We start from the raw sequence: 57,671 nt of genomic DNA on the forward strand, positions 1-57,671 counted from the left end.
AGCGCTTCGTGCGGCTCAATTCCGGCTGGGATCACCACCGGCAACACGACGTAGCCGCGCTTCTTTCCCGGCGCGTTGCGCATGACACGTCCGACGGACTGCACCACGTCCACTTGCGAATTGCGCGGCGTGAGAAACAACACGGCATCGAGTGCCGGCACATCCACGCCCTCGGAGAGGCAGCGCACATTGCTCAGAATGCGACAGGTATCGGAAGGCGTCTCGGCCTTGAGCCAGGCGAGCTTGGCCTCTTTCTCGCTGGCGTTCATGCCGCCATCCACATGTTCGGCTTCGCAGGTAAGCGAAGAGATTTCGTCGTCCTTGGCAGTCCGCTGATACTCCTGCACCACCGCCTTGAACATGCCGGCGATGTTCTTGGAGCTGACTTTGTGCGTGTTACTGGCCTTCTGAACTTCGATTACCTGGCAGAAAGCCACGGCACGCTGCATCGGTGAGGCATCACCTTCCAGGCTTTCAGCCAGTCCCTTTTTAGCAAGCGCTTTCCAGCAACCGACGATCTTGGCAGCGTCATCAACCTTGAGCTGGTTGTTACCGTCGTTGAGCAGGTTTTGCAGGCGACGGTTGATGTGAGTCTCTTCCACCGCCAGCACGATAACCTTGTAGTCCACCAACAGCTCGCGCTTGACGGCGGCGGAGAACGTGATGACATGCAGTTCGCGCCCATAAAGCGCTTCGTCGTCCATCGAGCATAGCGCCACGTTGTCCTTCTCGGCGCTGGCCTTGGCGTGATCGCCGTAGATGCGCGGGGTCGCCGTCATATAAAGGCGCTTTTCCGCACGAATGAACTCGCCGTCGTGCACTTTGACGAAGTTGCTTTCGTCCTGACTTTCGAAGGTCGCACCGGTAGTGCGATGCGCCTCATCGCAGACGATCAGGTCGAAGTCCGGCAAGCCATGCCGCTGCGCCTCGCTGATGACATCGATGCTGTGATACGTGCTGAATACGACACTCATGTGCCTGGCATCGTGGCGCTTGAGCATCTCCTCCGCCAAGCGCCGGGCATTGGTGGTGGCCGGATACCGCAACTCGTGCGACAGCATCTGGAAGTCGTCATCGTCCGCCCTGCGCTTCTTACCAACGTCGCTATCCGAGCACACCGCGAAGCTGTGTAATGGAACGAAACTTTCCTGCGTCCATTCCGTCAGCGATTGAGACAGTAGGGAAAGACTGGGCACGAGAAACAACACCCGTTTTCCAGGCCCGGCGACTTGCTCGGCGATCTTGAGACTCGTGAAGGTCTTGCCGGTGCCGCAAGCCATGATGAGCTTGCCGCGATCGGCATTGCTCAGCCCGGCCAGTACGTCCGCCAGCGCAGCTTCCTGGTGCGGCCTTGGGATTTTCTTCGGCTTGAGTACCGGAGCCGCGACCGCCTGGTAGCGACCCCAGTCGATCTGACTGTTCTCCAGATCATGCAGGGTCACCAGACTTACCGGCGGATGCTGATCCTGAACCGCCTTGCGCAGATGGCCGCTGCTCCTTGTCGCCGTCAGAAATATGAGCCGGTGAGCGAAGTGCTTCTTGCTGGATGCGGTGAAGAATGTCGCGAAGTCGTCCAGCTTGAGTACGGCGCTTTCGTCGTAGAACTTGGCCTGGACGGCATGGAGTTCTCCAGAGCCGGTTTCGGCGACGAGATCGATACCGGCATCGGCGCCCAGATCGCCGTAGCTTCGCTTGGCGGCCTGTCCGCGCCATTCTTCCCAAAGCCAGACGCGCCCACCGTACAGGTCAGCGTAATACGGCTCCGCCAACAGGTAGCTCTTGACTAGGCGCTCGAAGTAATTGCCCTTCTCGCGCTCAGACGCGGCGTTCTGCCGGAAGTTGTCCAGCAGCTTGGTTAGCAGTGTCACGATTTCCCCGTCAGCGTCGTTGCAACACCTCGAGAATACCGTCGCGAAGAACGAACTCGATAGCCCTGCGCAGGTCAGTGCGCAGGGCTTTTTGCGGAATGTGGCCGGTTCGCCTCAGACGGCCGCGAACAGCGCGAGCTTGTTGCCGTCGAGATCGCGCAGGTAGGCCAGATAGAAGCCCGGCACGCGCAGGCCCGGAGCACCTTCGCTGCTGGCGCCGAGTTCGAGCGCCTTGTTGTAGATCGCATCGACCTGCTCTTGTCCGGCCATGCCGAGCGTGACCATGCAGCCGTTGCCCACGCAGGCTTCCTTGCCGTCGTAAGGCGTGCAAACGCCGAACATCGGCGCCTTCGGGCTCGAGCCCCACAGCACCAGCCGTCCGATGTCGAGGACGCGCTGGGCGCCGATTTCGGCGAACAAGGCGTCATAGAAAGCGCTGGCGCGCTGCAGGTCGTTGGTGCCCAGCGTGGTGTAAGCAATCATCTGCGTCTCCTATTGAGATGTTGTTTTCTATGGTCGAGGATGACCGCCAGGCGGCCTCCCTTCGGCATCATGCCGCAAAGCGTGTGCGGGCAGATGTCTGGCGCTTCGCGCCAATTGGAGACGCTACTTCAGCTGCCGACGCAGCTGCGTCACCAGGATGTCGACGTAATCCTCGAGCGCGGACTGCTGATTCGCATCGAGCGCCGCGGTCTGCAGCGGCTGCAGCAAGTTGGGCACCGCCGACAGCGCCGCGATGCGCGGTTGATCGCTGTCGCCGCTGATGCGACTCCTGACTTCGAGCGTGCCGGCCGCGAAGCCGTAGACCTCGCCGATGGCGGTGTCCCAGCCGACCATGCCGCCACAGGCCTGCGCTCCGACTTGCGGTGTCGCGCCGCCGGCCCGCACCTCCATCGCGATCGCGTAGCCCTTCGCGCCGATCGCTTTGAGGAACAAGTGCATGACCAGGTGGTCGAGTCCGGAATGCGTCCAGGGCTGGCCCCAGGGCATGGTCGCTTCGGTATCGGGCTCGATCAGCACCCGGACCAGCGGATCGCAGCGGCCCTTGAGCCCGGCCTTGGCGACATCGGCGCGGAGCAGGTCCAGGGTGCCGTCCGTCATCCGGCGGACGCGTTGTTTCAAGGCTTCGGTGGTCATCTCGCTGGCCGTTCTGCGGGCATAAAAAAGGGCCTTCTTTGCAGAAGGCCCTGATTTATCTGGCTCCCCGAGACGGGCTCGAACCGCCGACCCAGTGATTAACAGTCACTTGCTCTACCGACTGAGCTATCGGGGAATGGGCCGCGAATTCTAGGGACTTGTTCGAGGGGGTGCAAGCTTTTCTTTCGGCGCCGCGGGCTGAGGAAAAAATGACCGGCTTCAAACAGTTCCGTCACGATCCAGTCGCTCGCCGGGCGATTTTCCGGGGGCCATGCGCACGCGGCTTTTGCTATTTCTTCGCCGCCTCGATCGGCTGGCCGAGCTTCGCGAGCCGCGCGAGCGCCTCGGCCGCCTGCTTGAGATCGGGCTTCACGGCCCAGGCGTTGACGTGCAGCGAGACGATGATGTCGTCGTCCTGATAATCGACGAGCTCGGAGTACGTGCCCTTCACGCTGCCGGAATGCTCGATGTAGCGTCCGCCCCAGGGGTCGGTGCCGAGCCGCCAGATCAGCGCCTGTACGGGCGGCCTCGACGGCGCCTTGAGCGGATCGACGGGCTTCTCTTCCTCGATGTTGCCGGGCGGATACTCGATGTCGGGTGCGAGCTGGGCACGCAGCATCTCGCGCATCGACGCGGGCTTGAGCAGCAGACCGCGATTGAGCGCATGGCCGAAGCGCAGCATGTCTTCGTTGGTCGAGATCACGCCGCCACCCGCGTATTTGTAGCTGACGTTTTCCTGCGGCGCGTTGACGAGCCGGCCGCCGCCGCTGTCGAGCACGTAGCCGCGGCTGCGACGCTGCACGATGCGCGAGGGCACGTCGAACTGCGTATCGAGCATGCCCGCGGGCTCCCAGACGTGGCGACGCAGGTAGGCTTCGAAGCGCTCGCCGCTCACACGCTCGACGAGCGCCTGCAGCAGGTTAGTCGCGTAAGACGAGTAGAGCCAATGCTGGCCCGGCGTGAACAGCAGCTCATCGTTCATCCAGCGCTTCGAGGCCTGTTCGATATCGTCGAACTGCTGATAGCGCAGCACCTCGCCTTCACCGAACTCGCCGCTCCTGTAATGGCGAATGCCCGAGGTGTGGGTGAGGATCTGGCGCAGCGTGATCGGCGCCTGCTTGCGCGGAAACCACGGTACGTAGGCTTGGATCTCGGCATCGAGATTCACCTTGCCCTGCTCGACGAGCTGCATCACCGCGACAACCGCCTGCGTCTTCGAGATCGAGCCGATGTTGTGCACCGACAGGCCGTTCAGCGGCGTACCGGCTTCGAGATCGCCGATGCCGGCGCCGCCCGAATACACAAGTTCGCCCTTGACCATCACGGCGGCCGACACGCCCGGTGCGCCCGACTGTTGCCGCAAGCGCTGCAGAAAACTGTCGACCTGAGTCGCATCGAGCGCGGACGCAACCGCCGGAAACACAAGACCCAGCGCGAGCAGGCCACCCTTGGCCTGTCGCAGCAGAGAAGAAGCGCGACGCATCACGAGAACCCCGGTTCGATGAAGAGTACGAATTGTGCCTCGCTGCCTGCAGCAAATGCGCCAAGCCGCATCGACATCGATCGAGTGAGTGAGTGAAACTTCGTAACGCTCCTGTGGCGGCGCGCAGCGACTCAGGCCGCGAGCGCGAACGCCGCCGCTGCCTGTACCTGCTCGGGCGTCGGCTGCCGCTGCGTGTAGAGCACGAACTGTTCGAGCGCCTGCAGCACGATCACCTCGGCGCCGGTGATCACGGGCTTGCCGATCGCGCGCGCCGCGCGGATCAGCGGCGTTTCGGGCGGCCGCGCCACCACGTCGAACACGGTGTGCGCGGCCTCGATCGCCTCGAGCGGAAACGCGAGCGCCTCGCTGTCCGCGCCTTCGACCATGCCGATCGGCGTGACGTTGACGAGCAGGCCGGCCTTGAACGCCGTCTCGAATTCCGGCCGCCAGTCGAAACCGTAAGTCGCCGCAAGCTTGCACCCGGCCGCTGCGTTGCGCGCGACGATCAGGCCATCGCCGAAACCCGAGTCGCGCAGCGCCGCGACGACCGCCTTGGCCATGCCACCGCTGCCGCGCACGACGAAGCGCGTGCGCGTCGGCACCGCATGCGTCTCGAGCAGCTGCACGACCGCCGCGTAGTCGGTGTTGTAGCCGCGCAAGTGGCCGTCGTCGTTGACGATGGTGTTGACCGAATCGATCGCGCTCGCCGACGGCATGAGCTCGTCGATCAGCGCGATACAGGCTTCCTTGAACGGCATTGAGATCGCGCAGCCGCGGATGCCGAGCGCACGGATGCCGCCGATCGCGGCGGGCAAATCCGTGGTCGTGAACGACTTGTAGACGTAGTCGAGTCCGAGTGCTTCGTAGAGATGGTTCTGGAAGCGCGAGCCGAAGTTGCCGGGTCGCGCGGACAGCGACATGCAGAGCTGGGTGTCCTTGCCGATCGCGGGTTTCATGGCGTTCTCGTCGCAGTGGAGCCGCGCAGCACGCAGCGGCCGCTGAGCACCACCTTGCGTACCGGCAGGCCGGGCGTCTTGAGCCGTTCGAACAGCAGGTTCATCGCGGCCCGGCCGATTTCCTCGACGGGCTGTTCGATCACCGTGATGCCCGGCTCGACGAGCTCGGTCCAGCTTTCGTTGTCGAAGCCGGCCAGCGCGAGATCTCCCGGAATCGACAGCCCGCGAGCCCGCGCAGCGCGCAACACGCCGATCAGCAGCAGGCTGTTGCTGACGACGAGCGCCTCGGGCCGATCGGCTTCGGCGAGCCAGCTTTGCGCGGCCAGCTGCGCGGCCTCGGCGGACGGGGCGACGAGCCGGAAATCGGGCTTCAGCCCGAAGCGCGCCATCGCCTCGAGATAGCCATCACGGCGCTGAGCGCCGGTGCTGCTCGCATTGCCGAACAGCCCGCCGATGCGCCGGTAGCCGCGCTCGAACAAGTGCGCGACGAGTTCGCTCATCGCTTCGCGGTTGTCGAGCACGACGGCGTCGTGCAGGCCGCCGGCTCCGGCGCGATCGATGAAGACCACCGGAAAATCGAGCGCCTTCTTCGACAACTGATCGAGCGTCGTGCGCGTGGGCGCGAAGATCAGCCCGTTGATGCGCTCGGACTGCATGTGCCGCAGGTACAGCGCCTCGCGCTCGGGATCTTCGTCGGTGTTGCAGAGGATCACGCGCATGCCGGCGCGATAAGCGCTGTCTTCCACGGCACGGCTCACGGCCGTGAAGAACGGGTTGCGGATGTCGGCGACCACCAGCCCGATGGTTCCCGAATCCTGCGAGCGCAGGCGCCGGGCCGCGAGATTGGGCCGGTAGCCGGTCGCGCGTACCGCGGCCTCGACCTGGGCGCGCAGTTCCTCGCTGACCGGCCCCTTGCCGAGCGCGCGCGACACCGTCGCCGGCGAAACCCCCGCGGCCCTGGCCACGTCCTTGATTCCCACGCCCATGCAGACCTCACTGAAAAACCTGAGAAAACGTTCTCAGTCATAGCAGCATTCTTTACCGTCAGGCGAGGTTAACGCAATGCGCCCAGCATGCTCTTCCTGTCCTGGATGGCACCGGTCGGCTAGGGATTCGAGTCGATAGGGGATTGACAGCATGAAGTGAAAACGTTTTCATATGCCCCATAACGACGACACCCGGAGGAGAATCCATGTCCGTCACCCCTGCCCTGCTGTCCACCGAACTCGTGCGCCTCGGCGCCGCCCCGGCCGACAAGGAAGCCACCATCCGCCAGGCCGCCCAGCTGCTGATCGCGGCGGGCTGCATCGATCCGGCCTACGAGGCCAGCATGCTGCGCCGCGAGGCGGTGGCGAACACCTTCCTGGGCCACGGCGTGGTGATCCCGCATGGGCTCGGCGAGGACCGCAACCTGGTCCTGCGCAACGGCATCGCGGTGCTGCAGATGCCCCGCGGCGTCGAATGGAACCCGGGCCAGACCGCGCACATCGCGGTCGCCATCGCCGCGCAGTCCGACGCCCACATCGCCATCCTGCGCCGGCTCACGCGGCTGATTCAGGACGAATCGCGGCTGGTCCGGCTGTTCGTCACCGACGACGCGCAGGACATCGTCGCCGCGCTGTCCGATGACGCGCCGGTGGCGGCCTCCAGCGGCCCGGCCACTGACCTCGCCGAACGCTTCCGCTGGACCGTGAGCTATCCGTCCGGCCTGCACGCGCGGCCGGCGGCGCGCTGGGTGGAAGCGGCGCGCGGATTTTCGGCGCGCATCCAGGTGCGCAATGGCGACCAGGTGGCCGATGCCAAGAATCTGGTGTCGCTGCTGCAACTCGGCCTGCGCGCCGGCGACGTGGCAATGCTTTCGGCCGAAGGACGTGACGCCGCCGCCGCGCTCGGCAAGCTGCGCTCGGTAGTCGAAAGCCTCACCGCGCAGGAAAAGCGCGACGCCGAACTCGCGGCCCAGCGCGCCGCCGCGCCGACCAGCGGCTGGACGCCGCCGCAGGCCAAGACTGCGATCGCCGGCATCGGCGCGAGTCCGGGGCTGGCGATCGGCGTCGTCCACCGGCTCGCGAGCCATGAGGCCGAAGTGCCCGATCATCCGGTGCCGCTGACCGAGGGCGGCGCCCAGCTGCACGAGGCGATCACCGCGACCCGACTGCAGCTCAAGGCCGTCGCCGACGACACCGCGCGCCGGCTCGGGGCGACCGACGCGGCGATCTTCAAGGCCCAGGGCGAACTGCTCGCCGACACCGACCTGATCACGCTGACCTGCCAGCTCATGGTCGAAGGCCACGGTGTCGCCTGGAGCTGGAACCAGGCCGTCGAACGCATGGCCGGCAAGCTGTCGGCGCTCGGCAACGCGGTGCTCGCGGGGCGCGCGGCCGATCTGCGCGACGTCGGCCGCCGCGTGCTCGCGAACATCGACCCGAGCCTGCGCCAGGTCGCCACCGGCGAGCTGCCTGAAAACAGCATCCTGGTCGCCGCCGACCTGTCGCCGTCGGATACCGCGACGCTCGATCCCGAGCGCGTCGCCGGCATCGCCACCGCCCAGGGCGGCCCGACCTCGCATACCGCAATCCTCGCGCGCACGCTCGGCCTGCCGGCGCTCGTCGCAGGCGGCAGCGCGCTGCTCGATCTCGCGCAAGGCTCGGCCGCGATCATCGACGGCCAGAACGGCCGGCTCTATCTGAACCCGTCGGCGGCCGATCTCGAATCGGCGCGCGCCTGGATCGCCGAGCAGCAGGCGATCCGCGCGCGCGAAGCCGAGCAGCGCGCCCTGCCCGCGCAGACCACCGACGGCCATCGCGTCGAAGTCTCCGCCAACATCAACCTGCCCGATCAGGCCGCGCTCGCGCTTTCGCAGGGCGCCGAAGGCGTCGGCCTCATGCGCACGGAATTTTTGTTCCTCGAACGCGGCAGCACGCCGAGCGAGGACGAGCAATACGAAACCTACAAGGCGATGGCCGAAGCGCTCGCGGGCCGTCCGCTGATCGTGCGTGCGCTCGACATCGGCGGCGACAAGCAAGTGGCGCATCTGCAGCTGCCGCGCGAGGACAATCCGTTTCTCGGCGTACGCGGTGCGCGACTGCTGCTGCGCCGCGCCGATCTGCTCGAGCCGCAGCTGCGCGCGCTGTATCGCGCGGCCAAGGACGGCGCCCGCCTGTCGATCATGTTTCCGATGATCACCTCGGTCACCGAAGTGATCGCGCTGCGCGAGGCCTGCGAGCGTATCCGCGCCGAACTCGCCGCGCCCGCGCTGCCGCTCGGCATCATGATCGAAGTGCCCGCCGCCGCGATCCAGGCCGACGTGTTCGCGCGCCACGTCGATTTCTTCTCGATCGGCACCAACGATCTGACCCAGTACACGCTCGCGATCGATCGCCAGAATCCCGAGCTCGCGGCCGAGGCCGACAGCCTGCATCCGGCGGTGCTGCGGCTGATTCGCCAGACCGTCGCCGGCGCCGAACGCCACGGCCGCTGGGTCGGCGTCTGCGGCGGCCTGGCTGGCGATGCCTTCGGCGCCGCGCTGCTCGTGGGTCTGGGCGTCTCCGAACTGTCGATGACGCCGCGCGACATTCCGGCCGTGAAGGCGCGCCTGCGCGCGAGCACGCTGTCCGAACTGCGCGAGCTCGCCGAGCGTGCCTTGACCGTCGAAACCGCAGCCGACGTGCGCAGGCTCGACATCGCAACGGAGCCGAGCTCATGAGCGCGACCATCGTCACCGTCACGCTGAACCCGGCGCTCGATCAGACCGTGCTGCTCGATACCCTGCAGCCCGGCGCAGTCAACCGCGCGAGTTCGGTGCGTCTCAATGCGGGCGGCAAAGGCGTCAACGTCGCCTCGTGCCTGGCCGACTGGGGCTTGCCGACGATCGCGACCGGCCTGCTCGGGCGCGACAACACCAGCGAGTTCGACAGCCTGTTCGCACGCAAGCGCATCGACGATCGCTTCGTGCGCATCGCCGGCCAGACGCGCACCAACATCAAGATCGTCGCAGCCGACAGCGGCGAGACCACCGACATCAACCTGCCCGGCACACCGGCCGATGCGGATTCGTTCGCGCAGGTGCAGGCCGTGCTCGGCGAACTGCGCGATCGCAGCGGCATCGCGGTGCTCGCAGGCAGCCTGCCGGTGGGCATCGACACCGATGCCTACGCCGCCCTGCTGCGGCAAACCGCGGCCAGCGGCATGCGCAGCGTGCTCGACACCAGCGGCGCTCCGCTCACGGCCGCCTTGCGAGGCAATGCCGCGCCCTACGCGATCAAGCCCAATCGCCACGAGCTCGAAAGCTGGTGCGGGCGCAAGCTCGACAGCGCCGAAAAGCTGCTCGCGGCCGCGCGTGAACTGCAAGGCCTCGGCATCGTGCTCGTGGTGATCTCGATGGGCGCCGAAGGCGCGCTGTTCACCGACGGGGACGCGCAGGCTTTCATCGCCCGGCCGCCGGTCATCGAAACACAAAGCACGGTCGGCGCCGGTGACGCGATGGTCGCCGGCATCGTGGCCGCGATGGCCGAGCGACGCGATCTCGAATCGCTCGCGCGGCTGTCGACCGCATTCGCCACCGCCAAGCTCGGCCTTGCGGGCCCGAACCTGCCGGCGCGCGAGCAGGTGCTTGCGCTCGCCGAAGCCACGCGCATCGAACGCCTGCGCTGAACAGCAGCATTGCGAGGAGAACCATCATGAGTTCATCGATCACCCATCTGATCGCGGTGATTTCCGCGGGCGAGCGCAGCACCGAAGCCGTGCTCGCGGCCGAGGCGCTGCGCCGGGCCGCAGCCGATGCGTCACTGCAGCTGCGCGTGGAAGTGCGCACCGCGCTCGGCACGCTGAGCCCGATCGACGACGCCTCCGATGCGCAGCGTCTGCTGCTGATCGGCGATGGCGATTTCGAAGCCGCCCGCTTCGCCGGCCTGCCGCGCAGCCAGGCCTCGCTCGAACAGGCGCTGGCCGATGCGCCGGCGGTACTGCGCACGGCGACGCAAAGCGCTGCGACGAGCGCCGTACCAAGCACCGCCACGAGCGAAGGGCCCAAGCGCATCGTCGCGATCACCTCGTGCCCGACCGGCATCGCGCACACCTTCATGGCGGCCGAAGGCATCCAGCAGGCGGCCAAGGCACTCGGGCATCGAATCCGCGTCGAGACGCAGGGCTCGGTCGGTGCGCGCGACACGCTCACGGCCGACGAGATCCGCGAGGCCGATCTCGTGCTGATCGCGGCCGATACGCAGGTCGATCTGTCGCGCTTCGCCGGCAAGCCGCTGTTCAAGAGCAACACCAAGCCCGCGATCAACGACGGCAAGGCGCTCATCGCCAAAGCCTTCGCCGAGGCGCAGCCGCATCGCGCCGCAGCGACCGAGTCGAACAGCGCAGCGACGTCGACGAAACAGGCCGCGAGCAAGAGCGGGCCGTACAAGCATCTGATGACGGGCGTCTCGTTCATGCTGCCGTTCGTGACCGCCGGCGGTCTGCTGATCGCGCTGGCCTTCGCGCTCGGCGGCATCTATGTGTTCGACGACGCCCACAAGGGCACGCTCGGCTGGTCGCTGTTCCAGATCGGCGCCAAGGCCGGCTTCGTGCTCATGGTGCCCGCGCTCGCGGCCTACATCGCGTTCTCGATCGCCGATCGCCCGGGCCTTGCGCCCGGCATGATCGGCGGGCTCGTCGCCGCCAATCTCGGCGCCGGATTCCTCGGTGGCATCGCGGCCGGTTTCATCGCCGGCTACGGCGTGCATGCGCTCAATCGCGCGATCAAGTTGCCGCGCAATCTCGAAGGGCTCAAGCCCGTGCTGATCCTGCCGGTGCTCGGCACGCTGCTCACGGGCCTGCTGATGATCTACGTCGTCGGCGGGCCGGTCGCCGAAGCGCTCGCCGCGATGACGGCCTGGCTGCGCGGCATGCAGGGCAGCAGCGCGATCCTGCTCGGCCTGCTGCTCGGCGGCATGATGGCCTTCGACATGGGCGGGCCGATCAACAAGGCCGCGTATGCGTTCTCGACGGGCCTGCTCGCGAGCGAGGTCTACAGCCCGATGGCGGCGACGATGATGGCCGGCATGACCGCTCCGCTCGGCGTCGCGCTCGCGACGAAAATCTTCGCCGATCGCTTCACCAAGGAAGAACGCGAAGCCGGCAACGCCGCGGCCGTTCTCGGCCTGGCCTTCGTCACCGAAGGCGCGATTCCGTATGCGGCGCGCGATCCGCTGCGCGTGATTCCGGCGCTCGTGCTCGGCTCCTCGGTCAGTGGTGCGATCTCGATGCTCGTCGGCGCCGAACTCAAGGTTCCGCACGGCGGCGTGTTCGTGCTGCCGATTCCGAACGCCGTTACGCACCTGGGCGGCTATCTCGTCGCGCTCGTCGTCGGCACGCTGCTGACCGCCGTTGCGCTGCGTGTGCTCAAGAAACCCGCGCCGATCGGCGCGAGCGCCACCACCTGAATCCATTGCTTTTTTGCAGCTGACGCGGACCACGATCCGCACGAGGAGAGCCCCATGTCATCGTCTCGCATCCGTCGCCACGTGCTGGCGGCATTGGCGCTCTGCGCCCCGAGTCTGGCCTTCGCCGGCACGCTCGCAGACAGTCTCACGCCGAAGGCCGGCTACACCGGCGAATTCGCCGTGCTGCTCGACGGCGGCCAAAGCCGTGGCGATGCCTACGCCGGACAATTCCACGTCGGCGCCGATCTCGACCTCGCCAGCTTCGCGGACTGGAAAGGAGCGGCAGTGCATCTGAACATCTCCTCGCGCCACGGCGACAACCTCGCGGTCGACGAAATCGGCAACAGCACCTCGGTGCAGGAAATCTTCGGCGGCCAGGGTGAGCGGCTCGCCAATCTGACGCTCGAACAGAAGTTGCTCGATGATCGCCTCGTGCTCGAAGGCGGACGCACGGTCGCGAACATCCACTTTCTCGGCTCGGACCTGTGCAGCTACTTCCAGCTCAACGCGGCCTGCGGCAATCCGACCTTCGTGTTCCGCACAAGCAGCTTCACCTGGTGGCCGGTGTCGAGCTGGGGCGCGCATGCCAAGGCCTGGATCACGCCGACGATCTACGCGCACATCGGCGCCTACGAGGTGAACCCGCATCAGGCCGACGACGGTCAGCATGGTTTGACCTGGAACACGAAGGACAGCACCGGCGTGATCCTGCCGTTCGCGCTCGGCTACAAGACCACGCTCGAAACCGCTCGCCTGCCTTCCATGATCGAACTCGGCGGCTGGCACGATCGCTCCGACTACACCGATCCGCTCGCCGACGCCAACGGCGATCCGGCGCAGGTCAGCGGCCTGCCGTATGCGATGCACGACCGCCGCAGCGGCGTCTACGCGCGCTTCGAACAGCAGCTCACGCGGCCTTCGGCGAACGACGATCGCGGCCTGATCGTATTCGGCAACGCGCTCAGGCAGGTGCAGGGCGAAGCGATCGAGGATTACTTCATCGATCTCGGCTTCGTGCAGAAAGGCACCTTCCGCAATCGCCCACTCGACAACGTCGCCTTCGTGATCACGCAGCAGCATTACAGCGACGAAGCCATCGAGAACCTGCGCCTCACGCGCGCCACGGCCGGCGGCAGCGGAAGCCCGCATCGTTCGCAGACGATGATGGAACTGAGCTACGGCATCCAGCTCACGCCCGCGCTGCGCATCGCCCCGAACCTGATCTACGCGATCCACCCGGACCAGTTCGCCGATCCCGATCGCACCGAGGATCTGCCGAATGCGTTCATCGCGGGGCTGCGTGTGGATCTGTCGCTGACGCCCGCGCTCAAGGCGACCGCGCGGCAGTTCACGCGGAGTGCGACGAAGGGTTGATTGGAGATCGCCCACTTTCCAGAAGAACCCTCTCTCCCCGCCTTCGGCGGGACTCTCTCCCGCAAGCGGGAGAGAGACGTCAACGGCATCGCGACGACATTGGAGTCAACACACCATGCCGGTCCCCTCTCCCACTCGTGGCGAGGTCGTTGGCTCAGGGCGAGGACTGACTCGATGTCAGTCCGAGTTAAGCAATGACGGTCCGAAGAACCGGGACAGGGGCTCTCGCCTAAGGCGCGATCGGTACCGCCACCTGCGCCCCACGCTGCCAGACCGAATCGATCCGCTGCAGCGCCTCGACGTTCCTGCTGGGATCACCGTCGACGACGAGCAGGTCGGCGCGCTTGCCCGCTACGAGCACACCGCGATCATCGAGTCCAAGCAGCGCAGCGGCCCCGCTCGTGGCGATCGTGATCGCCTGCATCGGTGACAGGCCGGCCGCGACCATGAGCTGCAGCTCGCGATGCTCGGCGAAGCCCGGAATGCGCTGCGGATTCGCGCCCGAATCGGTGCCGAAGCCGATCTTCACGCCGCCGTCGAACAGCGCTTTCAGGTTGCGCTGATTGGTCGCGAGCGAGGCCTGGTTGCGTACCAGTGCCTGCTTGTCGGCGAGCGTCTTCTCGCGCCAGGCCGCGTCGTCGAACTGCGCCGCCAGCGCTGGCTGCAGGCTCTCCCTGAAGAACGCCGAGCGCATCCACTCGGGCTGCTGCGCATAGACGTAGAACGCCTCGTCGAGATCGAGCGTGGCGATATACCAGGTGCCTTTCGTTTTCATCGCCTGGATCAGCGCCGCATCGACGTCACGATCGCGGATTCCGTGCGCGAGGATGTCGACGCCCGCATCGACGAGCTTGCGCGCGTCGTCGAGGTAGTAGACGTGCGCGGCCACGCGCAGGCCGAGCTGGTGCGCCTCGTCGATGATCGCGGTGTAGATCTCGGGCTTCATCTTCGCGGCCAGCGTGTGATTGAAATCGTCGACCCAGATCTTCAGCACGTCGGGCTTGCGTTTGGCGCTGTCGCGCACGAAGGCGCGCGCTTCCGCAACCGTACGCGGACGATAGAGCTGCTCGGCGCCGACCTTGACCGGCGGAGCACCCTGCTCGACGCCGAAGCCGCGATCGGCGCCGAACAGGTCGGCTCCGCGCATGCGGCCCTCGTGCGCAGCTTCGCGCAGCGACAGAAACGCCGGCGCATTCATGCCGAGCGAAGTCACCGTGGTCACGCCGAAGCGCTGCCATTGCTTGAGCTGGCGCTCGACGTTCGCTCGCGTGTAGTTCTGCGGACCCACGACGAGGCCGTCGGTGAGACCGACGTGCGAGTGATTCGAGATCAATCCAGGCAGCACGCTCTTGCCGCTCAGGTCGATCTCGCGCGCGCCTTTGGGAACGCTCACGCCCGCATCGGGGCCGAGGGCGGCGATGCGGCCGTCCTCGATGAGCAGGGTCGCGCTTTCGATCGCAGCGCCACCCTGCCCGTCGATGATGCGGACGTGGCGCAAGGCCACCGCATCGGCCATCGCGCAGGCGCTGAAACCGAGCAGGCCCGCAGCGAATATCCAGGGCATCGAACGAACCATCGGCGCTTCTCCTTCCGTGGGAGCGCCGAGTGTAGCGATTGCCTGCCGACCGAGCGCCTCAGCCCTCGTGCTTCCCGCTCTCGCTCTGGTTCTCGCTCTGCGCGGCCGAAGCGCGAGCGCCCGGATGCACGATGACCGAGCAGGTGGTCCCGGCGACGAGCGTGGTCTGGCGCGACTCCGCATCGAGCGCGATGCGCACGGGCACGCGCTGGGCCAGACGCACCCAGTCGAAGGTCGGATTCACGTTCGACAGCAGCGCCGGGCCGTTCGGATTGTCGCGATCGGTGATGCCGCGTGAAATGCTGTCGACATGGCCTCGCAGGCGGCGGCCATCGAGCAGGCGAACTTCGGCCGCATCACCCGCGCTCATGCGCGCGAGCCGCGTTTCTTCGAAATAACCGTAGACGTAGTACGAATCCGAGCGCACGAGCGCGAGCGCCGGACGGCCTGCGCTGGCGTAATCGCCCGTGAAGGTCGTGAGGTTGGTGACGTAGCCGTCAGCCGGGGCGCGCACCTCGGTGCGCTGCAGATCGAGCTCGGCCGCAGCGAGCGCGGCCTCGGCCTGCGCGACCTGCGCCTGCGCGGCGGTCAGTGCGAAGTTGGCGGCCTGCACCTGTTCTTCGGCGACGACGATGCTCTGCACGGAAGCACGCCGACGCGCCGCGTCCTGGCGCTGCGCGAGTTCGGCACGGCGCGAGGCCAACGTCGCCCTGGCCTGCGCGACGGCCTGTTCGTAGCGTTCCGGATCGACGCGCATGAGCACCTCGTTCTTGTGCACGAGCTGGTTGTCGTGCACGGCGACTTCGGCGACGAGGCCCGAGACGTCAGGCGCGAGATTGATGACGTCCGCGCGCACGCGTCCGTCGCGCGTCCACGGCTCTTTCATTTCGTGCTGCCAGAGCCGCAGTCCGGCGATCGTCGCCGCCGCGACCAATGCAGCGGTCAGGACCAGGCGCAGCATCCATTTCAAAGCGTTCATCTCAAACTCCGATCACGGCACGTGCGAGCGCGAGGCCCGCGAACAGCAGAATGAAAAAGCTCAGCCGGGCCAGCGAGGGATGCCAGAACCAGCGGTAGACGCCCGCTTTCGTGAGCAGGGTCTCGAGCGGCCAGAAGATCAGCGCGCTGATCAGGAAAACCGGCAGCAGCGAAGGAAACAGCACGCCGTCGAAGGCGAGTTCAGGCGCCATGAGCGGCTCCGATCGTGGGAGTTTCGGCGCGCGCGCTGCGCTGCGCCTCGGCTTTGGTGCGCGCGCGCAGGTCCGCGTACCAGCGATCGTCGCTGAGCAGCAGGCGCAGCTGTCGCAAGGCCGCGTGCAGCTCGTTGCCCGAACGCTGCTTCGCCTCGCGGGCCAGCTGCGTACGCATGAGCACCTGCTCCTGCGCTTCGAGCTCGGAAATGCTGCGCGCGCGCGACCGGCCGCGAGGATCGGCGAAAAATTCGGCGAGCCCGTCGAGCAGCGCGGGCGACACGCCCGCAGCGGAGCGGCGCGACGCCGCCTCGCGCACCGCGAGCACCGCATGCCCGGCCTCGAGCACCGCGAGCGCGCAGGCGGTCAGGCGCGGTCGCAGTTCGGGGCGCTGCGGGCCGTTGCGTCCGACGAGGATCGTCAGCAGCTCGCGCACGCCGTGATCGAGACGATGACGACGTTGATCGATATCGCCCTCGCAGGTGCGCGACGCATAGCGCCAGAGGCTGCGGCGCAGGCGCCCCGAGAAATCCGTCGCGAGCGGCACGATCGCGGTGAACGAAGCGATCGCGAGCGCGCAGGCCGTCAGCGCGCCGAGCACTTCGTTGACGGTGCCCGGCAAGTCGTAGCTCGGCGCGGACTGCATGCCCAGCAGCACCGGAAAGAACATGCCGACCCCGCGGCCGATCGTCGCGGTTTTCGGAATCATCGTGATCCAGGCGCAGAACGCGAGGAACGGCGCGAGCACCAGGGCCATCGAAACGAAATCATCCGCCTGCGGCAGCACGCCGAACTTGACGACGATGACGAGCACGCCGGCGAGCACGACCGAGATCATCAGGTCGCGCACGGCGGCCTTGGGTTGCGGCATCGCGGCGAACAGCGTGCAGGTCACCGCGGTCAGCACGAGCGCCGAAGGACCGCGCGGCCAGTCGGTGGCGATCCAGAACACCGACATCAGGCCGATGCCGACCGCGCCGCGCAGGCCCATGAAGATCGCTTCGATGCCGTCGGTGTGCGGCAGCCAGCCGATGCCTGCGCCCTTGGCTTTCGGCCGCTCACGCGTGAAATCCGCGTACGAGCTCGTGAATTCGAGATAGCTGTCGACGAGGTTCACGAGGCGCTCGGCGAGCGCCTCGAAATCCATGCGCGCCTCGAGATTCGAGGCCTCGTCGCCGTGCGCATCGGACACCAGCGGGCGCAGCAGTTCGATGCGATCGCCGAGCTGATCGCGCCAGCCCGACAGGCGCGGCTCGATCGCGGCGGCTTCGTCGGACGAGCGTGGCAGTTGCCCAGCCGAATCGAGGCCCGTCGAGATCAGCCGGCCGAATTCTTCGGCGAGACCCCCGAGCAGATTCAGCGCCGTCATCGCCGCGGCGTTCGGCGTTCGAACCTGCGCCGCGCGCAGGCGATCGACCGCGAGGCTCCAGCCATGCAGATGCGAATCGGCGCGGCTCATCGCATCGGCGAAACGGCGCAGCTGCGGCCCATGCAGGCGAATTTCCGCGCTCTCGAAACTCGCCGCCTCGCGACGCAGTTCGAGCGCGATCGCGGTCTCGGCGAGCGCGAGTCCGCGTGCGAGCCGCTGCTGCGGCTGCCAGTGCCCGCTCGCGACCGAGCGCGCGTGCGCGGCCAGATCGGCGTAGGCCTTGCGCACCGCGTCGCGCAGCGTGTGCGAGGCGTATTCGGGCAGCAGCAGATCGGCGATCAGAGCGGTGCTGACGATACCGACGAGCACTTCGGTCGCGCGCATCACCGCGATGCTGAAGACGAGTTCGGGCGTCGCGATCGCCGGCACCGCGATGATGGTCACGGTGTAGCCGGCCAGCACGAAACCGTAGGCGCGATAGCCGCGCACGTAGGCCGCGCCCATCGTGCACAGGCCGATCCAGAGCGAGAGCGTGATCAGAAAACTCGTGCGATGCTCGACCAGCGTCGCCACCAGCGCGACCGCGGCGACGGCGCCGACCAGCGTCGCGCAGATGCGGTAGAAGCCTTTCGCGATGACGTCGCCCGAGCGCGGTGCGGCGACGATGAAGACGGTGACCATAGCGGTGCTCGGCGCGCCGAGATTCAAGGCCATCGACACGCCGAGCGCGACGAGCGCCGCGAGCACCGTGCGCAGCACGAACAGCAGTCGCGGAGCGTCGATGCGGCGCCAGTCCGCGAGCGCTTCCTGCGCGCTGCGACGCAGGAGCGCGGTCGCGCGATGCGGTGACGATGCGGCGCTCATCGCCGGCTCACCGGGTCCGGTTCGGTGCGCGCGCGCTGTCGAGCTGCGCGACCATCGGGCGCAGCAGCTCGGTGAGCCGCACCACGTCCTTCGCCTCGAGCATCGCCGTGAGGTTCTCGATCACCGGCCAGACCTCGGGCTGCACGCGGCTCACGTGCTCGTGACCGGCCGGCGTCAGGCTCACGCGCACGGCGCGGCGATCGACGTCGTCGGGCTTGCGCTCGATCCAGCCGGCGGCAACGAGGCCGTCGCAGATGCGCGTGAGGTTGGCCGGCTTTTCGCCACTGGCCTGGCAGAGCTCGCTCGCGGTGAGGGTTTCGTCGGGCTGATCGTAGAGCGCCATGACCACTTCGTAGGTGGCCGGCGTGAGTCCATGCGCGACGAGCACCACCGACAGCGCTTCCTGCGTGCGCTTGTGCAGATGCGTGAGCAGACGTGTGAGTGCGAGCCGCTCGTATGGCAGGCGGCCGAGCTGCTGGCGCCGATGCCGCAGGCGCGCTTCGATCGGGCTGAAGCTGTCTTCGTTCGTCAGGTCGCGGTTGCTCATGAGGCGCTTCCGGTTCGAGTGGGGTGATTCGGCGCGTCGGCGTGCCCGGCGACGTCGCGCTGCGCTGCATCCGCGGGCTGATCCGCATTCGGATCGAAGCCGCCGCCGAGCGCCTGCATCAGCGCGGCCTGCGAGGCGAGCCGCTGCGCGCTGCTGCGCACCAGCGCTTCGCGCGCGGTGAACAGCGCGGTCTGCGCCTGCAGCACATCGAGATAGCCGGTGAGCCCGGCCTTGAAGCCGGCGTGCGCCTGATCGAATGCGCGCTGCGCGGCTTCGACGGCCTCGCGGGTGTCCTGCGCCTGCGCCTCGGCGCTGCGGCGTTCGGACAGCGCGTCGGCCGCTTCATGCAGCGCCGCGATCACCGAAGCGTCGTAGGCGTCGACCGCGCTGTCGAAGGCCGCGGTCTGGCCGTGCAATTGAGCGCGCAGTTCGTCGCCACGGAAGATCGGCAGGCTCACCGCCGGGCCGACTTCCCAGGCCGCCGAATCGGCAAGCAGGAATTTGTTGAACGAGAGCGACTGCAAGCCGATCAGTGCGTGCAGATCCACGTTCGGATAGAAGCGCGCGTGCATCGCATCGATACCGCGGCTCGCGGCCTCGACACGCCAGCGCCGAGCGACCACGTCCGGACGGCGGCCAATCAGCATCGCCGGCGCCGCCTGCGGCAGCTCGATCGCGCGATCGAGCGCGAGTGCGGGCGCCGCCAGCGCTTCGCCCGCGCCCGGTCCGTCGCCGACCAGTGCGGCGAGCGCGTAGCGCGCGCGATCGATCGCGCTGGCGCTCGCATCGAGCCGCGCCTTGAGCAGCGGCAGCTCGGCGCGCACCTGGCTCAGCTGCAATTCGGCGACCATGCCGGCCGCGCGCAGCTTGAGCGTGATGTCGATGATCTGCTGGCGCTGTTCGACTTCGGCCTCGAGCTCGTGGTGCAGCTCGCAGGCCAGCGCGTAATTCACGTAGGCGCGAACGACCGCGCTTTCGAGCGCGAGTCGGGCGGCGCGTGCTTCGAGCTCGCTCGCGCGCTCGCCGCCGAGCGCCGAATCCCAGGCCGCGCGGTCGCCGCCCCAGAAGTCGAAGGCGTAGCGGAGCTTGAGATTGGCCTGGTTCTCCCAGTACGAGGCGCCGCCGAGCGGCGGCGGAAAGATATGGTTGGACGAGTAATGCGTGCGCCGCGACAGCGCCTCGACGTCCTCGTCCCAGCCGATCGCCGATTCGGCGCCTTCGGCCGCGGCGCGCGCCTGTTCGACGCGGTCCATCGCGAGCTTGAGGTTCGGGTTGTCGGCGACGGCGCGGGCGACGAGCGCATCGAGCTGGGCGTCGCCGAACATCGTCCACCAGCGCTCCTGCGGCCAGCCGGCCGGCGACAGCGAGGCGCTCAGCACCTGGCCGCCGTCGAGACCGGAGACGTCCACGGGTTTTCTATGCGCGGCGATGCCGCCGGTGTCGGCGCAGGCCGCGAGCAGGGCGGCGCCGAGCGCGGCGACCACGGGTGCGGTAAGCCATAGTGGTTTCATGGCTGAATATTACATCACTGAAATATCAATCAGTGTAATTTTCGGCGATCAAATTTATCGATGCCCGGCCCCGGGTTCCGGAAATGAATTCCTGAACGGCGCCGCATCGGAAGCGAGCCGGAGCTGCATGTAAAATGGCGGCTCATTGAAGGGCGCCAGCGGCGCCCTTCGCATTTGACGCATATGAATACGAACGCGACGGACCCGACCTTTCCGCCTCTCGCCGTTGCCGCGCTCGCCACCGTGCGCGCGGCGAGCGCGCACGACGGGCTCATCCTCGCCGTCGCCGGCAACGAGCAGGAGGCGTATCGGCTCGAAGACGAGTTGCGCTTCTTCGCCGGCGGCGAGATCGAGGTGCTCCATCTGCCCGACTCCGAGGTGCTGCCCTACGAGCAGTTCTCGCCGCACCAGGAAATCCTGTCGAGCCGCATGGCGGCGCTGTACCGGCTGCCGCAGCAGAAGCGCGGCATCCTGCTGATCACGGCCGACGCGCTGCTGCAGCGCTTCCCGCCGCGCAGCTACATCGAGGGCCGCACCTTCCTGCTCAAGGCTGGCGAGAAGCTCGATCTGCAGGCCTTTCGCGACAAGCTCGTCGCCGCCGGTTACACGAGCGTCTCGGAGGTGCAGACCCAGGGCGAGTTCGCGGTGCGCGGAGCGCTTGTCGACCTGTTTCCGATGGGCTCGGACACCGCCTATCGCATCGACCTGTTCGATGACGAGATCGAATCGATCCGCAGCTTCGACCCGGAAACCCAGCGCAGCATCGACAAGGTGCCCGAAGTGCGGCTGCTGCCCGCGCGCGATTTCCCGACCGACAAGGAAGGCATCGAAGTCTTCCGTCGTCGCTATCGCGAATATTTCCCGGGCGACCCGGCGCGCTCGCGCATCTACAGCGAAGTCAGCAAGAAGCTCATGCCGGGCGGCATCGAGGCCTGGCTGCCGCTGTTCTTCGGCCAGACCGCGACGCTGTTCGACTATCTGCCGCCGAAAACGCGTGTTGTCGAGCTCGCCGATCTGGTCGCGGCGACCACGGCCGACTGGGCGCAGATCGACGAGCGCTACGAGCGCCACCGCGGCGACATCGAGCGCCCGCTCATGAAACCGGCCGATCTCTACATCGAGCCTTCGCAGGCGCTGACGCGACTGGCGACCTTGCCGCACGTCGAGGCGCCGCTCGCCTTGCGCGGCAGCGCCAACACGCTGGCCAGGCCGCTGCCGGCCGGCGAAGCCGATCTGCGGGAATGGATCAAGAACACGCCAGGCCGCGTACTGTTCGTCGCCGAATCCGCAGGCCGCCGCGAATCGCTGCTCGACTGGCTCAAGGGCTTCGGCGTGCTGCCGCGCGTGCACGAGAGCTGGCTCGATTTCGAGACCGACAAGAATCGCTACGGCATCGTCGTCGGTCCGCTGCAGACCGGCTTCGAACTCGCCGGCGAAAAGCTCGCGCTGGTCGCCGAGGCGCAGGTGTTCGGCCGCCGGGCGCCGGTGGAATCGCGTGCGCGCCGGGCCAAGGTGCGCGATCCCGAAACGATTCTTCGCGATCTGTCGAGCCTCGCGATCGGCTCGCCGGTGGTACACGCGCAGCACGGTGTCGGCCGCTATCGCGGCCTGCAGCGGCTCGATGCGGGCGGCATCGAATCCGAATACCTGCTGCTCGAATACGCGGGCGGCGACAAGCTTTACGTGCCGGTCGGATCGCTGCAGATGATCCACCGCTACACGGGCGCCGAAGAGGCTTCCGCACCGCTGCATTCGCTCGGCTCGGATCGCTGGGAAAAGGTGCAGGCCAAGGCGCGCGAGAAAGCGCACGACGTCGCCGCCGAGCTGCTGCAGATCCAGGCGCGCCGCGCGGCCAAGCCCGGCATGTCGCTGGAACTCGAGGAAGACGACTACCGCCGCTTCTGCGATGGCTTTCCGTTCAACACCACGCCCGACCAGCAGGCCGCGATCGACGCCGTGCTGGCCGACCTCAAACTCGACAAGCCGATGGACCGCGTGGTCTGCGGCGACGTCGGCTTCGGCAAGACCGAGGTCGCGCTGCGCGCCTGCTTCGCGGTGGCGCGCTCGGGCCGCCAGGTCTGCATGCTCGCGCCGACGACCTTGCTCGTCGAACAGCACGCGAAGAATTTCCGCGACCGTTTCGCCGATTGGCCGATCCGCGTCGCCGCGCTCTCGCGCATGCGCACGGCCAAGGAACAGGCGGCGATGCTCAAGCAGATCGAGGAAGGCTCGCTCGACATCATCATCGGCACGCATCGCCTGCTGCAGGAAGACGTGCGCTTCAAGAACCTGGGCCTGGTCGTCGTCGATGAAGAGCATCGTTTCGGCGTGCGCCACAAGGAGCGCCTCAAGAACATGCGCGCCGAAGTCGACATGCTCACGCTGACGGCGACGCCGATTCCGCGCACGCTCAACATGAGCATGTCGGGCCTGCGCGATCTGTCGATCATCGCCACGCCGCCGGCCTCGCGCATCGCGATCAAGACTTTCGTCGCCGAGTGGGAACGCAACCTCGTGGTCGAGGCGATCCAGCGCGAGCTGCGTCGTGGCGGCCAGGTGTACTACCTGCACAACGAGGTCGCCGACATCGCGCGCATCGCCGACGACGTGCAGAAAATGGTGCCCGAGGCCATCGTGCGCTACGCCCACGGCCAGATGCGCGAGCGCGACCTCGAGCAGGTGATGCTCGATTTCTATCACCAGCGCTTCAACGTGCTCGTGAGCACCACGATCATCGAGTCGGGCATCGACGTGCCGACCGCGAACACGATCCTGATCGATCGCGCCGACAACCTGGGCCTCGCGCAGCTGCACCAGCTGCGTGGACGCGTCGGACGCAGCCATCACCGCGCCTACGCCTACCTGCTCGTGCCGAGCAAGCGCGCGCTGTCGGCCGACGCCGAGAAGCGCCTCGAGGCGATCGAAACGCTCGGCGATCTCGGCTCGGGCTTCGCGCTCGCCACGCACGATCTCGAAATCCGCGGCGCCGGCGAGCTGCTCGGCGAAGGCCAGTCGGGCCAGATCGAGGAAGTGGGCTTCACGATGTACGCCGAGCTGCTCGCGCGCGCGGTGAAGGCGCTGCGCTCGGGCAAGCTCGACGACCAGCCGTTCGGCATCGCCGCCTGCGAAGTCGACCTCGCCGTCTCCGCGCTGCTGCCCGACGACTACATACCGGACGTGCACACGCGCCTGGTGTTCTACAAGCGCGTCGCCGAAGCCGGCGACGACGAGCGCCTGAAGGAACTCAAGATCGAGATGATCGACCGCTTCGGCCTGCTGCCGCCGGCCGCCGAGCGCCTGTTCGATGCCGCGCGCCTGCGCGTGATGGGCGAGGCGCTCGGCATCACGCGCATCCGCGCCGGTGCCAAGGGCGCGACGCTCGATTTCGGCGCGCAGCCGAAGATCGATCCGATGAAGCTCATCAAGCTGATCCAGAAGCAGCCCAAGGTCTACAAGCTCGAAGGCCAGAAGCGGCTCAACATCAACGCCCCGCTCGAAGCGCCCGAAGCCAGAGGCGACCAGATCGCGGCCCTGCTGACTACACTCGGCGACAAGCCGTGATCACCGCGGCACCGGAGACGAGACACGTGAGACGCAAGCTGGTAGGCGCATTGATCTGCCTGATCGCGCTGCTGCCCAACTTCGCAACCGCAGCCGATGCGACCTATCGCGTCGACATGATCGTGTTCCTCGACCTCTGGCACTCGGGCGACGAGGCCGGCATCGCGTCCGGCTCGCCGAACCTCGCCAATGCGATCCGGCCCGAAGACGTCCAGGCGCTGCGCTCGGCCGGCATCGAGATCCTGCCGGACGCGCAGTTCGGACTCGACGACGAGTACAAGCACCTGCGCTACAGCAAGCAGTTCAAGCCGCTCGTGCGGCTGGCCTGGACGCAGAAGAATCCGCCGACCGAGCGCGGCCCGGCGATTCGCATCCAGGTCGGCGGCTCGTCGGCCGACGGCGACCCGGCGGCGACCGATGCGGCCGCCGGAGGCCCGCAGGTGCAGGGTTCGGTCGCCCTGCTGCTGAGCCGCTACCTGCACCTCGACATCGACCTTCAGTACGTCGAAGACGGCACCGCCTGGAAGCTCGACGAGCGCCGCCGCATGCGCCGCGACGAGGTGCACCACCTCGACAGCCCGCGCCTCGGCGTGCTGGCCAAGGTCAGCAAGGCCTCGGGCGCCGACAACGATGCGGCGCCGCCGCCTCAGTAAGGCCGTTCGCCGCGCTCGACGCCCCGCAGACGCCCGCCTCGCGCGGGCGTTTTGCCGTTCGGAGCTACATATTCAATTTTGGCCTTTTTAAATCTCCACATATTCTTTTTAGAAATAACCGCAGCCTTCTAGGATGCAGGCCAACCCCGGGTGATATCCACGGAAGACCTGCCTTTATGAACGCTCAAGTCCATCGCCTGGACGAAACCGAAGCCCGCCTCGCGGAGCGCATCGTCCAAGCCATTCGCGGCCTGCGCTACGGCTCGGTCGAGATCGTGGTCCACGACGGCCGGGTGGTGCAGTTCGAGCGCCGCGAACGCGTGCGCTTCGACCGCACCGCCGAAGAATCATCGACGCGCCGCTAAAGAAGACCGGCGGCCCGACTCACAGACCAGCGAAGAACATGCTCAAGAAACTCATCGTGGCCGCCGCCCTCGCGGCCCTGCCCGTGCTCGCCCAGGCGGCCTCCAGCGAACTGCTCAACGTCTCCTACGATCCGACGCGCGAGCTCTACAAGAACATCAACTCGGCGTTCATCGCCCAGTGGAAGCAGCAGAGCGGCGACACGCTGAAGATCCAGCAGTCGCACGGCGGCTCGGGCAAGCAGGCCCGCGCGGTCATCGACGGCCTCGAGGCCGACGTCGTCACGCTCGCGCTCGCGGCGGACATCGATGCGCTCGCCGACAAGGGCAAGCTGCTGCCCGCGAACTGGCAGCAGCGGCTGCCGCACAACAGCTCGCCGTACACCTCGACGATCGTCTTCCTCGTGCGCAAGGGCAACCCGAAGAAGATCAAGGACTGGGACGACCTCATCAAGCCCGGCATCAGCGTGATCACGCCGAACCCGAAGACCTCGGGCGGCGCGCGCTGGAACTATCTGGCCGCCTACGTGCACGGCCTGCAGAAGTTCAACGGCGACGAGGCCAAGTCGCGCGACTTCCTGAAGGCGCTCTACAAGAACGTGCCGGTGCTCGACAGCGGCGCGCGCGGTTCGACCACCACCTTCGCCCAGCGCGGGCTCGGCGACGTGCTGCTGGCCTGGGAGAACGAGGCCTTCCTGTCGCTCGAAGAGTTCGGCGCCGACAAGTTCGACATCGTCGCGCCGTCGCTGTCGATCCTCGCCGAGCCGCCGGTCGCGGTCGTCGACAAGGTGGTCGACAAGCACGGCACGCGCAAGGCCGCCGAGGCCTACCTGAACTTCCTCTACACGCCCGAGGCGCAGGAAATCATCGCCAGGAACTACTACCGCCCGATCGACGCGAACGTGGCGGCCAGGTACGCCGACAAGTTCCCGAAGATCGAGCTCAAGACCATCGCCGACCTCGGCGGCTGGACCAAGGTCCAGGCCACGCATTTCGGCGACGGCGGCGTGTTCGACCAGATCTACGGCGCTCGCTGAGCCATTCGAAGCGCTCATTCCCGCGAAGGCGGGAGTCCAGTTCGACTCAGTGAACGCCTGGACCCCGCCTTCGCGCGGGTGACGAAGCCGCATCGCCGCACCCCTTCACTTACCGACGCAGAAAACCATCATGTCCATCGCAGCCGTCAACACGCGCAACCAGTTCCGCGGCAAGGTCGCCAACATCCGCCGCGGTTCCGTCGTCTCCGAAATCGAGGTGCTGACGCCCAACGGCATCATCTCGGCGGTCGTCACCACCTCGTCGATCGACCTGATCAACCTGCAGGTCGGCGAAGAAGCGCTCGCCATGTTCAAGGCCACCGACGTGCTCGTCGCCAAGCTCGGCTGAACGCGCGCACGCAATTGCAAAGGCGCTCCTCGCGATGTGCGTGATCATCCACAAACCGGCCGGCGTCGCGATTCCCCCCGCGCTGCTGACCGCCTCGGCCTCGCTCAATCGCGACGGCTGGGGCTTGATGGGCTTCGACGCGACCGGCCGCCTGCTGCTCGAGCGCCATGCGCGCGTCGACGTCGCCGAGCTGCTCGAAGCCGAGCAGCGCTATCGCGACGTCGAGATCGTGATGCACCTGCGCATGCTCACGCGCGGCTCCACGCATGCGGCGAACCTCCATCCGCTGCCGGTCGACGAGCACAGCTTGCTGATGCACAACGGCACCGTCGACCGACTCGACACGCCGGTCTGCGGCCGCTCGGACAGCTGGCACCTGGCGACCGAAGTGCTGCGTCCGCTGCTCGAGCGCGATCCGGCGCTGATCGAGCAGCCGGCGTTCACGCAGCTCGTCGAGCTCGCGCTCGGGCCGCAGAACCGCGCGGTGCTGCTGCATGCGCCGAGCCGTCGCATCCACGTCTTCAACCGCCGGTACGGAGCCGAGATCGACGGGCTCTGGTGCAGCAGCACGCGCTGGATCGACGAGCGTCATTTCACGGTGCCTTCGGCTCCGCAGCCGCAGGAGCGCAGCCTGCTGACCGAGCATTTGCGATTCATCTGAAGCGGCCTTTCTCCCGGGCTGACTGTACGGACAGAGACCCCATGACTTCTTTGGCTGCACCTGCGTCGAACATCATCAGGCCGGCACCACGGCAGCGATCGGTGATGCCGGGCTTCGGCCTGAGCCTGGGCTACACGCTGCTGTACCTGAGCCTGATCGTGCTGATTCCGCTCGCCGGCGTGTTCTTCAAGGCCGCCGACCTCGGACCGCAGCAGCTCTGGAACGTCGTCACCTCGCCGCGCGTGGCCTCGGCGCTGCGCTTGAGCTTCGTCGCCGCGCTGGTCGCGGCGACGATCAACGCGTTCTTCGGCCTGCTGGTCGCCTGGGTGTTCGTGCGCTACGACTTCTTCGGCAAGAAGCTGCTCGACGCCACCATCGACCTGCCGTTCGCGCTGCCGACCGCGGTCGCCGGCATCGCGCTGACCGCGCTGTATTCGGGCAACGGCTGGATCGGCCAGTTCCTCGAGCCGCTCGGCATCAAGATCGCATTCACGCCGCTCGGCGTGATCGTGGCGATGACCTTCATCGGCCTGCCGTTCGTCGTGCGCACCGTGCAGCCGGTGCTCGAAGAGGCCGAAAAGGAGCTCGAGGAAGCCGCCGCCTCGCTCGGCGCGACACGCTGGCAGACGATCACGCGCGTGATCCTGCCGGCGATCCTTCCAGCGCTGCTGACCGGCACCACGCTCGCCTTCGCGCGCGCGGTCGGCGAATACGGCTCGATCATCTTCATCGCCGGCAACCTGCCCGGAATCTCCGAGATCGCCCCGCTGCTGATCATCATCAAGCTCGAGGAATTCGACTACGCCGGCGCGACCACGGTGGCGGCGACGATGCTCGTGATTTCGTTCGCGCTGGTGCTGCTGATCAATCTGCTGCAGGCCTGGACGCGCAAGCGGCAGGGGGCGAAGGCGTGAGCATGCATCTCGGCCTAAGCAATTTGTTTTTCCCCTCTCCCGCTTGCGGGAGGCCGTTGGCACTGGCGAGGACTGACTCAATGTCAGTCCGAGTTAAGCCAACGGCGGCCGAAGGACCGGCAGAGGGGCTGCTCGTAAACGGAGCGCATCTTTCGACCGAACCCTCTCTCCCCTCGCTCGCGCGAGGGACTCTCTCCCGCAAGCGGGAGAGAGGAACGGCGGCAAGCGGTGAACCTTCATGACCACCACCGACCACAGCCTGCAAGACCCGCCCAAGCTGCCGTTCGAGCCGCTGATCCAGACCAACGCGGTCATCACCGAGGCGCCGTGGCTGCGCCGTACGCTGACCGCCATCGCGCTGCTGTTCCTGCTCGGCTTCCTGCTGCTGCCGCTCGTCTCGGTGTTCTACGAAGCGCTCGGTAACGGCATCGGCGCCTACGTCGAAGCGATCGTCGAGCCCGATGCGATGGCCGCGATCCGGCTCACGCTGCTGGTCTGCGCGATCGCGGTTCCGCTCAACGTCGTGTTCGGCATCGTCGCGGCCTGGGCGATCACCAAGCACGCGTTCCGCGGCAAGCAGCTGCTCGTCACGCTGATCGACCTGCCGTTCTCGGTGTCGCCGGTGGTCTCGGGCCTGATCTTCGTGCTGATCTTCGGCGCGCAAGGCTGGGCCGGGCCGTGGCTGTCCGATCACGGCATCAAGATCCTGTTCGCCTGGCCCGGCATCGTGCTCGCGACGGTGTTCGTGACGTTTCCGTTCGTCGCGCGCGAGCTGATTCCGCTCATGCAGGCGCAGGGCACCGACGACGAGCAGGCCGCTCTGTCGCTCGGCGCCTCGGGCTGGCAGGTGTTCTGGCACGTGACTCTGCCGAACATCAAATGGGGCCTGCTCTACGGCGTGCTGCTCTGCAATGCGCGCGCGATGGGCGAGTTCGGCGCGGTGTCGGTCGTCAGCGGCCACATCCGCGGGCTCACCAACACCATGCCGCTGCACGTCGAGATTCTCTACAACGAATACAGCTTTGCGGCCGCGTTCGCGGTGGCCTCGCTGCTCGCGATCCTGGCGCTCGTCACGCTCGGTCTGAAGACCCTGCTCGAATGGCGTTACGGGGCGGAGCTCGCGGCCTCGCGCAGGCACTGAAATACCGGGAAACAATGGACATCCAAATCCGCGGCATCCACAAGGGCTTCGGCAACTTTCCGGCGCTGGCCGGCGTCGATCTCGACATCGCCTCGGGCGAGCTGATCGCCCTGCTCGGCCCGTCGGGCTCGGGCAAGACCACGCTGCTGCGCACGATCGCGGGGCTCGAATTCGCCGACTCGGGGCAGATCCTGTTCGGCGGCGAAGACACCGTCGGCCTACCGGTGCAGCAGCGCCGCGTCGGCTTCGTGTTCCAGCACTACGCGCTGTTCCGGCACATGACGGTGCTCGACAACATCGCCTTCGGCTTGCGCGTGCAGAAGCGCTCGCAGCGCCCGTCGGCCGAGGCGATCCGCCAGAAGTCGCTCGAGCTGATCGACCTCGTGCAGCTCAGCGGCCTCGACAAGCGCTATCCGTCGCAGCTGTCGGGCGGCCAGCGCCAGCGCGTCGCGCTCGCGCGGGCGCTGGCGATCGAGCCGCGCGTACTGCTGCTCGACGAGCCGTTCGGCGCGCTCGACGCCAAGGTGCGCAAGGACCTGCGCCGCTGGCTGCGCGAGCTGCACGAGACGACCGGCTACACCACGATCTTCGTCACCCACGATCAGGAAGAAGCGCTCGAGCTCGCCGATCGCGTCGTGGTGATGAACCGCGGTCGCATCGAGCAGGTCGGCACCACCGACGAGGTCTACGAAAGGCCGGCGACGCCGTTCGTGTTCGAGTTCCTCGGCAACACCAATGTGCTGCCGGGCCAGGTGCGCAATGGCGAAGTGCATGTCGATGGGCTGATTCCGGCCATCGCCAGCGCCCGCGCACAGGCCGACGAGGCTGTCGAAATCTACGTGCGCCCGATCGACCTGCGCCTGGCCGATGCCGGCGATCCGGGCATCGAGGCCATCGTGGCGAGCACCCAGCGCACCGGGCCGATCGTGCGCAGCGAGGCCATCGCGAGCGTCTCGGGCGCGAAGCTCGAAATCGAGCTCCCGCACCTGCATCGCGACGTCTCCGAACTGGTCCCGGGCGCGCGCGTGCGGCTGCGGCTGAACCAGTTCAGCGTGTTCCCGGCAAGCGCGCGCGGCAGCGCCAGCCAACGGCGCACGCTCGAAGACGTGGTGCCGAACGCGCCGGCCGAATATCGCGAGCGGGCCCGCCACGGCTGAGAAGCCGGCGGACTATCACAAAGGCGTTCGCCGGCGTCGAAGAATGCCTTCATGCTCAGGACCTTGGGCTATTTCAGATCGCGTCACAGGCTGTCACACTACGGCTCCGTCGTCGTCATGGGGCCGCGCGGCCCCGGAACCGCATCCATCGTGTTGAACTTCGTCCTCAGGCTCGTCGCTCGCCTGCCCCTGCGCCTCATGCACGGGCTCGCCGTGATCGTCGGCTGGGTCGCCTGGCACTTGGGCGGCGAGAAGAAGCGGCTGTCGCGGCTCAATGTCGACCTGTGCTTTCCCGAGCTTTCCGCCGCCGAACGCCGGCGCATCGTCTACCGCTCGTTCGGGCACTACTACAAGACCCTGTTCGAATACCCGCTGATCTACCTCGGCGACGCCGACCGGCTGCGCGCGCTGACGGTGGAAGTCCGCGGACAGCATCTGCTCGACGAAGCGCTCGCCCAGGGCAAGGGCGTGATCCTCGCCGCGATGCACCTCGGCTCGTTCGAAGTCGGGGCGATTCCGATGTCCGAGCGCTACACGATGACCGGCCTGTTCAAGCCGGTGAAATACGCGGCGATCTCCGAGCTCGCGCTCAAGGGGCGTACGCGCTTCGGCGGCCAGGTGGTGCCGATCGTCAAGCGCAACGGCAAGCGCGCGGTCGGCAGCCAGCTGCTGCGCGCGCTCAAGCGTGGCGAAATCATCTACGCGGTTCCCGATCGCGACCCGCCGCGCGGCCAGGGCGTGTTCGCGCCGTTCTTCGGCATCGAGGCGCATTCGCCAGTGCTGATTCCCAAGCTCATGCAGGCCTCGGGCGCCAAGCTGCTGATCTGCTATGGCGAACGCCTGCCCAGGGCGCGCGGCTTCGTCATGCACTTCGTCGAGCCGCCGGCCGGCCACGACAGCGAGGATCTGCAAGTGGCCGCCGCCGCGATCAACGCCGGCACCGAAGCCTGCGTGCGCGCGCATCCGGAGCAGTACTGGTGGGGCTACATGCGCTTCAAGCGCCGGCCTTACGGCCAGGTCTGCTACTACCGCAACAAGGTGCAGCACGCGCCGGCTCCGGCCACCGGGGACGGCGAGCGCAAGGCCGCCTGAGGCCCTTCGATCAGAGCGGCTGCTGCGGCGGCTTGACCAGGGCCCGCAAGGCTACCTGCGCGAGCAGCGACCAGCAGAAGATCGCGATCGCCATGCCCGATGCGCCGGGCGCATGCAGGCTCGCGACGACCAGGCTCGCGATGCCCGCGAGCACGAACTGCTGGGTGCCGAGCATCGCCGCCGCGGTTCCGGCTCGGCCACCGAAGGGCTCCATCGCCGCGGCCTGCGCGTTCGGGAACGTGAAGCCGATGCAGCTCGACACCACGAGCAGCGGAATCACCACGCCCCAGATTCCGCCGAAGCCGGTGAGCGCCGAAACCGCCATCACCGCGGCGGCGAACAGATGCACGCGCAAGGCGCCGCGCATCACCTTCTCGGCGCGCAGCCGCCTGAGCAGATGCGCGTTGAGCTGCGTGCAGACGATGAGCCCGCAGGCGTTGGCGCCGAACAGCATGCCGTACTGATCGGGCTGCAGCCCGAAGTAGTCGATGAACACGAACGGCGACGCGGTGATGTACGAGAACATGCCGGCCTGGCCGCAGGCGCCCGCGAGCGAATAGCCCATGAAGCGCCGGTGCCTGAGGATGCGCAGGTAATCGTGCGCGATGCCGCTGACGCTCAACGGCGGCGCAGGCTCGCGCTGCGGCTCGGCGATACGCAGCGCGGTGATCAGCAGGCACACGCAGCCGAACACCGCGAGCAGCAGAAAGATGCTGTGCCAGCCGAACCAGAGCTGCAGCTTGCCGCCGAGCGTCGGCGCGAGCACGGGCGCGACGCCCATCACGAGCATCAGCGACGACAGCGCGCGCGCCATCTCGTTGCCCGAAAAATGATCGCGCACGAGCGCCCGACTGATGACGATGCCCGCGCAGCCGCCGAGCGCCTGCAGGCCGCGAAACGCGATGAGCTGACCGATGCTGCCCGCGAACGCGCAGCCGAGCGACGCGACCGAGAACAGCGCGAGCCCGAACAGCAGCGGCTTCCTGCGCCCGAAGCGATCGGTGATCGGACCGTACACGAGCTGGCCGATCGCCAGGCCGACGAAATAAGCCGACACCGACATCTGCACCGACGCCGCGTCGGCCGCGAGCGCCCGCCCGATCGCCGGCAGGCTCGGTAGATACATGTCGATCGACAGCGGACCGAGCGCGATGATCACGCCCAGCGACAGAATGAAACGGCGATGCGCCGCCTGGTCTTTCATGATCCCATCGGTGCCGGAGCTTGGCGCGTGAGCGCTCTAGCTCCGGCTTGTTGTTGCGATTGAAGCGGCGTTATCAGCCCTGCTCGGGCTTCATCTGCGGAAACAGCAATACGTCGCGGATGCTCGGCGAATCGGTCAGGAACATCACGAGCCGATCGATGCCGATGCCGACGCCCGCGGTCGGCGGCAGGCCGTACTCGAGCGCGCGGATGTAATCGCCGTCGTAATGCATGGCCTCGTCGTCACCGGCGTCCTTGGCCGCGACCTGCGCCTTGAAGCGCGCATCCTGGTCCTCGGCGTCGTTGAGCTCGGAGAAGCCGTTCGCCACCTCGCGGCCGCCCGCGAAGAACTCGAAGCGATCGGTGACGTCCGGGTTGTGATCGTTGCGGCGCGCGAGCGGCGAGACTTCGGTCGGGTATTCGGTGATGAAGGTCGGATCGAACAGCTGGGCTTCGACGGTCTTCTCGAAGATTTCGGTCAGCAGCTTGCCGGGGCCGTAGGCGGGCTTGACGTCGCCGCCGACCTTCTTCGCGAAGGCGGCGAGGAAAGCCGGGTCTTCGAGCTGCGCGGCCGCGACCTCCGGATTGAAGCGCAGCACCGCCTCCTTCATCGTCCAGCGGTTGAACGGCGCATCGAGGTCGTAATCGCGCTCGGCGTAGCGCAGCTTGCCGCTGCCGTTGACGACGATCGCGGTGTCGCGGATCAGGTTCTCGACGAGGTCCATCGCGTCCTTGTAGTCCGCGTAGGCCTGGTAGAACTCGAGCATCGTGAACTCGGGGTTGTGCCTGGTGGACAGCCCTTCGTTGCGGAAATTGCGGTTGATCTCGTAGACGCGCTCGAAGCCGCCGACGACCAGTCGCTTCAGATACAACTCCGGCGCGATGCGCAGGAACAGATCGCGGTCGAGCGCGTTGTGATGCGTCACGAACGGCCTTGCGGTGGCGCCGCCGGCGATCGGCTGCAGCATCGGCGTTTCCACTTCCATGAAGCCCAGCGCATCGAAGAACTGGCGGATGAAGCGCAGCGTCTGCGTGCGCTTGGCGAAGACTTCGCGCACTTCGGGGTTCACGATGAGGTCGACGTAGCGCTGGCGATAGCGCGTCTCGGTGTCGGTCAGGCCCGACCACTTCTCGGGCAGCGGGCGCAGGCCCTTGGTCAGCAGCTCGAGCCGGCTCACGCGCAGCGACAGCTCGCCGGCCTTGGTGCGCATGACGGTGCCGGTGGCGCCGACGATGTCGCCGATGTCCCAGCTCTTGAAGGCCTCGTATGCCTCGGCGCCGATCGCATTCATCTGCACGAACAGCTGCACGCGGCCCGAACTGTCCTGGATCTCGACGAACGACACCTTGCCCTGCCCGCGCTTGGCCATGATGCGGCCCGCGAGCTTGTACGGCTGCGTCTCGCCTTCGAGCGAAGCGGCGTCGCGCTCGCTGTAGAAGCCGTGCAGCTGCTCGGCGAGCGTGTCGCGGCGGAAGGTGTTCGGAAACGCGTTGCCGGCCTCGCGCAGCCTGGCGAGCTTGTCGCGGCGGCCGGCGATGATGTGGTTTTCTTCGACGGCCGGAGCCGGCTGCGGTGCTTGTTCTTCGCTCATCTGTCTGTCTCGTGCCGCTGTTGCCTTCTCCCTCCGGGAGAAGGTGGCGCGTAGCGCCGGATGAGGGCTTCGCCGCGGGAAACGACGTTCGCCGTCACGGCGAGTCCCTCACCCCTGCACCTCTCCCGGACGGAGAGGGGTTCAAAATCACAGCCCTTGTTTCAAGCTCGCTTCGATGTACGGATCGAGGTGCCCGTCGAGCACCTTCTGCGTATCGGCGATTTCGACGCCGGTGCGCAGATCCTTGATGCGCGACTGGTCGAGCACGTAGCTGCGGATCTGGCTGCCCCACTCGATGTCGGCCTTGCTGTCTTCGACGACCTTGGCCGCCGCGGTGCGCTTGGACAGCTCCACTTCGTAGAGCTTGGCGCGCAGCATCTTCATCGCCTTGTCGCGGTTCGCGTGCTGGCTGCGCTGCGTCTGGCAGGCCACCACGATGCCGCTCGGCACGTGCTTGATGCGGATCGCCGACTCGGTCTTGTTGACGTGCTGGCCGCCCGCGCCGGAACTCCGGAAGGTGTCCACCTCGAGATCGGCCGGGTTGATGTCGATCTCGATGTTGTCGTCGATTTCGGGCGACACGAACACGCCCGAGAAGCTCGTGTGGCGGCGGTTGCCCGAGTCGAACGGCGATTTGCGAACGAGCCGGTGCACGCCGGTTTCGGTGCGCAGCCAGCCGTAGGCGTAAGGGCCTTCGACGCTCATGCTCGCGCTCTTGATGCCGGCGACTTCACCGTCCGAGCGTTCGAGCAGCTCGACCTTGAAGCCCTTGCCCTCGGCCCAGCGCGTGTACATGCGCAGCAGCATTTCGGCCCAGTCCTGCGCCTCGGTGCCGCCGGCGCCGGCCTGGATGTCGAGGAAGGCGTTGCTGGTGTCCTGCTCGCCCGAGAACATGCGCTTGAACTCCATGTCCTCGGCGATCGCGATGTAGCTCTGCACGTCGCGCTCGACACCGGCGATCAGGCTGCTGTCGTTCTCCATTTCGGCGAGTTCGAGCAGCTCCTCGGCGTCTTTCAGGCCGGCCGTGACCTTGTCGATCGGCTCGATGACGGCCTCGAGCTTGGCGCGCTCGCGGCCCAGGTTCTGGGCGTATTCGGGCTTGTTCCAGACGTCGGCAGACTCGAGCTCGGCATTGACCTCGACGAGCCGGTCCTTCTTCACATCGTAGTCAAAGATAGCCCCGGAGCGCGTCGAAACGCGCCCGCAGGGCCGTAATCTCACTTTTGATCTGGTTGATTTCCATGATCACTCGGGCTCCCGAGGGAGCGTATGAAGGGGATTCAGGGGTACTTCAGAGGGCGCGCAGTATACCGGCGCGCATCCGCCGAACGCACGGTCGAGTCTCGACGAAACCTTCGGACGGCGGTTGAGGGGTCTGGGCCTGCGTGCTACAAGCCCAGCGAGTTGAACAAAGCGTCATATCAGGGTGAGCGGCCGTAACCGCGGCGGTCGTTCAGAACAGCTCCAACCAACGTCGATACGAACTAGAACCCTCCAAGGGGAGTTAAACGCACATGATCCGTTCCGTACTGTTTGGCGGCCTGGCCGCCTTGTCCGTCGCTGCACCGGCGCTTGCCCAGGACACGGCGCCCGTCGCCGAACCTGCCCCGGCGGAGGCGCTCGCTGCCGAAGCCGCGCCGGCCGATGCCGCCGCTGCGGCGCCCATCGAAGCGGCTCCGGTCGAAACCACTCCCAGCGAAACCGCACCGGTCGAGCCGGCGGCCGAAGCCCCTGCCACCCCGCCCGTCGAAGAAAGCCGCAGCGGCCGCAACGGAGCCAACGACACGATCGGCGACCGCTGGTACGTCGCCCCGATGTTCACCTACGTCTGGGGTGACAAGGATCGCCCGACCGACGACGGCTACGGCGGCACGCTGGCCTTCGGCAAGAAGCTCGGCCCGGCCCTGGCGATCGAATTGAACGGCTACTACAACCGCTTCTCGAACAACGTCCAGGGCAACGGCTCGGCGGCCCTCTACGGCGGCGGCCTGTCGCTGCTGCTCTCCCCGTTCAGCGGCCTGCGCGACCTCTACGCGATCGGCAGCGTCCAGTACGGCCGCACCGAAGATCTGCCGGGCTCGTTCAAGGACTACGACAGCGTGGTCTACGGCGCCGGCCTGGGCTACCTGTACAAGCTCACCGACGCCGGCACCGCCCTGCGCACCGAAGTGCTGTACCGCTGGGACACGCATGACGACGGCGACGCCGGCTACAAGGATTTCGGCGACATCGTCGGCAACATCGGCCTGATGATTCCGTTCGGCGGCACGCCGCAGCCCGAAGTCACCGCCTCCAACACCGAGCCGGCGGCCGTGGTTCCGGTCGCGGCAGAAGGCGACGAGGACGGCGACGGCGTGGTCGACCGCCTGGATCGCTGCCCGGGCACCGCGCCGGGCACCACGGTCGACGAAACCGGTTGCCCGCTGCCGGCCCCGGTCGCCCCGCCGCCGGCCTGCAAGGCCCCGGCTCCGGGCGAGGCGATCACGCTCGAAGGCTGCGCGGCCGGTGACACCATCGTGCTGCAGGGTGTGACCTTCGAATTCAACCAGGCTCGCCTGACCGCCAACGCCAAGACCATTCTCGACGGCGTCGCCGACGCACTGACCGCACGCGCCGACATTCGCGTCGAGGTGGGCGGCCACACCGACTCGCGCGGCAGCGACAGCTACAACCAGAAGCTCTCCGAAAGCCGTGCGCAGTCGGTCATGCAGTACCTGATCGGCAAGGGCATCGACGCCGGCCGCATGAGCGCCAAGGGCTACGGTGAAGCCAACCCGGTCGCCGACAACGAGACCGACGACGGCCGCGAACTGAATCGTCGCGTGGAACTCAAGATCGTCGAGTAAGCCGGGATCCGCTGTCGCCGAAACGAAGAAGGCCCCGCTCAGCGGGGCCTTCTTTTTGGAATCGATGTGCCGACTCGAATGATGGTCGGGGTAGACGGATTCGAACCGCCGACATCCTGCACCCAAAGCAGGCGCGCTACCAGACTGCGCTATACCCCGAAAAACCCGGATACGATCCGGGGCGGCGATTATCCGCGTCGGCGATGCGGCCGGTCAATCGAAAACGCCGACAGCCGCGGGAGGTCGCGGCACGCGCTAGGTGGCGGTCATCGACTGCGCCAGCCGCTCCGCCGCCGCGGCGGCCAGCGGCGACAGCTCCGCCGGGTGGCTTTGCCAATGCGCGACGAGCTTGCGACGCATGCGCGGATCCCAGAACTTCTGGATATGCCCGAGCACGCCGTCGACCGCGGCCGACGGATCCGGATCGGCGGCGAAGAAACTCGCGATGTCGTTGGCCATCTTGACGAGCTGCCCGGCTCCGCTCATGGACCTTCTCCGTTTTTTGCCATCGCGACCGCGGCAAGGCGCACGCGCGCGGGACGCGTGTAGATGGTGAAGCGATCGTCCCTCGCGAAACCGACGAGCGTGATGCCGGCCTCGTCCGCGAGCTCGACCGCCAGTGAGGTCGGTGCCGAGATCGCGACGACGAGCGCGATGCCCGCGCTCGCGGCCTTGAGCACCATCTCGTAGCTCGCGCGGCTCGTCAGCACGACGAAGCCATGCGCAGCCTGCACGCCCTCGCTTGCGAGCCGGCCGATGAGCTTGTCGAGCGCGTTGTGTCGGCCGACGTCCTCGCAAAGCCAGCGCAGCCGGCCTTCGGGCGTCGCCCATGCGGCCGCGTGCACGGCGCCGGTGGCCGCGTTGAGCGATTGCATCTCGGAAAGCTGCTGCAAGGCCCGGCGCAAGGCCACGGCGTCGACGACGAAGCCGGCCGATGCGCGCCTGGGTGCACGCAGCACGTCGTCGATGTGCCGGGTGCCGCAGACACCGCAGCCGCTGCGTCCTTCGAGCGAACGCGGGCGCGCGAGCAGGCGTTCGAGACGCTGCGGTGGAATGCGCATCGCGAGCTGCAGGCCCTGATCGAGTCGCACGACACGGACTTCGATGAGCTCGTCCGCATTTTCGATGATGCCTTCGCTCAGCGAAAAGCCGAGCGCGAACGCTTCGAGATCGAGCGGCGTGAGCATCATCACCGCGTGCGGCTGCTCGTTGTAGACGAGCGCGACCGCCACTTCCTCGGCGATGCATTCCTCGCGCTCGATGAGTTCGCGCCCGACCAGGCGCCGCACGCTGCGCCGCACGAGCCCGGGCTGCGCGGCCTCGGCGGCGTTGCCGATGGCGGGCTCAGCTCGCATCGGCGGCATCCCTCGCCTGCAGCAGTTCATCCTGTCGCTGCGAAAACTCGCGATAGCGCTTCTGCCATTCCGACGGCTGGCTCACGCGCGTCACCTCGACGGCCGTGACCTTGTATTCGGGGCAGTTGGTCGCCCAATCCGAGTTGTCGGTGGTGATCACGTTGGCGCCCGACTCCGGAAAGTGGAAGGTCGTGTATACCACGCCAGGCTGCACGCGATCGGTGATGCGCGAGCGCAGCACGGTCTCGCCCGCACGGCTCGCGACGCCGACCCAGTCGCCATCGACGATGCCGCGCGCTTCCGCATCGGACGCATGGATTTCGAGCCGGTCTTCACCGTGCCAGTAGACATTGTCGGTGCGACGGGTCTGCGCGCCGACGTTGTACTGCGAGAGGATGCGTCCGGTCGTGAGAATGAGCGGAAAGCGCGCGTTGACCTTCTCCTGCGTCGGCACATACTCGGTGACCATGAAGCGTCCCTTGCCGCGCACGAAGGCGTCGACGTGCATGGTCGGCGTGCCGAGCGGATGCTCGTCGTTGCAAGGCCACTGGATGCTGCCGAGTTCATCGAGCCGTTGATAGCTCACGTTCTGGAACGTCGGCGTGAGCCGCGCGATCTCGTCCATGATCTCGCCGGGATGCGCGTAGTTCATCGGATAGCCCATCGCGTTCGCGAGCAGCTGGGTGATTTCCCAGTCGGCATAGCCGGACTTGGGCTTCATGACCTTGCGTACGCGCGAGATGCGGCGTTCGGCGTTCGTGAAAGTGCCGTCCTTCTCCATGAACGAGCTGCCCGGCAGGAACACGTGCGCGAACTTGGCGGATTCGTTGAGGAACAGGTCCTGCACGACGATGCATTCCATCGCCGTGAGCGCCGCGGTGACGTGCTGCGTGTTCGGATCGGACTGCGCAATGTCCTCGCCTTCGATGTACAGGCCCATGAACTCGCCGTCGAGCGCCGCCTCGAACATGTTCGGAATGCGCAAGCCCGGCTCGTCGAGCAGGTTCACGCCCCAGGCCTGCTCCAGCAGGTCGCGCGTACTGTCGTCGGAGACATGGCGATAACCCGGAAACTCGTGCGGAAACGAGCCCATGTCGCAGGAGCCCTGCACGTTGTTCTGCCCGCGCAGCGGATTCACGCCGACGCCTTCGCGGCCGACGTTGCCGGTCGCCATCGCGAGATTCGCGATGCCCATGACCATCGTCGAACCCTGGCTGTGCTCGGTCACGCCGAGACCGTAGTAGATCGCCGCGTTGCCGCCGGTCGCGTACAGGCGCGCCGCGGCGCGCATCGTCGCGGCCGGAACGCCGGTGATCGACTCGGTGCTTTCGGGCGAGTGGCGCACGTCGGCGACGAAGCTGCGCCACTTGTCGAAGGACTCCATGTCGCAGCGCTCGCGAACGAAGTCTTCCTTGACCAGGCCTTCGCTCACGACGACGTGCGCGAGCGCATTGATGAGCGCGACGTTGGTTCCGGGCTTGAGCTTCAGGTGATGCTCGGCCTTCACGCGCGGCGTGCGCACGAGATCGATGCGGCGCGGATCGGCGACGATGAGCCTGGCGCCCTCACGCAGGCGACGCTTCATCTGCGAACCGAACACCGGATGGCCGTCGGTCGGATTCGCGCCGATCACCAGGATGACGTCGGCCTGCATCACCGAGTCGAAGTTCTGCGTGCCGGCCGATTCGCCGAGCGTCTGCTTGAGCCCGTAGCCGGTCGGCGAATGGCAGACGCGCGCGCAGGTGTCGACGTTGTTGTTGCCGAAGCCCGCGCGCACGAGCTTCTGCACGAGATAGGTTTCCTCGTTCGTGCAGCGCGACGAGGTGATGCCACCGATCGCATCGCGCCCGTATTTCGCCTGGATGCGCTTGAACTCGCTCGCCGCGTAGGCGATCGCCTCCTCCCAGCTCACTTCGCGCCAGGGATCGCTGATCCTGGCGCGGATCATCGGCTTGGTGATGCGATCGCGGTGCGTCGCGTAGCCGATCGCGAAACGGCCCTTGACGCAGGAATGTCCGTGGTTCGCGTGGCCGTCCTTGTTCGGCACCATGCGCACCACTTCCTCGCCCTTCATCTCGGCGCGGAAGCTGCAGCCGACGCCGCAATACGCGCAGGTCGTGACGACCGAATGCTCGGCCTGCCCCATCGCGATCAGCGATTTCTCGGACAGCGTCGCGGTCGGACAGGCCTGCACGCAGGCACCACACGATACGCATTCGGATTCGAGGAAATTCTCGGCCGCGCTCGGCGACACCTTCGAATCGAAGCCGCGTCCCTGGATCGTCAGTGCAAGCGTGCCCTGCTGCTCGTCGCAGGCGCGCACGCAGCGTGAGCAGACGATGCATTTGGACGGATCGAAGGTGAAGTACGGGTTGCTTTCGTCCTTGGCGACGAAGCGCTCGTTGACCTCACCGTTGCGCCTGGCGTGAACGTGATTGTCGCCTTCGTAGCCGTAGCGCACTTCGCGCAGGCCCACCGCGCCGGCCATGTCCTGCAGCTCGCAATGGCCGTTGGCCGGGCACGTGAGGCAGTCGAGCGGATGATCGGAGATGTAGAGCTCCATGATGCCACGGCGCAGCTCCGCGAGCTTGGCGTTCTGCGTCGTCACCTTCATGCCCGGCGCGACCGGCGTCGTGCACGAAGCCGGGTAGCCGCGCATGCCGTCGATCTGCACGAGGCACAGGCGGCAGGAGCCGAAGGCCTCGAGCTGGTCGGTGGCGCAGAGCTTCGGAATGCTGATGCCGGCAAGCGCGGCTGCGCGCATCACCGAAGTACCTTCGGCGACCGTGCATTCCTGGCCGTCGATGTTCAGCGTCACCAGCTTGGCAGCCGGATCGACCACGCTCGTGCGCTGCCCCACATTCTTGTAACGCGGAGCCGGCGTTCCCAAATCATTTTCTGCGATCGATTGCATGGTTCTACTCCTAGCCCGCAACACGCATGGGCGCAGCCTTGGGCTGAAAATCTTCGGGGAAATGATCCAGCGCGGAGAGCACCGGATACGGCGTGAGTCCGCCGAGCGCGCAGAGCGAGCCGTAGGTCATGGTTTCGCAGAGATCGCGCAGCAGCTGCTCCTGCTTCGGCGCATCGAGCCCTGCGACGAGCCGGTCGATGACCTCGCTGCCGCGTGTCGAGCCGATGCGGCAGGGCGTGCATTTGCCGCAGGACTCGGCGGCACAGAATTCCATCGCGTAGCGCGCCTGCGCGGCCATGTCGACGCTGTCGTCGAACACGACGATGCCGCCGTGGCCGAGCATGCCCTTGATGGCGGCGAAGGCTTCGTAGTCGAGCGGCGTGTCGAACGTCGATTCGGGCAGATAGGCACCGAGCGGACCGCCGACCTGCACCGCGCGGATCGGCCGGCCGCTCAGCGTGCCTCCGCCGTAGTCGTAGAGCAGTTCGCGCAAGGTCGCACCGAAGGCGAGTTCGACGAGCCCGCCATGCTTGATGTTGCCGGTGAGCTGGATCGGCAGGCTGCCGCGCGAGCGACCCATGCCGAAGTTCCGGTACCAGTCCGCGCCGCGCTCGAAGATGATCGGCACCGAGGCGAAGGTGATGACGTTGTTGATGACGGTCGGCTTGCCGAACAGCCCCTTGAGCGCCGGCAGCGGCGGCTTGAAGCGAACCTGGCCGCGCTTGCCTTCGAGCGATTCGAGCAGCGCGGTTTCTTCGCCGCAGATGTAGGCGCCCGCGCCGAGCCGCACTTCGAGGTCGAAGCGCTTGCCGCTGCCGCCGACGTTATCGCCGAGAAAGCCGTGTTCGTAGGCTTTGCGGATCGCAGCATCGAGCGCGCGCTGCGCGTGCGGATATTCGCAGCGCAAATAGATGTAGCCCTGCGTCGCACCGACCGCGATGCCGGCGATGGTCATGCCCTCGACGAGCGTGAACGGATCGCCTTCCATGAGCATGCGATCCGAGAACGTGCCCGAATCGCCCTCGTCCGCATTGCAGACGATGTACTTCTGCTCGTCTGGCTGATCGGCCTGTGCATCGAGCACGGTCTTCCACTTGATGCCGGTCGGAAACGCCGCGCCGCCGCGCCCGCGCAAACCCGACTCACTGACCGCCGCGACGATGGACGCAGGCTCCAGCGCGAGCGCCTTGCGCAAGCCCACGTAGCCGCCGCTGGCCTGATAAGCGGCGATGTCGGTCGGCGCATTCAAGCCCACACGCGCGAAGCACAGCCGCTGCTGATTCCTGAAGTAGGCGATTTCCTCGGTCACGCCGAGGCTCAGGGCATGCGCTCCGCCGTGCAGAAAATCCGCATCGAACAGCGAGCCCACGTCTTCGCACTGCACGGGGCCGTAGGCGATGCGCCCAGCCGGCGTCTGTACTTCGACGAGCGGCTCGAGCCAGAGCATGCCACGCGTGCCGTTGCGCACGAGTTCGATCGCAATGCCGCGCCTGGCCGCTTCGATCATGATCGCATTCGCGGTCTCGTCCGCACCGACCGACAGCGCCGAAGCATCGCAAGGCACGTAGACGCGAACGGCGCTCATGCGCTGGCCTCCGTGCCGACGCGCGCCTGCGCCATCAGCTGGTCGAAGCGCTGTGGCGTCACGCGTCCCTGCAAGCGATCGCCGATCATCATCGAGGGCCCGAGCGCGCAATTGCCGAGGCAGTAAACGGGCTCCAGCGTGATCGCGCCGTCTTGCGTCGTCTCGTGAAAATCGACGCCCAGGCTGCGCTTGGCATGCGCTTCGAGCGCGACCGCTCCGACCGACTGGCAGGCTTCCGCACGGCACAGATGCACGACGTGGCGGCCGGGCGGCTGCTGCCGGAAGTAGTGATAGAAGGTCACGACCCCATGCACTTCGGCGCGCGACAGATTCAGTTCGAACGCGATCAGCGGCACCGCGTCCTTCGGCACGTGGCCGAGCGAATCCTGCACCGCGTGCAGGATCGGCAGCAGGGCGCCGGGGCTCTCGCGATGGCGATCGATGGCCGCACGCACGGCGGCGCGCATCGCAGGCGGCAGGTTCGAGCCGGGCTCGGGCTGGATCGGGATGATGCTTCGCGCTTTCATGAGCGTCCTTGTTTCAAGTTCGGTGCGGGTCGTTCAGTGGAACAGCACCGCGGCCTTTTGCAGCGTGATCCACGCGCCCCACAGCAGCGGAATGCCGACAGCGAGCCAGGCGAGCGCGATCCTGAGCGTCGATTGCGCAGCGACGGCGCCGGAATGCGCAGGCATCGCAGGCGACGTCTCATGCGCGGCCTGCCTGGCTGCGGCGATCTGGGCATCGCTCATGTGAAAGCGTGCATCGACGGGCTTGACGAGCAGATTGCAGATGAGTCCCAGCACGAGCAGCGCGGCGAGGATCAGCATGGTGCTGTCGTAGGCCTGCGCCGTCGCCACGCCGTGCGCGAGCTGGTATTCGCGGATGTAGTTGACGAGCACCGGGCCGAGAATGCCGGCGGTGGCCCAGGCCGTGAGCAGGCGACCGTGAATCGCGCCGACGAACTGGGTGCCGAACAAATCGGCCAGATACGCGGGCACCGTGGCGAAACCGCCGCCGTACATCGACAGGATCACGCAGAAGATCGCGACGAACACGGCGACCTTGCCCGCATGCCCGGCCCACGGCGCGGCCGCGTACAGCGCGATGCCGAGCGCGAAGAACACGCAATAGGTGGCTTTGCGCCCGATGCGATCTGAGATCGAGGCCCAGAAGAATCGCCCGCCGATGTTGAACAGGCTCAGCAGGCCCGTGAAACCGGCCGCGATCGCCGCGACCTGCGCCTTCTGCTCGCCGCTGAGTTCGCCGGCACCGACGCCGATGAGCCGGCCGCCGAACACTTCCTGCAGCATCGGCGAGGCCATGCCGATCACGCCGATGCCCGCGCTCACGTTGAGGCAGAGCACGGCCCAGACGAGCCAGAACTGCGGCGTCCTGTGCGCGTCGCGTAGATGCACGGGCCGGCGCGCGATCATCGCGCTCCTTGCGTTCGCGGGCGGCGCCCAGCCTTGCGGCTGCCAGCCCGCGGGCGGAACGCGGTACGCGAGCGCACCGGCGATCATGAAGACGAAGTAGATCGCGGCGAGCGCGACGAAGGTCTGCCAGACGCCGACCGATTGCGCGCTCGCGAAATGCCTCATGAGCCTGTCGGCCAGCGGTGCGCCGATCATCGCGCCGCCACCGAAGCCCATGATCGCCATGCCGGTCGCCATGCCGCGCCGATCGGGAAACCACTTGATCAAGGTCGACACCGGCGAGATGTAGCCGAGCCCGAGCCCGATGCCGCCGATCACGCCCGAGCCGATCCAGAGCATCCAGAGCTGGTGCAGATACACGCCGAGCGCCGAGATCAGCAAACCGCCGCACCAGCACAGCGCCGAAACGACACCGGCCTTGCGTGGACCCGCGCGTTCGAGCCAGCCGCCCCAGATCGCGGCCGAGCAGCCCAGAAACACGAAGAACAGCGTGTACATCCAGCCGAGCTGGCTGATCTTCCAATCGCAATGCGTGGCGACGAGCAGCGCCATGAAGCTCATATCGGCCTCGCATTCGATCGATTGCGTGATACCGGCCGCCTTCGACAGCGGCAGCCAGAACACCGAGAAGCCGTAGGCCATGCCGATGCACAAATGGATGCACAGCGCCGCGGGCGGCACCAGCCAGCGACTGAAGCCGGGCCCGGCGATGCTGGCCTCCTTCGAGAGAACTCTCGACAGAAAAAGCGCTGGCGTTGTGCTGTCGACATCTGGGCTGGCTGTGGATGGGCTGGCCATGTCTCTCCTCACCGTGCGCGGGCGCCGACTTGCCGGACCCGATCTAGTCTTATAGGTTGACTAGAACATATTTTGAAGAACGTGCGAAGCAGACTTTGGTGGCAGGCATGCTAACGCCGAGAAGGTGACAGCCAGAACAATCGGCTTTCATCATCCATTTAAATCGGTTTATAAAAGCCTAAATCCGGACACCCAGAAGCCCGATGTTCAAGCTCTCGATCAAACCGCAATGGCAACTCGCGCGTGGCGATGCGCGCCATCTGCTGCCGCGCGTCGTCGAACTGCTCGTCGGCATCGACGAGACCGGCACGCTGGTCGGCGCCTGCGAGCGCATGAATCTGTCCTACCGCTACGCCTGGGGCATCCTGCAGGAAGGCCATCAGGCCTTCGGCGTGCCGCTCGTCGACAGCCGTCGCGGTCGTGGCGCGGTGCTGACGCCGCTCGGTGAAAAGCTGGTCTGGGCCGACCGGCGCATCGCCGCGCGCCTGTCGCCGGTGCTCGACAGCCTCGCCTCGGAACTCGAGGTCGAGCTCGAACGCGCGCTCTCCGATGCGCAAGGCATTCTGCGCCTGCAGGCCAGCCATGGCTTCGCGGTCGAACTGCTGCGCGACTGGTTCGCGCGCCAGCAGATTCCGCTCGATCTCAAGTACCGCAGCAGCACCGAAGCGCTCGCCGCACTGAACGCCGGTGGCTGCGACCTCGCGGGCTTTCACGTCCCGCTGGGCGAATTCCAGCGCGAGGCCTTGCAACCCTACAGCCAGTGGCTGAAGCCGACACACCGGCTCGTGCTGCTCGCCACGCGCCGACAGGGGCTCATGGTCGCGCCCGGCAATCCCAAGCACGTGCGCGGTCTTGCCGATCTCGTGCGCGGCGACCTTCGCTTCGTCAATCGACAGGCGGGTTCCGGCACGCGCATGCTGCTCGACCTGCTGCTGCGCAAGGAGCAGCTGCAGAGTCAGCACATCGAAGGCTACGACACGAGTGAATACACCCACGCCGCGGTCGCCGCCTTCGTCGCAAGCGGAATGGCCGATGTCGGATTCGGTGTCGAAACGCCGGCCAAACGCTTCGGGCTGGAGTTCCTGCCGCTCGCGAGCGAGCGCTACTTCTTCGCCTGCAGCGCGGAGTTCCTGTCGAGTTCGACGATGGCGCGCGTGCTGACGAGCTTGCGCAGCCCGGAACTCAAGGCCGCGATCAATGCGCTCGCGGGCTATGACGGCATGCAGGCGGGATCGGTGATGACGGTCAGCGAGGCGTTCCCGGAGCGGCGCTAGGCCTTTGCCGCGGGCGCATTCGCGCTCCGCTGCCCACGGCCGAAACAACGCTAGATCAAGGCCGCAAATTCCCGCTTCAAGTATCGCGCCGTCTCCGCGATCAGAAATTGCCGGAACGCGGCCGCGGCCGGCGACAACGGCCGCCTTCGCAAGTGCACCACATGCCAGGTGCGCTGCAACGGCAGGCCTGCCACGTCGAGCGCCGCGATCTCGCCGGATCGCAGTTCCAGGGCCAGCGTATGCAGCGACAACACGCTGAGCCCGAGCCCGGCCATCACCGCCTGCTTGACCGTCTCGTTGCTGCCGAGCGACAGGATCCGCCGGGGCTTGAAGCCCTGCGCGGCGAAGAACTCCTCCATCACCCCACGCGTACCCGAGCCCGATTCGCGCTGGAGGAAAGTCTCGTCGCGCAGCCGACGCAAGGCCACGCGCCGCTTGCCACGCAGCGCGTGCGTCGGTGGCGCAACGAGCAGATGCGGATTCTTCGCGAGCGCCTCGGAAACGGTTTCGAGCTCCTCGGGCGGCCGCCCCATCACCGCGAGATCGGTCTGATTCTCCTTGAGCATCGTGACCAGGGCTTCGCGATTGCCGACGACGAAGCGCACCTCGATGCCCGGATGCAGCTGACTGAAAGCGGCGAGCAACCTCGGTGCGAAGTGGTTCGCGGTGCTCACGAGACCGACCGTGATGCTGCCGTCCGACAGGCCCTTGAGCGCGAGCAGGGACTGCTCGGTGTCGCGCACTTCACCCAGGATGCGCGACGCGTGTTCGAGCATCCGCCTGCCCGCTTCGGTCAGCGTCTTGCGGCGTCCGTTCTTCTCGAACAGCGCCAGGCCGATCGCGTCCTCGAGCTGGCGAATCTGCATCGTGATCGCCGGCTGGGTCAGCGACAGCGTCTCCGCGACATCGGAGAAATTGAGCTGGCGCGCAGCCTCGCAGAACACCTCGAGCTGTCGCAGCGTGATGCGACGGGTGAGTTTCATGGCGGTCGAACCATAAGCGATCGCTTAATGAAATGAAAGAAAGTTTGAATTTACTTTGGTTTCCCCGAACGCAAGGATGGCTCCACGAAAAGCTCGAACACCGCGAGGAGACATCGATGAGTGCAGCCACCAGCCAACGCGTGACCGGCAATACCAACGCCCGCTACAAGTCCGGCGTGATCCCCTACAAGAAGATGGGTTATTGGCAACCGGATTACGTACCCAAGGACACCGACGTGATCGCGCTGTTTCGTATCACGCCGCAGGAAGGCGTCGATCCAGAAGAAGCCGCCGCCGCGGTCGCCGGTGAATCCTCGACCGCGACCTGGACGGTGGTCTGGACCGACCGGCTCACGGCCTGCGAGCTGTATCGCGCCAAGGCCTATCGCGTGGATCGCGTGCCGAACACCGGCCCCGGAACCCGGACCGAAGCGCAGTATTTCGCCTACATCGCCTACGACCTCGATCTGTTCGAGCCCGGTTCGATCGCGAATCTCACGGCGTCGATCATCGGCAACGTGTTCGGCTTCAAGGCCGTGAAGGCGCTGCGCCTCGAAGACATGCGCATTCCGGTCGCCTACCTCAAGACCTTCCCGGGCCCGGCGACCGGCATCGTCGTGGAGCGCGAGCGGCTCGACAAGTTCGGCCGTCCACTGCTCGGCGCCACCACCAAGCCCAAGCTCGGCCTGTCGGGCCGCAACTACGGCCGCGTGGTCTACGAAGCGCTCAAGGGCGGGCTCGACTTCGTCAAGGACGACGAGAACATCAACAGCCAGCCGTTCATGCACTGGCGCGATCGCTTCCTCTACTGCATGGAAGCCGTGAACAAGGCCAGCGCGGCCACCGGCGAAGTCAAAGGCCATTACCTCAACGTGACCGCGGGCACGATGGAAGACATGTACGAGCGCGCCGACTTCGCCAAGGAACTCGGCACCGCCATCGTCATGATCGACCTCGTCGTCGGCTACACGGCCATTCAAAGCATGGCCAAGTGGGCGCGCAGGAACGACGTGATCCTGCACCTGCATCGCGCGGGCAACTCCACGTATTCTCGGCAGAAGAATCACGGCATGAACTTCCGCGTGATCTGCAAGTGGATGCGCATGGCCGGCGTCGACCACATTCACGCGGGCACCGTGGTCGGCAAGCTCGAAGGCGATCCGCTGATGATCAAGGGCTTCTACGACACGCTGCGTGAGGACAAGACACAGCAGAGCCTCGAGCACGGACTGTTCTTCGAACAGGACTGGGCTTCGCTCAACAAGGTGATGCCGGTGGCGTCCGGCGGCATCCATGCGGGCCAGATGCACCAGCTCATCCACTATCTCGGCGAGGACGTGGTGCTGCAGTTCGGCGGCGGCACCATCGGCCATCCGATGGGCATCCAGGCCGGTGCGACCGCCAATCGCGTGGCGCTCGAGGCGATGATCATGGCGCGCAACGAAGGCCGCGATTACCTGCGCGAAGGCCCGGAGATCCTGCAGGCCGCGGCGCGCCACTGCTCACCGCTCAAGGCCGCGCTCGATACCTGGGGCGACATCACCTTCAACTACGAATCGACCGACACGGCCGACTTCGTGCCGACCGCCACCGCGAGCGCCTGAGGAGAACGCGACATGATGACCAACTACGGCAATCGGCTCACGCAAGGCCAGTTCTCGTTCCTGCCCGACCTGACCGATGCGCAGATCAAGGCGCAGGTGGCTTATGCGCTGCACCAGGGCTGGGCGGTCAACGTCGAGTACACCGACGATCCGCATCCGCGCAACACCTACTGGGAGATGTTCGGACTGCCGATGTTCGACCTGAAGGATCCGGCCGGCGTGATGATGGAAATCGACGCCTGCCGCAAGACCTTCGCGAACCACTACGTGCGCGTCACGGCCTTCGATGCGACGCGCGGCTGGGAAACGCCGCGCATGTCCTTCATCGTCAATCGCCCGGTCGAGGAGCCCGGCTTCAGGCTCGATCGCACCGAGATGGCCGGTCGCGTGCAGCGGTATTCGGTGCATTCGTACGCGGCCGACAAGCCGGCCGGCGAGCGGTATTGAGCGCGCGCATGTCGGCCACGACAGCAGAAAGCTTGTCCCCTCTTGCGCGTGCGGGAGAGGGTGGTGCGCCAGGACCGAGTGAAGGAGCACCGTATCGGAATAGTGCTCCCTCACCCGGCGCCAATGCGCCACCCTCTCCCGCAAGCGGGAGAGGGGAAGATGCGCCAGACCTGCGCGCTCTTTACGAACAGACCGGCATCGCCGACGTGCTCGCGCAACTCGACGACGAACTCATCGGCCTTGCGCCGGTGAAGGAGCGCATCGCCGAGATCGCGGCCTACCTGATCGTCGACAAGGCGCGCCGTGCTCAAGGACTGCGTGCGGGTGCACCGAGCCTGCACATGTGCTTCACGGGCAATCCGGGCACCGGCAAGACCACGGTCGCGCAGCGCATGGCCGACATCCTGCATCGGCTCGGCTACATCCGGAACAAGCAGCTCGTCTCGGTCACGCGCGACGATCTGGTCGGCCAGTACATCGGCCACACCGCGCCGAAGACGCGCGAAGTGCTCAAGAAAGCGATGGGCGGCGTGCTGTTCATCGACGAGGCCTACTACCTCTACCGACCCGAGAACGAGCGCGACTACGGGCAGGAGTCGATCGAGATCCTGCTGCAGGTGATGGAAAACCAGCGCGACGACCTCGTGGTGATCCTGGCCGGCTACAAGTCGCGCATGGACGTGTTCTTCCAGAGCAATCCGGGCATGGCCTCGCGCATCGCGCATCACATCGATTTTCCGGACTACTCGGCCGACGAGCTGCTCGAGATCGCGAACCTGATGGTCTCGCGCATCGACTATCGCTTCGACGCGGATGCCGCGAGCGCGATGCGCGACTACATCGAGCGGCGCATGAGCCAGGCGCATTTCGCCAACGCACGCTCGATCCGCAATGCGCTCGACCGCGCACGACTGCGCCAGGCGGCCCGCCTGTTCCGCTCGGCGATGAAGGCGCGCAGCGGTGAAGCCGGCCGCGAAGCCCTCATGACGATCGAAGCGCGCGACATCCGCGCGAGCCGCGTGTTCACGCAGTCGGCGGCAACCGCAGCGGAGCGGTGACGGCGTCGATACGAAAAAGCAGCCCACATGCCGGAGGAGAACGGACATGTTTCAAGCCAAGACCACGCTGTCGAAATTCCTGATCGAACAGCTCGACGGCGACGCGGACAGCAAGACCCTGTCCGCCCTGCTCGTCGACATCGCGGCCGCGATCAAGGCGATCTCGGCCGTGGTCTCCAAAGGTGCGCTCGGCGATCATCTCGGCACGCTCGAGACCGAGAACGTGCAGGGCGAGCGGCAATCGAGGCTCGACGTCATCACCAACGAGATCATGCTGCGCCAATGCGAATGGGGCGGCCTGCTCGCCGGCATGGTGTCGGAGGAGCTCGAGGAAGCCTTCGTCATTCCGGGTGACCGGCCGCGCGGCGCCTATCTGCTGAGCTTCGATCCGCTCGACGGCTCGTCGAACATCGATGTCAACGCCGCCGTCGGCACCATCTTCTCGATCCTGCGCCAGCGTGAATCCAGGACGCCGACGGCCGCATCCTTCCTGCGCCCAGGCCGCGAGCAGGTCGCCGCCGGCTATGCGATCTACGGCCCTTCGACGATGCTCGTGCTGACCGTCGGCCGGGGCACGCACGGCTTCACGCTCGATCGCGAAACCGGCAACTTCGTGCTCACGCATCCGGACCTGGTGGTGCCGGCCGACACCGGCGAATTCGCGATCAACGTGTCGAACGAGCGCTTCTGGGAAGCACCGGTGATGCGCTACGTCGACGAGTGCAAGGCCGGGCGCTGCGGGATACGCGAGCGCGACTTCAACATGCGCTGGATCGCGGCGATGGTGGCCGACGTGCATCGCATCCTCATGCGCGGCGGCGTCTACCTGTATCCGCGCGACAGCCGCCAGCCACTGCGCGCCGGGCGCCTGCGCCTGCTCTACGAAGCCGCGCCGATGGCGATGCTGATCGAGCAGGCCGGCGGCCTGGCGAGCACGGGGCGCCAGCGCCTGTCCGAAGTCGAGCCCGAAGACATCCATCAGCGTTGCAGCGTGATTCTCGGCTCGCGCAACGAAGTCGAGCGCATCGAGCGCTACCACCGCGAACACGACTGCGGAGCGGACCGTCCCTACGCATCCCCGCTGTTCAACGAGCGATCGCTGTACCGGAGCGAGCTGAACTGACGGAGAGAGTTCCATGTCCAGGCAACATCCGATCATCGCGGTGACCGGCTCATCCGGAGCGGGCACGACCACGGTGCTGCAGAGCTTCAAGCATATTTTCCGGCGCGAGAAGATTCGCGCCGAAATCGTCGAAGGAGACGCCTTCCATCGCTACGATCGCAAGGCCATGCGCGAGGCGATGCGTGAGGCCGACGCGGCGCACAACACGCACTTTTCGCACTTCGGTCCCGAAGCCAATCTGCTGCCCGAGCTGCACGAGCTGTTCGCGCGCTATGGCGAGAACGGCAGCGGCAGCCTGCGAAACTACCTGCACGACGAGGAGGAGGCCGCGCCGTATCAGCAGGCGCCTGGCACCTTCACGCCCTGGCGCGAGATCGAAGCGGGCAGCTCGGACCTGCTGTTCTACGAGGGCCTGCACGGGGCAGCGAAGTATGACGGCATCGACATCGCCCGGCACCCCGATCTGCTGATCGGCGTGGTGCCGATCATCAACCTCGAATGGATACAGAAGCTGCATCGCGACCAGAACCTGCGCGGCTATTCGCAGGAAGCGGTGGTCGAGACGATCCTGCGGCGCATGCCGGACTACGTGACGCACATCTGCCCTCAGTTTTCGCGCACGCACGTGAATTTCCAGCGCGTGCCGACGGTGGACACCTCGAACCCGTTCATCGCGCGCGACATTCCGTCGCCCGACGAAAGCATGGTGGTGATCCGCTTCACCAATCCCAAGGGCATCGACTTCCCCTACCTCATCTCGATGCTGCACGGCTCGATGATGACGCGCCCCAACACCATTCTGGTTCCGGGCGGAAAGATGGGCTTGGCGATGCAGCTGATCTTCACGCCGATGATCCTGCGACTGATGGATCTCAAGCGGCGCGCCTAGACGCAAACCACCAGGAGAAAGCCGATGAACGACACCGCACTGCAGACTCGCATGGCCGACGCCCTGCGCCTGCTCGCCGTCGATGCGGTCGAGCGCGCGCGCTCCGGGCATCCGGGCGCGCCGATGGGCATGGCCGACATCGCGCAGGTGCTGTGGACCTGGCATCTCAAGCATGACCCGGGCGATCCGCAGTGGCCCGATCGCGATCGCTTCGTGCTCTCGAACGGCCATGCCTCGATGCTGCTCTACGCGCTGCTGCACCTGAGCGGCTACGACCTGCCGGTCGGCGAGCTCAAGCGCTTTCGCCAGCTGCATTCGAAGACGCCCGGGCATCCCGAAGTGGGCATCACTCCGGGCATCGAAACCACGACAGGGCCGCTCGGGCAAGGGCTCGGCAACGCGGTCGGCATGGCGCTCGCCGAGAAACTGCTCGCGGCCGAGTTCAATCGTCCGGGCCTGGCCATCGTCGACCATCGCACTTACGTCTTCGTCGGCGATGGCTGCCTCATGGAAGGCATCAGCCACGAAGTCTGCTCGCTCGCCGGCACGCTCGGGCTCTCCAAGCTGGTCGCCATCTACGACGACAACGGCATCTCGATCGATGGCGAGGTCAAGGGCTGGTTCAACGACGACACCCGGCGCCGCTTCGAAGCCTACGGCTGGAACGTGATTGCCGATGTCGATGGCCATGAGGCCGGGGCGATCGATGCTGCGTTGCGAAAGGCCCGTGCCCAGTCGGACGACGCGCAAGGCAAGCCGACGCTGATCTGCTGCCGCACGACCATCGGCCAGGGGGCTCCGAACAAGGCCGGCACCGAAGCCGTGCACGGCGCTCCGCTCGGAGCCGACGAGATCGCGCAAACGCGCGAGCGACTGCGCTGGCCGCATGCGGCGTTCGAAATACCGGACGACCTGCGGCTGGCCTGGGACGCGCGCGAACGTGGAGCCCGGGTACGAACGCAATGGCAGCAGCTGTTCTCGCGCTACGAGAAAAGCCATCCGGAGCTTGCGAAAGACTTCATGCGCCGCCAGCGCGGCGAGCTGCCCGACGACTTCGAGCGGCACGTACAGGCTCTGCTCGATCGCCAGCTCACCGCGGCGACCGAAACCGCGACGCGCAAGGCCTCGCAGCAGGCGCTGGACGCGCTCGGCCCGCAGCTGCCCGAGCTGCTCGGCGGCTCGGCCGATCTCACGGGTTCGAACCTCACGCAGTTCAAGGGCAGCCGCTCACTCACACGCGATCAGGCGGGCAATTACGTCCACTACGGCGTGCGCGAATTCGGCATGGCCGCGACCATGAACGGCATCGCACTGCATGCTGGCTACATCCCGTACGGCGGCACCTTCCTGACTTTCAGCGACTACAGCCGCAATGCCGTGCGCATGGCCGCGCTCATGAAGCTGCGCGTGATTCACGTCTTCACGCACGATTCGATCGGCCTCGGCGAAGACGGACCGACGCATCAGCCGGTCGAACACGCGGCCTCACTGAGGCTGATTCCAGGGCTCGACGTCTGGCGCCCGGCCGACGCGGTCGAAACCGCGGTCGCCTGGCGCTGCGCGATCGAGCAAGCCCAGGCGCCGAGCGCCCTGCTGCTCTCGCGCCAGAACACCGCCGTGCTCGAACACGCGCGCGACGCGGCCGACTCGATCGTGCGCGGTGGCTATGTCTTGCGGGAACTCGGCACACCGCGCGTGCTGCTGATCGCCACGGGCTCGGAAGTCGGCATCGCCTGCGCGGCCCAGCAACTGTTGTTCGAGCAAGGGCTCGGATCGCGGCTCGTGTCGATGCCGTGCACGAGCCGCTTCGATCGCCAGAGCGCCGAATACCGCCATCGAGTGCTGCCGCCCGAGCTGCCTGCGCTCGCGATCGAGGCCGGGCATCCGGATTTCTGGCGCAAGTACGTCGGCCGCTCCGGCGCGGTGATCGGCGTGGATCACTTCGGTGAATCTGCACCGGCCGCCGAGCTCTACCGGCTGTTCAAGCTCACCGCGAGCGACGTCGCCACGGCCGCGCACGAACTGGTGCTCGAACACGCCAGGGCCCATCCGCGCGAACCGGTCGAGGACTTCGAGATCGTGCTGTCCTGCAACTAGGGAGAAAGAGACATGTTCGATCTCGTGATGTTCGATCTCGACGGCACGCTCGTCGACACCGCGACCGACATCGCCAACACCGCCAACGACGTGCTCGAGTCGATCGGCCACGCCGCGCTCCCGCACGCACTGCTGCGCAACTGGATCGGCCACGGCAGCCGCGAACTCATGCTGCGGGCCTATGCGCACGCGACCGGCGCTTCGCTCGATGCAGTACGCCGCTGTGCGGGTGGCGATTCGCTGATGGCGGTGTTCTCGCGCTTTCACGAGCAACGCTGCGGCCAGCACAGCCGCGTGTTCCCGCAGGTCCGCGAAAGCTTGCAAATCCTGCTCGATCTCGGCATCGGCCTCGCCGTGCTCACGAACAAGGAGGCGCGTTTCGCCCGCCTCGTGCTCGAACGCCACGAGCTGCAGGATTTCTTCGATCCCGTGATCGCCGGCGATACCTTGAGCGCGCGCAAGCCCGACCCGCTGCCGGTGATGCATTGCCTGCGTGAACACGGCATCGAACCACGGCGCGCCCTGCTCGTCGGCGACTCGGCCATCGACATCGCCACCGGCCGCAATGCCGGCGTGCGCTGCTGGGTGGTGCCTTACGGCTACAACGGCGGCCTGCCGATTCGCGATTGCGACCCCGACCGGCTCATCGATGACTTGTCCTGCGTCGCCCGCGCGGCCCAGGACTGCGACGACCCGCCGACCGACTCACCGATTCGACACGAGGAAACCGCGACATGGCTCTGATCTCGCTGCGCCAGCTGCTGGACCACGCCGCCGAGCACGATTACGGATTGCCCGCGTTCAACGTCAACAATCTCGAGCAGATCCAGGCGATCATGCAGGCTGCGGACGACTGCGACAGTCCCGTGATCCTGCAGGCGAGCGCCGGCGCTCGCCGATACGCGGGCGAAGCGTTCCTGCGTCATCTCGTCGAGGCCGCCGTCGAGAGCTACCCGCATCTTCCGATCTGCATGCATCAGGACCACGGCGCATCGCCGGCGGTGTGCCAGGCGTCGATCCGCAGCGGCTTTTCGAGCGTGATGATGGATGGCTCGCTGCGCGAGGACATGAAGACACCCGCGAGCTACGACTACAACGTGAGCGTCACCAGCAAGGTCGCCGAGATGGCGCATGCGGTCGGCGTATCGGTGGAAGGCGAACTCGGCTGCCTGGGTTCGCTCGAAACCGGCGAGGCCGGTGAGGAGGACGGCGTCGGCGCCGCCGGGGTACTCGATCATGCGCAGCTGCTGACCGACCCCGGCCAGGCCGCCGAGTTCGTCGCGGCGACCGGCGTCGATGCGCTCGCGATCGCGATCGGCACGAGCCACGGGGCCTACAAGTTCATGCGGCCCCCGACTGGCGAGACCCTCGCGATCGACCGTATCGAGGCGATCCACCGGCGCATTCCGAATACGCACCTGGTCATGCACGGCTCCTCGAGCGTGCCGCAGGAATGGCTCACGGTGATTCGCCAGTTCGGCGGCCGGATCAAGGAGACTTACGGCGTTCCGGTCGAGGAAATCCGCCAGGGCATCCGCCACGGCGTGCGCAAGGTCAACATCGATACCGACATCCGGCTCGCCATGACCGGCGCGATGCGGCAGAAAATGGGGCAGAAGCCGGACGAGTTCGATCCGCGCGCCTTTCTGAAGGCCGCGACGTCCGCGGCCCGGGACATCTGCAGGCTGCGCTTCGAGGCTTTCGGCAGTGCCGGGCAAGCCTCGAAGATCCGCCCGGTCGCGCTGGAGGCGATGGCGGCGCGCTATGACAAGGGCGATCTGCGAGCTTCCGTGCACTGAGCGGCACCGCGCTGCAACACTTGTTGCACGATCGAAAGTCCCGATCGACGGTCGGGATTTTTTCCGTTTGTGCGAGGCATGAACTACGGCTACCGTAGCGGGCGACCGCGTTCGGTCCCATCAAGCAGTCCAGTAACAGATCAACAATCGAGGAGCGCAGATGATCAAGGTGAACGTGCTGTACCCGGGCGGCAAGGACACGAAGTTCGACGCCACCTACTACTTCGAAAAGCATCTTCCGCTCGTCCAGCGCAAGGTCGGCGCCGCGCTGCGCAAGGTCGACGGCGAACTGGGCCTGTCGGGTGGCGCACCTGGTAGCGAACCTCCGTTCGTGGCGATGTGCCATCTGTACTTCGATTCGGTCGAATCCTTCCAGACCCATTTCGGCCCGCATGCACCCGAGATCATGGCGGACATTCCGAACTACACGAACGTGCAGCCGATCCTGCAGATCAGCGACGTCAAACTGTAGGCACTCGATCCGCCACTGGGTCCGCGGCGCGGATTCAGCGGTACCGGCACCGGCCGCAGCCCGAAGCGATTCTCGGGCTGCGGCTTTTTTGTTACCGATTCGCCCCTGCGACAGTCGGTCCGCAGGTCGATTGGGTCACATGCGACACAAAGGCCGTGGCGCGCGCGACCCGCGCACACCTCCCTGCCGCAGCGCAGCAAAATGCATCGCGCTCAACTGTTTGATTTACAACCGTTTAAAAGCAGCGTTCAGGCTGGCACGACCACTGCTCCTTCTATCGCGAACCGTTCGACCTTGACTCACAAGAACGGAAACGGCGCCCGCCTTCCGCAACGGAGACGGGCGAACCAAAACAGAACGACACACACGCGTAGCGAGGAGTTAGCACATGAATGTCCAGAGATTCAGGCTGGTCTGTGCCGCCTTGATTTTGGGAGCGGCCTGCGGAAGTGCGACGGGGAATTCGGAAATCATCAAGCGCCAGGGCGATCCGGCGAACTGGGCATCGCCCAGCGGCGATCTGGCATCGACACGACATAGCAAGCTCGCCGACATCAACACCGGCAACGTCGACAAGCTGCAGATGATCTGGTCGCAGTCGAGCGGAACGCTGCGCGGCCACGAAGGCCAGCCGCTCGTGATCACCGACGACGGCAAGCCGATGATGTACCTGATCAGCGGCTGGCCCAACATCGTCCAGGCGCTCGACCTGTCCGACCCGGACAATCCCAAGGCGATCTGGAAATACGTGAAGGAATCCGATCGCGACGAGTCCGCGGTTCCGCGCGCCTGCTGCGACACCGTCAATCGCGGCCTGGCCTACGCACAGGGCAAGGTCATCTTCGGCACGCTCGACGGCTTTCTGATCGCGCTCGACGCCAAGACCGGCAAGGAAGCCTGGGTCGTCAAGCACGCGCATCCGGACAAGGGCGAAACCATCACGCCGGCTCCGCTGATCGCCGAGGACAA

At 66.6% G+C, this 57,671-nt stretch carries 47 protein-coding genes, 2 tRNA genes and 1 pseudogene (2 of these 50 running past the window's edge); 26 read left to right on the forward strand and 24 right to left on the reverse strand.

The window, feature by feature from the left end; all coding sequences use genetic code 11:
• The 7 genes and pseudogenes from AC3WUM_RS12495 to AC3WUM_RS12525 form a co-directional block, all read right to left on the reverse strand.
• Window positions 1-1,868 (reverse strand): annotated as a pseudogene (locus AC3WUM_RS12495) (DEAD/DEAH box helicase) (it extends 3,090 nt beyond the left edge of the window).
• A 114-nt stretch (window positions 1,869-1,982) separates the two neighbouring features.
• Window positions 1,983-2,351, reverse strand: a complete 369-nt coding sequence (locus AC3WUM_RS12500) for a VOC family protein (protein WP_492410642.1) — start codon at window positions 2,349-2,351, stop codon at window positions 1,983-1,985.
• Between the two features lie 123 nt (window positions 2,352-2,474).
• Complete coding sequence (locus tag AC3WUM_RS12505) at window positions 2,475-2,969, reverse strand: hypothetical protein (RefSeq protein WP_492410643.1); 495 nt, start codon at window positions 2,967-2,969, stop codon at window positions 2,475-2,477.
• Between the two features lie 96 nt (window positions 2,970-3,065).
• Window positions 3,066-3,141, reverse strand: a tRNA-Asn gene (locus AC3WUM_RS12510).
• 153 nt (window positions 3,142-3,294) lie between these two features.
• On the reverse strand, window positions 3,295-4,488 hold the full coding sequence (locus AC3WUM_RS12515) for a serine hydrolase domain-containing protein (RefSeq protein WP_492410644.1): 1,194 nt from the start codon (window positions 4,486-4,488) through the stop codon (window positions 3,295-3,297).
• Window positions 4,489-4,619: 131 nt separating this feature from the next.
• A complete protein-coding gene (locus tag AC3WUM_RS12520; protein ID WP_492410645.1) occupies window positions 4,620-5,444 on the reverse strand; it encodes a shikimate 5-dehydrogenase in 825 nt (274 codons plus the stop codon).
• Window positions 5,441-6,430: a LacI family DNA-binding transcriptional regulator gene (locus AC3WUM_RS12525; protein WP_492410646.1), complete on the reverse strand. Its 990-nt coding sequence runs from the start codon at window positions 6,428-6,430 to the stop codon at window positions 5,441-5,443. Before AC3WUM_RS12525 ends, AC3WUM_RS12520 begins: the two co-directional genes overlap by 4 nt.
• A gap of 206 nt (window positions 6,431-6,636) precedes the next feature.
• On the opposite strand from AC3WUM_RS12525, the gene ptsP reads away from it, so the two are divergent.
• Genes ptsP through AC3WUM_RS12545 form a run of 4 tightly spaced genes read left to right on the forward strand, consistent with a single transcriptional unit; the run spans window position 6,637 to window position 13,246 of the window.
• Window positions 6,637-9,147: a phosphoenolpyruvate--protein phosphotransferase gene (gene ptsP, locus AC3WUM_RS12530; RefSeq protein ID WP_492410647.1), complete on the forward strand. Its 2,511-nt coding sequence runs from the start codon at window positions 6,637-6,639 to the stop codon at window positions 9,145-9,147.
• Window positions 9,144-10,094, forward strand: coding sequence for a 1-phosphofructokinase (gene pfkB, locus AC3WUM_RS12535; RefSeq protein ID WP_492410648.1), 951 nt, complete (start codon window positions 9,144-9,146; stop codon window positions 10,092-10,094). Before ptsP ends, pfkB begins: the two co-directional genes overlap by 4 nt.
• Window positions 10,095-10,120: 26 nt before the next feature.
• Complete coding sequence (locus tag AC3WUM_RS12540) at window positions 10,121-11,872, forward strand: PTS fructose transporter subunit IIC (RefSeq protein WP_492410649.1); 1,752 nt, start codon at window positions 10,121-10,123, stop codon at window positions 11,870-11,872.
• A 54-nt stretch (window positions 11,873-11,926) separates the two neighbouring features.
• Entirely contained in the window at window positions 11,927-13,246 is a 1,320-nt protein-coding gene (locus AC3WUM_RS12545; RefSeq protein WP_492410650.1) for a carbohydrate porin, read from the forward strand.
• Between the two features lie 229 nt (window positions 13,247-13,475).
• Here the strand turns inward: AC3WUM_RS12545 and AC3WUM_RS12550 are convergent, their stop codons facing one another.
• Genes AC3WUM_RS12550 through AC3WUM_RS12575 form a run of 6 tightly spaced genes read right to left on the reverse strand, consistent with a single transcriptional unit; the run spans window position 13,476 to window position 20,303 of the window.
• Window positions 13,476-14,822: an amidohydrolase family protein gene (locus tag AC3WUM_RS12550; protein ID WP_492410651.1), complete on the reverse strand. Its 1,347-nt coding sequence runs from the start codon at window positions 14,820-14,822 to the stop codon at window positions 13,476-13,478.
• A gap of 58 nt (window positions 14,823-14,880) precedes the next feature.
• On the reverse strand, window positions 14,881-15,801 hold the full coding sequence (locus AC3WUM_RS12555) for an efflux RND transporter periplasmic adaptor subunit (protein ID WP_492410652.1): 921 nt from the start codon (window positions 15,799-15,801) through the stop codon (window positions 14,881-14,883).
• A 1-nt stretch (window position 15,802) separates the two neighbouring features.
• Window positions 15,803-16,012 (reverse strand): DUF1656 domain-containing protein, encoded by a 210-nt coding sequence (locus tag AC3WUM_RS12560; protein ID WP_492410653.1) that lies wholly within the window; start codon window positions 16,010-16,012, stop codon window positions 15,803-15,805.
• Window positions 16,002-18,245 carry an FUSC family protein gene (locus tag AC3WUM_RS12565; protein WP_492410654.1) on the reverse strand — a complete coding sequence of 748 codons (2,244 nt, stop codon included), beginning with the start codon at window positions 18,243-18,245 and terminating at the stop codon, window positions 16,002-16,004. The genes AC3WUM_RS12560 and AC3WUM_RS12565 overlap by 11 nt, the downstream gene beginning before the upstream one ends.
• A 7-nt stretch (window positions 18,246-18,252) precedes the next feature.
• Entirely contained in the window at window positions 18,253-18,792 is a 540-nt protein-coding gene (locus AC3WUM_RS12570) for a MarR family winged helix-turn-helix transcriptional regulator (protein WP_492410655.1), read from the reverse strand.
• A complete protein-coding gene (locus AC3WUM_RS12575; protein ID WP_492410656.1) occupies window positions 18,789-20,303 on the reverse strand; it encodes an efflux transporter outer membrane subunit in 1,515 nt (504 codons plus the stop codon). Before AC3WUM_RS12575 ends, AC3WUM_RS12570 begins: the two co-directional genes overlap by 4 nt.
• Window positions 20,304-20,486: 183 nt before the next feature.
• On the opposite strand from AC3WUM_RS12575, the gene mfd reads away from it, so the two are divergent.
• From mfd to AC3WUM_RS12625, 10 genes are all read left to right on the forward strand, one after another.
• Window positions 20,487-23,864 (forward strand): transcription-repair coupling factor, encoded by a 3,378-nt coding sequence (gene mfd / locus AC3WUM_RS12580; RefSeq protein ID WP_492410657.1) that lies wholly within the window; start codon window positions 20,487-20,489, stop codon window positions 23,862-23,864.
• Between the two features lie 26 nt (window positions 23,865-23,890).
• Window positions 23,891-24,517 carry a CsiV family protein gene (locus tag AC3WUM_RS12585; protein ID WP_492410658.1) on the forward strand — a complete coding sequence of 209 codons (627 nt, stop codon included), beginning with the start codon at window positions 23,891-23,893 and terminating at the stop codon, window positions 24,515-24,517.
• A 176-nt stretch (window positions 24,518-24,693) separates the two neighbouring features.
• A complete protein-coding gene (locus AC3WUM_RS12590; protein WP_492410659.1) occupies window positions 24,694-24,882 on the forward strand; it encodes a YezD family protein in 189 nt (62 codons plus the stop codon).
• Between the two features lie 38 nt (window positions 24,883-24,920).
• The gene (locus AC3WUM_RS12595; RefSeq protein WP_492410660.1) at window positions 24,921-25,916 is read left to right on the forward strand and encodes a sulfate ABC transporter substrate-binding protein; all 996 of its coding nucleotides are present in this window, start codon (window positions 24,921-24,923) and stop codon (window positions 25,914-25,916) included.
• Between the two features lie 130 nt (window positions 25,917-26,046).
• Entirely contained in the window at window positions 26,047-26,265 is a 219-nt protein-coding gene (locus AC3WUM_RS12600; RefSeq protein WP_007186424.1) for a TOBE domain-containing protein, read from the forward strand.
• A 40-nt stretch (window positions 26,266-26,305) separates the two neighbouring features.
• Window positions 26,306-26,926, forward strand: a complete 621-nt coding sequence (locus tag AC3WUM_RS12605) for a class II glutamine amidotransferase (RefSeq protein ID WP_492410661.1) — start codon at window positions 26,306-26,308, stop codon at window positions 26,924-26,926.
• A gap of 41 nt (window positions 26,927-26,967) precedes the next feature.
• On the forward strand, window positions 26,968-27,840 hold the full coding sequence (cysT, locus tag AC3WUM_RS12610) for a sulfate ABC transporter permease subunit CysT (RefSeq protein ID WP_492410662.1): 873 nt from the start codon (window positions 26,968-26,970) through the stop codon (window positions 27,838-27,840).
• Window positions 27,841-28,078: 238 nt separating this feature from the next.
• Entirely contained in the window at window positions 28,079-28,981 is a 903-nt protein-coding gene (cysW, locus tag AC3WUM_RS12615; RefSeq protein WP_492410663.1) for a sulfate ABC transporter permease subunit CysW, read from the forward strand.
• A gap of 14 nt (window positions 28,982-28,995) precedes the next feature.
• Complete coding sequence (locus AC3WUM_RS12620) at window positions 28,996-30,138, forward strand: sulfate/molybdate ABC transporter ATP-binding protein (protein WP_492410664.1); 1,143 nt, start codon at window positions 28,996-28,998, stop codon at window positions 30,136-30,138.
• A gap of 150 nt (window positions 30,139-30,288) precedes the next feature.
• Entirely contained in the window at window positions 30,289-31,230 is a 942-nt protein-coding gene (locus tag AC3WUM_RS12625) for a lysophospholipid acyltransferase family protein (RefSeq protein ID WP_492410665.1), read from the forward strand.
• A 10-nt stretch (window positions 31,231-31,240) separates the two neighbouring features.
• On the opposite strand, the gene AC3WUM_RS12630 is transcribed toward AC3WUM_RS12625, so the two are convergent.
• The 3 genes from AC3WUM_RS12630 to prfB form a co-directional block, all read right to left on the reverse strand.
• On the reverse strand, window positions 31,241-32,434 hold the full coding sequence (locus AC3WUM_RS12630; RefSeq protein ID WP_492410666.1) for a Bcr/CflA family multidrug efflux MFS transporter: 1,194 nt from the start codon (window positions 32,432-32,434) through the stop codon (window positions 31,241-31,243).
• Between the two features lie 73 nt (window positions 32,435-32,507).
• Window positions 32,508-34,025 (reverse strand): lysine--tRNA ligase, encoded by a 1,518-nt coding sequence (gene lysS, locus AC3WUM_RS12635; protein WP_492410667.1) that lies wholly within the window; start codon window positions 34,023-34,025, stop codon window positions 32,508-32,510.
• Between the two features lie 147 nt (window positions 34,026-34,172).
• Window positions 34,173-35,268 (reverse strand): peptide chain release factor 2 gene (prfB, locus tag AC3WUM_RS12640; RefSeq protein WP_492410668.1). Its coding sequence is split into 2 segments (ribosomal slippage): window positions 34,173-35,195 and window positions 35,197-35,268, totalling 1,095 coding nucleotides; the frame shifts between segments, so codons are not numbered across the junction.
• A gap of 271 nt (window positions 35,269-35,539) precedes the next feature.
• Here prfB and AC3WUM_RS12645 point away from each other — a divergent pair.
• Window positions 35,540-36,871, forward strand: a complete 1,332-nt coding sequence (locus tag AC3WUM_RS12645) for an OmpA family protein (protein ID WP_492410669.1) — start codon at window positions 35,540-35,542, stop codon at window positions 36,869-36,871.
• A gap of 82 nt (window positions 36,872-36,953) precedes the next feature.
• Here the strand turns inward: AC3WUM_RS12645 and AC3WUM_RS12650 are convergent.
• The 7 genes from AC3WUM_RS12650 to AC3WUM_RS12680 all read right to left on the reverse strand — a co-directional run bounded on the left by AC3WUM_RS12650 (window position 36,954) and on the right by AC3WUM_RS12680 (window position 44,956).
• A tRNA-Pro gene (locus tag AC3WUM_RS12650) sits at window positions 36,954-37,030 on the reverse strand.
• 96 nt (window positions 37,031-37,126) lie between these two features.
• A complete protein-coding gene (locus tag AC3WUM_RS12655; RefSeq protein ID WP_492410670.1) occupies window positions 37,127-37,357 on the reverse strand; it encodes a formate dehydrogenase subunit delta in 231 nt (76 codons plus the stop codon).
• Entirely contained in the window at window positions 37,354-38,226 is an 873-nt protein-coding gene (fdhD, locus tag AC3WUM_RS12660) for a formate dehydrogenase accessory sulfurtransferase FdhD (protein WP_492410671.1), read from the reverse strand. Before fdhD ends, AC3WUM_RS12655 begins: the two co-directional genes overlap by 4 nt.
• The gene (fdhF, locus tag AC3WUM_RS12665) at window positions 38,216-41,140 is read right to left on the reverse strand and encodes a formate dehydrogenase subunit alpha (RefSeq protein ID WP_492410672.1); all 2,925 of its coding nucleotides are present in this window, start codon (window positions 41,138-41,140) and stop codon (window positions 38,216-38,218) included. The genes fdhD and fdhF overlap by 11 nt, the downstream gene beginning before the upstream one ends.
• Before the next feature lie 10 nt (window positions 41,141-41,150).
• On the reverse strand, window positions 41,151-42,725 hold the full coding sequence (locus tag AC3WUM_RS12670; RefSeq protein WP_492410673.1) for a formate dehydrogenase beta subunit: 1,575 nt from the start codon (window positions 42,723-42,725) through the stop codon (window positions 41,151-41,153).
• Complete coding sequence (locus AC3WUM_RS12675) at window positions 42,722-43,192, reverse strand: formate dehydrogenase subunit gamma (protein WP_492410794.1); 471 nt, start codon at window positions 43,190-43,192, stop codon at window positions 42,722-42,724. Before AC3WUM_RS12675 ends, AC3WUM_RS12670 begins: the two co-directional genes overlap by 4 nt.
• Before the next feature lie 93 nt (window positions 43,193-43,285).
• The gene (locus AC3WUM_RS12680) at window positions 43,286-44,956 is read right to left on the reverse strand and encodes an OFA family MFS transporter (protein ID WP_492410674.1); all 1,671 of its coding nucleotides are present in this window, start codon (window positions 44,954-44,956) and stop codon (window positions 43,286-43,288) included.
• 203 nt (window positions 44,957-45,159) lie between these two features.
• On the opposite strand from AC3WUM_RS12680, the gene AC3WUM_RS12685 reads away from it, so the two are divergent.
• A complete protein-coding gene (locus tag AC3WUM_RS12685; RefSeq protein ID WP_492410675.1) occupies window positions 45,160-46,230 on the forward strand; it encodes a substrate-binding domain-containing protein in 1,071 nt (356 codons plus the stop codon).
• A 50-nt stretch (window positions 46,231-46,280) separates the two neighbouring features.
• Here AC3WUM_RS12685 and AC3WUM_RS12690 read toward each other — a convergent pair whose 3' ends face one another.
• On the reverse strand, window positions 46,281-47,213 hold the full coding sequence (locus AC3WUM_RS12690; protein WP_492410676.1) for a LysR family transcriptional regulator: 933 nt from the start codon (window positions 47,211-47,213) through the stop codon (window positions 46,281-46,283).
• Window positions 47,214-47,329: 116 nt separating this feature from the next.
• Here AC3WUM_RS12690 and AC3WUM_RS12695 point away from each other — a divergent pair, with 116 nt between their 5' ends.
• The 10 genes from AC3WUM_RS12695 to AC3WUM_RS12740 form a co-directional block, all read left to right on the forward strand.
• The gene (locus AC3WUM_RS12695; protein WP_492410677.1) at window positions 47,330-48,817 is read left to right on the forward strand and encodes a ribulose-bisphosphate carboxylase large subunit; all 1,488 of its coding nucleotides are present in this window, start codon (window positions 47,330-47,332) and stop codon (window positions 48,815-48,817) included.
• A gap of 12 nt (window positions 48,818-48,829) precedes the next feature.
• Window positions 48,830-49,264, forward strand: coding sequence for a ribulose bisphosphate carboxylase small subunit (locus AC3WUM_RS12700; protein ID WP_492410678.1), 435 nt, complete (start codon window positions 48,830-48,832; stop codon window positions 49,262-49,264).
• 170 nt (window positions 49,265-49,434) lie between these two features.
• Window positions 49,435-50,322 (forward strand): CbbX protein, encoded by an 888-nt coding sequence (gene cbbX, locus AC3WUM_RS12705; RefSeq protein ID WP_492410795.1) that lies wholly within the window; start codon window positions 49,435-49,437, stop codon window positions 50,320-50,322.
• Between the two features lie 46 nt (window positions 50,323-50,368).
• A complete protein-coding gene (locus AC3WUM_RS12710; protein ID WP_492410679.1) occupies window positions 50,369-51,445 on the forward strand; it encodes a class 1 fructose-bisphosphatase in 1,077 nt (358 codons plus the stop codon).
• Between the two features lie 13 nt (window positions 51,446-51,458).
• A complete protein-coding gene (locus tag AC3WUM_RS12715; protein WP_492410681.1) occupies window positions 51,459-52,334 on the forward strand; it encodes a phosphoribulokinase in 876 nt (291 codons plus the stop codon).
• 24 nt (window positions 52,335-52,358) lie between these two features.
• Window positions 52,359-54,431 carry a transketolase gene (gene tkt / locus AC3WUM_RS12720; protein WP_492410682.1) on the forward strand — a complete coding sequence of 691 codons (2,073 nt, stop codon included), beginning with the start codon at window positions 52,359-52,361 and terminating at the stop codon, window positions 54,429-54,431.
• Window positions 54,432-54,443: 12 nt separating this feature from the next.
• Window positions 54,444-55,175 (forward strand): HAD-IA family hydrolase, encoded by a 732-nt coding sequence (locus AC3WUM_RS12725; protein ID WP_492410683.1) that lies wholly within the window; start codon window positions 54,444-54,446, stop codon window positions 55,173-55,175.
• Window positions 55,166-56,230: a class II fructose-bisphosphate aldolase gene (gene fba / locus AC3WUM_RS12730; protein WP_492410684.1), complete on the forward strand. Its 1,065-nt coding sequence runs from the start codon at window positions 55,166-55,168 to the stop codon at window positions 56,228-56,230. The genes AC3WUM_RS12725 and fba overlap by 10 nt, the downstream gene beginning before the upstream one ends.
• A gap of 160 nt (window positions 56,231-56,390) precedes the next feature.
• Window positions 56,391-56,702, forward strand: coding sequence for an EthD family reductase (locus AC3WUM_RS12735; RefSeq protein WP_492410685.1), 312 nt, complete (start codon window positions 56,391-56,393; stop codon window positions 56,700-56,702).
• A gap of 388 nt (window positions 56,703-57,090) precedes the next feature.
• Window positions 57,091-57,671: the beginning of a PQQ-dependent dehydrogenase, methanol/ethanol family gene (locus AC3WUM_RS12740; protein WP_492410686.1), read on the forward strand. 1,270 nt of this gene lie beyond the right edge of the window; 581 of the gene's 1,851 nt are visible here — the first part of the coding sequence; it begins with the start codon at window positions 57,091-57,093; its stop codon lies beyond the right edge, outside the window.

Source organism: Hydrocarboniphaga sp. FW305-C-57 (genome assembly GCF_058783045.1).

Excerpts from the sequence above, each read along its gene's own strand:
- fba (WP_492410684.1), top strand. The coding sequence starts at position 55,166 with ATGGCTCTGATCTCGCTGCGCCAGCTGCTGGACCACGCCGCCGAGCAC.
- AC3WUM_RS12710 (WP_492410679.1), top strand. The coding sequence starts at position 50,369 with ATGTTTCAAGCCAAGACCACGCTGTCGAAATTCCTGATCGAACAGCTC.
- AC3WUM_RS12695 (WP_492410677.1), top strand. The coding sequence starts at position 47,330 with ATGAGTGCAGCCACCAGCCAACGCGTGACCGGCAATACCAACGCCCGC.
- AC3WUM_RS12515 (WP_492410644.1), bottom strand. The coding sequence starts at position 4,488 with ATGCGTCGCGCTTCTTCTCTGCTGCGACAGGCCAAGGGTGGCCTGCTC.
- AC3WUM_RS12555 (WP_492410652.1), bottom strand. The coding sequence starts at position 15,801 with ATGAACGCTTTGAAATGGATGCTGCGCCTGGTCCTGACCGCTGCATTG.
- AC3WUM_RS12680 (WP_492410674.1), bottom strand. The coding sequence starts at position 44,956 with ATGGCCAGCCCATCCACAGCCAGCCCAGATGTCGACAGCACAACGCCA.
- fdhD (WP_492410671.1), bottom strand. The coding sequence starts at position 38,226 with ATGCGAGCTGAGCCCGCCATCGGCAACGCCGCCGAGGCCGCGCAGCCC.
- AC3WUM_RS12565 (WP_492410654.1), bottom strand. The coding sequence starts at position 18,245 with ATGAGCGCCGCATCGTCACCGCATCGCGCGACCGCGCTCCTGCGTCGC.
- AC3WUM_RS12600 (WP_007186424.1), top strand. The coding sequence starts at position 26,047 with ATGTCCATCGCAGCCGTCAACACGCGCAACCAGTTCCGCGGCAAGGTC.
- AC3WUM_RS12550 (WP_492410651.1), bottom strand. The coding sequence starts at position 14,822 with ATGGTTCGTTCGATGCCCTGGATATTCGCTGCGGGCCTGCTCGGTTTC.
- pfkB (WP_492410648.1), top strand. The coding sequence starts at position 9,144 with ATGAGCGCGACCATCGTCACCGTCACGCTGAACCCGGCGCTCGATCAG.
- tkt (WP_492410682.1), top strand. The coding sequence starts at position 52,359 with ATGAACGACACCGCACTGCAGACTCGCATGGCCGACGCCCTGCGCCTG.
- AC3WUM_RS12540 (WP_492410649.1), top strand. The coding sequence starts at position 10,121 with ATGAGTTCATCGATCACCCATCTGATCGCGGTGATTTCCGCGGGCGAG.
- AC3WUM_RS12670 (WP_492410673.1), bottom strand. The coding sequence starts at position 42,725 with ATGAGCGCCGTTCGCGTCTACGTGCCTTGCGATGCTTCGGCGCTGTCG.
- AC3WUM_RS12715 (WP_492410681.1), top strand. The coding sequence starts at position 51,459 with ATGTCCAGGCAACATCCGATCATCGCGGTGACCGGCTCATCCGGAGCG.
- AC3WUM_RS12685 (WP_492410675.1), top strand. The coding sequence starts at position 45,160 with ATGTTCAAGCTCTCGATCAAACCGCAATGGCAACTCGCGCGTGGCGAT.
- ptsP (WP_492410647.1), top strand. The coding sequence starts at position 6,637 with ATGTCCGTCACCCCTGCCCTGCTGTCCACCGAACTCGTGCGCCTCGGC.
- AC3WUM_RS12560 (WP_492410653.1), bottom strand. The coding sequence starts at position 16,012 with ATGGCGCCTGAACTCGCCTTCGACGGCGTGCTGTTTCCTTCGCTGCTG.
- AC3WUM_RS12690 (WP_492410676.1), bottom strand. The coding sequence starts at position 47,213 with ATGAAACTCACCCGTCGCATCACGCTGCGACAGCTCGAGGTGTTCTGC.
- lysS (WP_492410667.1), bottom strand. The coding sequence starts at position 34,025 with ATGAGCGAAGAACAAGCACCGCAGCCGGCTCCGGCCGTCGAAGAAAAC.
- AC3WUM_RS12595 (WP_492410660.1), top strand. The coding sequence starts at position 24,921 with ATGCTCAAGAAACTCATCGTGGCCGCCGCCCTCGCGGCCCTGCCCGTG.
- AC3WUM_RS12570 (WP_492410655.1), bottom strand. The coding sequence starts at position 18,792 with ATGAGCAACCGCGACCTGACGAACGAAGACAGCTTCAGCCCGATCGAA.
- AC3WUM_RS12590 (WP_492410659.1), top strand. The coding sequence starts at position 24,694 with ATGAACGCTCAAGTCCATCGCCTGGACGAAACCGAAGCCCGCCTCGCG.
- AC3WUM_RS12675 (WP_492410794.1), bottom strand. The coding sequence starts at position 43,192 with ATGCGCGCCGCCGTGCGTGCGGCCATCGATCGCCATCGCGAGAGCCCC.
- fdhF (WP_492410672.1), bottom strand. The coding sequence starts at position 41,140 with ATGCAATCGATCGCAGAAAATGATTTGGGAACGCCGGCTCCGCGTTAC.
- AC3WUM_RS12545 (WP_492410650.1), top strand. The coding sequence starts at position 11,927 with ATGTCATCGTCTCGCATCCGTCGCCACGTGCTGGCGGCATTGGCGCTC.
- AC3WUM_RS12575 (WP_492410656.1), bottom strand. The coding sequence starts at position 20,303 with ATGAAACCACTATGGCTTACCGCACCCGTGGTCGCCGCGCTCGGCGCC.
- AC3WUM_RS12655 (WP_492410670.1), bottom strand. The coding sequence starts at position 37,357 with ATGAGCGGAGCCGGGCAGCTCGTCAAGATGGCCAACGACATCGCGAGT.
- AC3WUM_RS12630 (WP_492410666.1), bottom strand. The coding sequence starts at position 32,434 with ATGAAAGACCAGGCGGCGCATCGCCGTTTCATTCTGTCGCTGGGCGTG.
- AC3WUM_RS12520 (WP_492410645.1), bottom strand. The coding sequence starts at position 5,444 with ATGAAACCCGCGATCGGCAAGGACACCCAGCTCTGCATGTCGCTGTCC.
- AC3WUM_RS12735 (WP_492410685.1), top strand. The coding sequence starts at position 56,391 with ATGATCAAGGTGAACGTGCTGTACCCGGGCGGCAAGGACACGAAGTTC.
- AC3WUM_RS12525 (WP_492410646.1), bottom strand. The coding sequence starts at position 6,430 with ATGGGCGTGGGAATCAAGGACGTGGCCAGGGCCGCGGGGGTTTCGCCG.
- AC3WUM_RS12725 (WP_492410683.1), top strand. The coding sequence starts at position 54,444 with ATGTTCGATCTCGTGATGTTCGATCTCGACGGCACGCTCGTCGACACC.
- cysT (WP_492410662.1), top strand. The coding sequence starts at position 26,968 with ATGACTTCTTTGGCTGCACCTGCGTCGAACATCATCAGGCCGGCACCA.
- AC3WUM_RS12620 (WP_492410664.1), top strand. The coding sequence starts at position 28,996 with ATGGACATCCAAATCCGCGGCATCCACAAGGGCTTCGGCAACTTTCCG.
- AC3WUM_RS12700 (WP_492410678.1), top strand. The coding sequence starts at position 48,830 with ATGATGACCAACTACGGCAATCGGCTCACGCAAGGCCAGTTCTCGTTC.
- AC3WUM_RS12500 (WP_492410642.1), bottom strand. The coding sequence starts at position 2,351 with ATGATTGCTTACACCACGCTGGGCACCAACGACCTGCAGCGCGCCAGC.
- mfd (WP_492410657.1), top strand. The coding sequence starts at position 20,487 with ATGAATACGAACGCGACGGACCCGACCTTTCCGCCTCTCGCCGTTGCC.
- AC3WUM_RS12645 (WP_492410669.1), top strand. The coding sequence starts at position 35,540 with ATGATCCGTTCCGTACTGTTTGGCGGCCTGGCCGCCTTGTCCGTCGCT.
- AC3WUM_RS12505 (WP_492410643.1), bottom strand. The coding sequence starts at position 2,969 with ATGACGGACGGCACCCTGGACCTGCTCCGCGCCGATGTCGCCAAGGCC.
- cysW (WP_492410663.1), top strand. The coding sequence starts at position 28,079 with ATGACCACCACCGACCACAGCCTGCAAGACCCGCCCAAGCTGCCGTTC.